We start from the raw sequence: 54,477 nt of genomic DNA, 5'->3' as shown, positions 1-54,477 counted from the left end.
CGCGACGTCGTCGCGCGGGAGATCGATTTCGGGAATGTCCATGCCTGCAAGTCAATGGAACTGTTCATTTCCGCCACCAATGTCGAGACAGGGCAGTTGCGGGTGTTTTCCGATGGCGAGATCGACCTCGACACGGTGATGGCGTCGGCCTGCCTGCCGCAATTGTTTCGTGCTGTCGAGATCAAGGGCGTGCCCTATTGGGATGGCGGCTATGGCGGCAATCCGGCGCTCTATCCGTTCTTCAAGACGGCCGCGACCGAGGACGTGCTTCTGGTGCAGATCAACCCGGTGGTGCGCGAGGGAACGCCAAGAAGCGCCAACGAGATCCAGAACCGCATCGACGAGATCACCTTCAATGCCGGCCTGCTGCGCGAATTCCGCTCGATCGCCTTCGTCAAGGAACTGATCGCCGCAGGCCGTCTGCCGCATGGCGAATATCGGGACATCCGCATGCATCGCATCGATGCCGACGAGGCGTTCAAGGATCTGTCGGCATCGTCCAAGGTCAATGCCGAATGGGCCTTCCTGACCTATCTGCGCGACCTCGGCCGCACCGCCGCCAGCGACTGGCTGGAAGAGAATTACGAAGCGGTCGGCAAGCGGGCTACGCTCGATCTCTCGGGCGAACTCGATGACGGGTTCAAGCCGGTACGCGGTCCCGCACCCGGCCGTCGGGTGAAGGAATTTCTCGCCGTGCGCAAGAACCCGGAGACCGAGCGCCGTCGGGCCTGAATCTGACGGCACAAGCTTCGAGGGGCAGCGTTTGCCGGCAATCGCGGGGCGTAATCCACGGAGCTTCAGAGAGGTCGTGGCGTGGCAGCAACCTTGGCGTGCGGAAGGAGCCCTCATCATCCTGACGTCTGCTGCCACTGACGGTCAGTGGCACCGCCCCAGGGGCGCTCGTTACCTAACCGGCAGCGCTCGATACAGAATTGCGATTGGGACGAATACCCCCGGTGTTCCCGCCCCTGCCTCGCGCCGCGCCCGATATCGCACGTGTCAGGGCACGACGATTCAGGACGTTATCGCGCCGGCTCATTGGCGTTTCAGCATCTGGTTTGACTTCGGTGCATTGGGATCGGCAAGCCTGATCCGAAGGGGCTGCCGTGCCTTTTCCTGAGCGATTCCAGGCTTTTGGCTGAGTATCGTGGCGCCGCAGCCATTGTCCCTCGCCGATCGCACTGACGCGGATCGTCGGTTTGTGCCCGAGCTCCAATCAGCGACGTGATGCGGATCGCGACTGCATTCCGGAGACGGCCCATGACGAGCGGGGCTAGTCGCCCCGTAGCCGGCGTGTCAGGGCCTGCGTGAGCCGGCGGGCCGCTTCGTCAAGTAGACTGGCAAGTCACGAAGAACCGTTTCATGGCTGCCACACCTTGTCCGGCTATGCAATGCTGCTGCAACTTTCGGACTATATTGCGATGCAACTTTGATGTAGAAGCGCGCTCGCCGATCACGGCAATTTGAACACGGTCAGGCGCGCACCCATATCGGCGACGCGCCCGCGTCATAAGACGCGGTGCTGGCCGAACCCGCAGTGGAAAAATGACGATGCCTAAAATCAGGTTTCACAAGCTTGCAGCCATTGTTGTGCTCATCGGTTTCGCCGCGTGGATGGCGACAGGCGAGTTCTCGTCGGTCGGCAGCGGAGCGGCCAACAAGGCCAAGGCAGCCGAGGTCGAGCAGGGCAAGGCGCCGGACGCGAGCAAGCCGAAGACGGCGGAAGCCGAACCGAAGGCCCCGCTGCGCACCGTCGCGGTGGTGACGCCGCCTCGCAAGACCTATGCGCGCGCCATCCGCATTTCCGGGCTGACCGAAGCCGACAAGCGCGCGGTGCTGGCAACCCGCGTTGCCGGCGTCATCGACAAGCTGCCGGTCAAGCAAGGCGATCACGTCAAGACCGGCGACCTGGTGCTGATGCTCGCCGCCGAGGAAAAGATCTCGATGGCCGCCAACGCCAAGCAGCTTGTTGCGCAGCGCAAGGCCGAGCTCGACGCCGCCGAGCGGCTGGCCAAGACAGGCAACTTGCCGAAGCTGCAGCTCGACACCGCCCGCTCCAATCTGACCCAGGCGCAATCCCTGCTGGACACCGCGCAGGCCGAGCTCGACCGCAACGAGGTAAAGGCGCCGTTTGACGGCGTCATCGACCGGGTGCCGGTGGAACTCGGCAGCTCCGTCATGCAGGGGGGTGAGGTGGCGACCATCCTCAAGCTCGATCCGGTGATCGCGCGCGGCGAGATCAGCGAGCGCGATCTCGGCTACCTCAAGATCGGTGATAAGGCCAGCGTTAGGCTGGTCAGCGGCCAGACCGTCGAAGGCACCGTGCGCTATATCAGCCGTGACGCCTCGTCGGCGACCCGCACCTTCCGTGTCGAGATCGCCATCCCCAATGCCGATGGCTCCGTGCCGGCCGGCATGACGGCGGAAATCCAGCTCAGCGCGTTGCCGACCGACGCCGTCTTGCTGCCGCGCTCGGTGGTGACGCTCGGCGACAAGGGCGATCTCGGCATCCGCGCCGTCGGCAAGAACAACAAGGTGGCATTCTTCCCGATCGACTTGGTCGACGATACGCCGACCGGTCTCGTGCTCGGCGGCATCCCGGCCGACGCGCGCATCATCGTCGCCGGCCAAGAACTGGTGAAGGAAGGCGATGAGGTCAAGCCGATCGAGGCCGACCAGGCGACCATCAACAAGCTGATCGGCGAAGCCACCGCCGGGACGCAGTAGCGCGAGGCGCCGGCGCCGGGCATTGCCCGGCGACAGCATGTCCGTTCGCCACTCCCGAAAGCAACAGCAGGCATAAGTCATGGATATCGTCAGACTCGCAATCAACAATGCCCGCCTGACCATCTCGGTCCTGGTCTTCCTGCTGATTGCAGGCTGGGTCGCCTATCAGTCGACACCGAAGGAAGCGGAACCCGACGTTCCGATTCCGATGATGTATGTCAGCCTCATCTATCAAGGCATTTCGCCTGAAGATTCCGAGCGCCTTCTGCTGCGGCCGATGGAAAGCAAGCTGAAGAGCCTGAAGGGCCTCAAGGAGATGCGCTCGGCCGCTTTCCAGGGCGGCGGCTATGTGCTGGTCGAGTTCCAGCCGCAGACGAACCTGGCGACGGCACTGCAGGATACGCGCTCCAAGGTTCAGGACGGCAAGGCCGACCTGCCGCAGGCGGCCGAGGAGCCCGTCGTCACCGAGGTCAACATTTCCGAATTTCCGGTGCTCGTCGTCACGCTGTCGGGCGAATTGCCCGAACGCGTGCTGGCGGCCGCGGCGCGCGAACTGCGTGACCGCATCGAGGAAGTGCCCGGCGTTCTGGAAGGTTCCCTGCAGGGCTCCCGCGACGATCTGGTCGAAGTCGTCATCGATCCGATGAAACTGTCTTCCTATGGCTTGCAGCTCGATCAGCTGATCGGCGCAGTCGGTGCGTCCAACAGCCTGGTCGCCGCCGGCAACATCGAGGGCTCCCAGGGTAAATACGCAGTCAAGGTGCCGTCGCTGATCGAAAAGCCCGAGGATGTGGCGGCACTTCCCGTGGTTGCCGGTCCCAATGCCGTGGTTCAGGCCAAGGACATCGCGACGATCCGCTCGACCTTCGCCGATGCCACGACGATCACGCGCCTCAACGGCAAGCCAGCCATCGCCATCGAGGTCAAGAAGCGCATCGGCGCCAATCTGATCGACACGCTCACCAAGGTCAGGGAGGTGTCCGACACCTTCGTCAAGACCATGCCCGAAGGGATGCACGTCACCTACACGCAGGACAAGTCGGTCTTCGTCAACCAGTTGCTCGGCGATCTGCAGAACCACGTGATGATCGCCGTCATCCTGGTGTTCATCGTCATCCTCTACGCGCTGTCCGGGCGTGCCTCGCTGCTCATCGGGCTGGCCATTCCGTCATCATTCCTGATCGGCATCCTGCTGCTGGCCATGATGGGCTACACGATCAACATGATCGTGTTGTTCAGCCTGATCCTGGCCGTCGGCATGCTGGTCGACGATGCCATCATCGTCACCGAGTTCGCCGAGCGACGGATGAGCGAGGGCATGCCGAAGCAGGAAGCCTTCGCGCTTGCCGCCAAGCGCATGGCCGGTCCGGTCATCGCGGCAACGATGACGCGAATCGCCGCCTTTTCGCCGCTGCTGTTCTGGCCGGGGATCATCGGCGATTTCATGAAGTACATGCCGATCACGCTGATCGTCACGCTGTCGGCCTCGATGCTCTATGCGCTGGTCTTCGCGCCGACGCTGGGGGCGATCTTCGCCAAGGCGCCGCAGCATCACGAGGATGGCAATCGCGATGGCTGGTATATGGCTGTCGTCAAGCAGGCAGTACGCTTCCCCATCACCGTGATGATGCTGACCGTCGTCTTGCTGGCCGGCATCTTCGTTGGTTATTCGAAGTACGGAGCCGGCGTCGAGTTCTTCCCGAGCGTCGAACCCGACTACGGTCTGCTCTATGTGCATGCCCGCGGCAACCTTTCGCTGGCCGAAATGGATACCGCGACCAAGATCGCCGAAAACCGGCTGCTCGGCTGGCCGGGCGTGAAGTCGGTCTATACCCGCGTCGGCAAGTCCGAGGGCGGCGGCCAGGATGTTCCAGAAGACGTCGTCGGCGTCATCCAGTACGAATTCATCGATTGGCGCGAGCGTAAATCGGCCAACGATATCCTGAACGACCTGCGTGGTGTCATGGCCGGCATTCCCGGCGTCGATGTCGAGGTGCGCGTGCCGGAAGCCGGCCCCCCGACCGGCAAGCCGATCCAGATCAGGCTTTCGGCCATCGACCCCAAGGGATTGGACGAGAAGGCGCGCCAAGTCGCGGCACGCATCGCCAAGGTGCCCGGCGTCATCGACATTTCCGATGGCTTGCCGCCGCCCGGCGTCGACTGGGCACTTGAGGTCGACCGAGCCAAGGCTGCCCAGTATGGCATCAGCCCGACCTCGGTCGGGACGGTGGTGCAGCTCGTCACCAACGGCCTGAAGCTTTCGGAATACCGGCCTGCCGGTGCTGACAAGGCGGTCGACATCCGGCTGCGCTTGCCGGAGGACCGGCGCACGCTGTCGACGCTCGACGAGCTTAGGGTGCAGACCTCGCAAGGATCGGTGCCGATCTCGAACTTCGTGGTGCGCAAGGCGAAGCCGAGCGTCGGCATCCTCAACCGCATCGACGGCGCCCGCACCGTGGTGGTGCAGGCCAACGTCGCCGCCGGCGCCCAGGTCGCCGCCGTGCAGCAGGAGGTCACCCAGGCGGTCACCGACATGAATCTCGGCAGCGGCATACGCTGGAAGCTTGCCGGCTCGAACGAGGACAGCGCGGAGGCCAGCGCCTTCCTCAGCAAAGCCTTCGGTGCCGCTATCTTCCTGATCTTCCTGGTGCTGCTGGCGCAGTTCAACAAGTTCACCAGCGTCTGGCTGGTGCTGTCCTGCGTGGTCATGGCGACGATCGGCGTGTTCCTCGGACTGCTGATCACGGGCGAGACGTTCGGCATCGTCATGTCGGGCATCGGCGTCATCGCGCTGGCCGGCGTGGTGGTCAACAACAACATCGTGCTGATCGACACCTACGACCGGCTGCGTGAAGAGGGCTGGGACAAGATGGACGCGGTGCTGCAGACCTGCCGCGAGCGTGCCCGCCCGGTCGTGCTGACGGCGGTATCAGCCATTCTCGGCGTGCTGCCGATCGCCTTCGGGCTTGGGCTCGAAATCTTCCATCACGAGACGACGATCAACGCGCCGTCGACGCAATGGTGGATTTCGCTGTCCTCGGCGATCGTCTTCGGCCTGTCCTTCGCCACCATCCTGACGCTGGTGGTGACGCCGTCGATGCTGATGGTGTTCACGCGCGCCAAGGTCAAGCCCGGTGCGCGGCGCGGCTGGTTCAGCCGCCTGTTCCGGCGCGGCAAGGGCGAGATCTCGTCCCAAGGGCCTTTGGCGGATGTCGGCGCCGAACCGGCAGTCAGCTTCCCGAAGGCCGCGGAATAGAGCGTTTCGCAAGCCAAGCAACAAAGGCCGTCCGGGAACAACCGGGCGGCCTTTTGCATTGTTCCCTCGAATGCAACCAGACGGCGAGGGCTCAAAATGACGATCAGCACACTTCTCGTTATCATCCTGATCCTGATCCTGATCGGCGCGGTGCCGGCATGGCCGCATTCGCGCTCCTGGGGTTACGGACCATCGGGCATTGTCGGCGTCATCCTGGTCGTGGTGCTGATCCTGCTTGTGCTGGGAAGGATCTGACCGGCAACGATTCAACGCCGAGTCCTGCAAGCAAGCTCGCGATCAGGCGGCCTGGCGCCGTGCGGGCGCGACGGCGATGCCGATATCCTGCAAGGCTTTGGTCACCGCCTGACCGAGCGGCGTATGCGGGATTTCGCCGATGATCCCCTCCAGCCGCGTCGAGGCCAGCCGGTGCGGCTCGAAACGCAGATATGACATCGAGACGATCTCACGCCACATCGCCACGAACGGGCTGCCGGCGCGCAGCACCCACCAAGGCATGGAAGTCATCTTGAGTTGATGGCCGACGGCGTTCTCGGCGGCCGCCTTGATCTCGAGATCGGTGACGGCATGGCCCGGAAAGTTCAGCGCCTCATGGAAGCCGAGCTTGTCGAGATTGCGGGCCAGCGCGACGAAACCGACGGCGAAGTCCGGCAAATAAGCCCATTCATGCATGAGGTCGGCCGGACCGGGCGCGGTGTAGATGCCCTTGTTGATCTTGGCGGCGACGACCAGGTCAAACCAGGAGCCGCTGCCGGTGCCGCCGAAGAAATCGCCGGCCCGCAGAACAATGGTGCGCACCCGACCGGCCGCGGCCTCACGGCGGAACAAATCCTCCATGGCGCAGCGAATGCGGCCTTTTTCCGTGGTCGGATGGAAGGGCGTGTCTTCCGTAATCACCGTCGGCATGGGCGAGCCGTAATTGTAGACGGTGCCGGGGAAGAGGTGCAGCGCGCCGTTGGCATGGCAGGCGGCCATGACATTTTCGGCCATCGGCAGGCACTTGCCCCAGTCGGTGTAGATCGGGTTGAGGCCGTTGAAGATGATGTCGACGCCCTCGGTGGCCTCGATCAGCGATTGGCGATCCAGCGCATCGCCGGCAACCGCCGTGACGCCCTCAAGTTCGGCCGGCACCTTGCCGATACGGGTGACGGCGCGGACGTCGAAGCCGGCGTCGATGAAGGCCTTGGCAACCACGCGACCGAGCCGGCCATTGGCGCCGAGAATTGCGATCTTGGTCATTCTTCGTCTCCTTGTTCGTTTTGAAGTGCGAGGTTCGTTTTTGAAGTGCGGAGGATTGTTCTGAATGCAGGGTTTGCCGTGAAGCGACGGGACAAGCCCGCCGCTTTCCGGATCTTCCGAGGACCGTCGTTCAGCGGCTTCCGAAGAGGTCGCGGTTGCTACCCGGCACGACAGGCTTCTGATTGGTCGCCGCGGATTTGCTGATCGAAGTCGTGGTCGTATTGTCGGTGCCGGCGACAGCCGGTTGGTTGGCATTGCCCGAGCCAAACTTGTCGCTGCCGGCAAAAGCGGTGCTGGCGGCGATGAGGAGGGCGGCGGCGGTGAGTGCGATCTTGGTCATTGGATTACTCCTGGCTGGTTGTTGCAGTCCGTATCGGGATTTGCAGGGTGAATATGATTGCTTCATCAATGAATTGAAATTGACTATGAATGCAGGTTTGATATTCATTGTTGAATGGATGACATCGACTGGAACCTGATCAAGAGCTTTGTCACCGTGGCGGAAACCGGCAGCCTGTCGGCCGCGGCGCGAAAGCTGTCGGCAAGCCAGCCGACGCTTGGACGTCACATCGGGGAGTTGGAACAGGCGCTCGGCGTCACGCTTTTCCGGCGCGGGCGAAACGGCTACGCGCTGACGGAAGCGGGAGCCACGCTATTCGAACGCGGCAAGGTGGTGGCGAACAGGCTAGTGCCTTCTCACGGCTCGCGCTGGGCTCGGTCGAGGCGATCGAAGGCACGGTGCGGATTGCTGCCAGTGAAGTGGTGGCCGCCTATGTGCTGCCCGACATGATGGCGCGGCTCGGCATCGAGGAACCCGGCATCGAGGTCGAGATCGTTGCGTCGAACCAGGTCGAGAACTTGTTGCGCCGGGATGCCGACATTGCCATCCGCATGGTCAAGCCGGCGCAGACCGAACTGGTGGCGCGCAAGGTCTGCGATATCCCGCTCTGCGCCTGCGCGGCCATCTCCTATCTCGATGGGCGCGGCCGTCCCATGAGGCCGGCCGATCTCGTCCATCACGCCCTGATCGGCTTCGATCGCAGCGACGAGATGATCCGAGCCTTTTCCCAGTATGGCACCCCGGTCACCCGAAGCAGTTTCCGCTTCAGGGCCGACAATCAGACCGTGCTCTGGGAAGCGGTGCGGGCAGGAAACGGCATTGGTCTTGGCCAGGAGCCGCTGGCAGACCGCGATCCGCTGGTGGAAAAGGTGTTGCCCGGACTGCCATTGCCTGCTCTCCCGATATGGCTGGCCATGCATCGCGACGTGCGCGGCAGCGTGCGCATCCGCCGTGTGGCTGACTTTCTCCATGAGGAGTTGAAGCGCTATTCGGCAGGTGCCGCGTCAGGAGCGAATTCGGCGCGGTGAGCCAATCCAGCCATCAGCAAGACGACGATCAGCAGAACCGCCATGGCGATGAAGATCGGGCCGAAGCTGGAATGCTCGGCGACGAAGCCGATCGCCGACGGCGCCACCAGAATGCCGGAATAACCCATGGTGGTGACGACGCTCATGCCAGTGCCCGACGACATGCCTTCCTGGTTGCCGCCGGCCGAAAAGATGATCGGCACCATGTTGGCGATGCCGAAGCCGCACAGCGCAAAGGCTGATATGGCGAGCCAGGGCGAGGGCGACAGGCCGGCGATCAGCATGCCGGCGGCCGCGACGATGGCTGAGCCGCGCAGTGTCATCACCGCGCCGAAGCGGTTGCGGACGCCATCGCCGAAAAAGCGCATGATCGCCATGACGCCGGAGAAGGCCGCATAGGCAAGGCCGGCGATGGCGAGGTCGGCGCCGAGTTCCTGCCGCAGATAGAGCGCCGCCCAATCGAGCACCGCGCCCTCGGAAATCATCGTCAGCAGGGCCATCAGGCCGATCAGGTAGACCAATGGATTTGCCGGCAGAGCGAATTTATGATGCTCGGCCGCCTGCGGCCTGTTTTCGGCCACGATATGGGGGACCGCCGCCGCGATTGCCGCGAAGGCAAGCGCGGTCACCACCGAAGCATGGGCGAGGTGGCCATAATTCTGGATGGCAAAGCCGCCAAGGGCGCCGCCGGCGAAACCGCCGAGGCTCCAGAAGCCGTGCGACGAGGACATGATGGCGCGCCCCAGCCGCCGTTCCACCACCACCGCATTGGCATTCATGGCTACATCCATGCCGCCGATCGAGCCGCCGAAGATGAACATGGCGACGGCCGCCAGCGGCACGTCGGGTGCCAGCGCCACGACCAGCAGGCCGAGGCTGCCGCAGAGACCGAACCAGCGCAGCACGGTGCGCGAGCCATGTTTGGAGATCAGGTGGCCGCACCATGTCATGGCGGTGACCGCGCCGGCCCCGAACAAAAGGATCAGCAGGCCGAGCGTGAATTTCGAGATGTCCAGCCGCGTCAGGAATACCGGAATCTGTGGCGCCCAGCTGCCGGTCAGGAAGCCGTTGGCGAGGAAAATGGCCGCGACTGCCCATCGGCCGCGAATGGCAGTCTGCATGGCGTTCGGCGCGTTCATGAGGCGAATCCGGTCAGAAAATGGCTTTGCCCGGCAAATTAGATCGATTCAATTATCAGTCAAGCGCTCTTTCGGGAAAGCATTTGGGCCAAACGGACTCAGTGATCCTTGGGACGCCTGGCTTCGAATTCCGCCTTCTTGGCGTCCGAAGCCTCTGTCTGGCTGAGCGCCTGCCACTGCGCATAGGGCATGCCGTAGACGATCTCGCGCGACTGGTCTTTCGAGAGATCGACACCCTCGGCATTGGCCGCCTCGCGATACCAGTTCGACAGGCAGTTGCGACAGAAACCTGCGAGGTTCATCAGGTCGATATTCTGCACGTCGCCGCGTTCGCGCAAATGCTCGACCAGCCGGCGAAAGGCAGCGGCTTCGAAGTCGCGCTTCTTTTCGTCGCTGAGTTCGGTCATCGAAACCTCCGTCATAGCGGCCCGGTACGCGAGCCGAACATCTTTACCGCATGTATATCGGGACGGCGGTCGATGGCGTCAACGATCGGCGCCAGCCGTTCGGCCCAGGCGATGGCGCCCTTCTGGTCCGCTATCAGGTCCTGGCGGATTTCGATCAGCGCGTGGGCATAGCCATTGACGATGGCGTGCTTGAACATGGTGTCGCCGTGCAGAGCGCCGTCATACGGTTCGTTGTTGCCGACGACGAGGTTTTTGTCTTCAGCCAGCATGTCGATCAGCAGCCGCGCCACCCGGTCGTCCTTGTCCCAGAGGATGCCGACGTGCCAGGGCCGCTGCTTGCCTTGCATGGCAGGCGTGAAGGAGTGCACCGAGAAGATGAAGGGCGCCTTGCCGACGGCTTGCGCGACCGATGCAATCATGGCGCCGATCGCATCGTGATAGGGACGGTAGAAGCGATCAAGCCGCCTTTCGCGTTCCTCCGGCGCCAGGGGATAATTTCCCGGAATCATGGTGCCGTCGTAGAGCTGGCGAATGAGGGTTGGATCGTCTTCGCCGCGGTTGGGATCGATCAGCAGCCGTGAGAAATTGGCGAGCACCGCAGGCGCATCCAGCAGGGCCGCCAGTTCGCGCGTCACGGCTTCGACGCCGATGTCGTAAGCGATATGGCGGTCGAATTCGACCGACGGCAGCCCCAGGCTGCCATACTCCTCCGGCAGGTCGCGGCGGGCATGATCGGCCAGGAGCACGATGCCCCGCTTGCGGTCGCCCTCGACGATATCGAATGGCGCGAAAACTGTGGATCGGGTCATTGGCGGGAAATGGGCTGTTCGCTGGCTTCCGGGGAGGGTGCTATCGTCATTCCACGAAGACGACGTGTGCGCAATGCCGTTGTTTGGCCAAGGTTTCCGCTGAAATCTGGCAAGGGGCGACGGATGGTGCGCCGGGAGCCTTCCTAAATCGATTGGATTGGTTGAAACGGTGCGTTGACATGCGCCCGGACTTTTCCGAAAAGGGGCGCAGAGAGATGCTGATGTGGTTCTTGAGGGGTTTTGGAATGGGTTCCGCCGGCAGGCAGCGCATGCGCTCCGGCTTCGCCATGCCGCTCCTGATCCTGACCGTCGGCGTGTCGGCAATGGTCATGGCCTCGCCGGCGCGCGCCGATTTCCGCGTCTGCAACGCCACACAGAACCTGGTCGGCGTCGGCATCGGCTATCGTGCCAAAGCCGGCTGGATCACCGAGGGCTGGTGGCATATCGAAGGATCGAGCTGCAAGACGTTGATCGAAGGGCCGCTGTCATCAAGGTTTTATTATCTTTATGCAGAAGACGCGGAGCGCGGTGGACGCTGGGACGGCCCGATCAACATGTGCGTGGCTGAAAAAGAGTTCAAGATCGCCGGCGTAAGCGACTGCGTCGCCCGAGGCTTCCAGCGCGCCGGATTCCAGGAATATGACACGGGCGAGCAGGCAAGCTGGATGGTCCAGCTCACCGATGAGCCCGCAACGGGAGGCGCCCCAGCCGCCCCGGGAACGAATAGTCAATGAGACGTAGCCGCAAGGTCAAGATCCTAGCCACAATCGGTCCGGCCTCCTCGTCCGAGGAGATGCTGCAGAAGCTGTTTGAAGCTGGTGCGGATGTCTTCCGCATCAATATGAGCCATACCGATCATGAGCTGATGCGCACGCTGGTCGCACGCATCCGCGCCGTCGAGGAAAAAGTCGGCCGGCCGATCGGCATCCTGGCCGACCTGCAAGGTCCGAAGCTGCGCGTCGGCAAGTTCGCCAACGGCAAGGAAGTGCTGACGCTGGGCCAGACGTTCACGCTTGACGACAATCCCGAGCCCGGCACCTCGACCAGGGTCTACCTGCCGCATCCTGAAATCCTGAGTTCGGTCGAGGCTGGCCATCGCCTCCTGATCGACGACGGCAAGCTCGAGCTGAAGGCGGTGAAGAGCGATGGCAAGTCCATCGTCTGCACCGTCATTGCCGGCACTGCCATTTCCGACAAGAAGGGCGTCAGCCTGCCCGACACCGACCTGCCGGTCGGCGCGCTGACCGAGAAGGACCGCAAGGACCTCGACGCGGTGCTCGCCACGGGCGTCGACTGGGTCGCGCTGTCCTTCGTGCAGCGGCCGGAAGACTTGGCCGAAGCGCGCAAGATCGCGCGCGGCCGCGCGCTTATCATGGCCAAGATCGAAAAGCCGCAGGCCGTCACCCGCCTGGCCGAGATCATCGAATTGTCTGACGCTCTGATGGTCGCCCGCGGCGATCTCGGCGTCGAGATGCCGCTGGAAGCCGTGCCAGGCATCCAGAAGCAGATCACGCGCGCCGCGCGCCGCGCCGGCAAGCCTGTGGTGGTCGCCACGCAGATGCTGGAATCGATGATCACCGCCCCTGTGCCGACCCGCGCCGAGGTCTCCGACGTTTCGATCGCCGTCTTCGAAGGCGCCGACGCCGTCATGCTGTCGGCGGAATCGGCGGCGGGCGCTTATCCGGTCGAGGCGGTTGCCATGATGAACCGCATCGCCACCAAAGTCGAAACAGATCCGACTTATGCCGGCATCATCAACGCACAGCGTTCGGAGCCGGAAGCGACCGGCGCCGACGCCATTTCGCTGGCCGCCCGCGAAATCGCCGAAACGCTGAAACTGTCGGCGATCGTCACCTACACGGCATCAGGCACCACCGGCCTGCGCGCCGCGCGCGAGCGCCCGCAAGTACCGATCATCGCGCTGTCGCCGATCCTCAACACGGCGCGGCGGCTGTCGCTTTTGTGGGGCACGCATTGCGTCGTGTCGCCGGACGCCACTGATCTCGACGACATGGTCAACCGCGCCTGCCGCATTGCGCTGGAAGAAGACTTTGGCAAGCCGGGCGACCGGGTGATCATCACCGCAGGCGTGCCGCTGCGGACCCCGGGATCGACCAACATGCTGCGCATCGCCTATGTCGGATCGGAAACCGGCCGGTAATCGGCCGCCAGCCTGGTCGCGATCCTGAGCGCTCTTGCCGCGGCTTCCGCGTGGTTTCTTCGCTGGAGAAACCGGCCTGCGCGAGGGATAGGGTCGTACGGATACTGATCGGGCCCAGTACATGCCGCTCAGCTCCTGATGGCATCTTGCGATGACCATTTTCGGATGGCATGCATCAGGTCGGCGCGAGCTCCGCTCCAGGTCCCTTGATGTCGGCGCATTTGCCCACGCCATAGACGTCGCCGGCAACCCGTGTCTCCACCTTCCTGGCAATCGCCTCCAGATCGATGTCCCTGCCGGCGACCCTCTCGACGGCGCCGATGACGAGGTCGGGGGCGATCCAGTCCGGCTTGTGACCGAGATTATGCACCCAGACGAGCTCGGCACCTGAGATGTCGCGCACCAGGCCAACGGAATGGATATGCGCGTAGACGACCTTGTCGCGATCGCCGGAGATGACCACGGCCGGCGCCGTGATTTCTTTGTAACGCGGCGCGGCGCCAAGCGCATAGCGATAGAGCCCGGCAACGTCGGTGGCATTGGCGCGGAAGGCCGATGGCCGCAGCACCAGCGGGATCGCGGCTGACGCGAGATAACTGTCCGGCACCTTGTTGGGCGAGAAGACGCAGGTCGTGGTATCAGCCATCCGCAACGTTCCCGCAGGATAGCTCAGGGTCTCGGAGAACAGCCGGCCGATCACCGGAATGATGGTCAGGTCGTAGTACCAGGACGTCGCGCCGCCCGGCCAGGGATGAGTTGTCGGTGCCAGGAAGACGAGGCCGAGCGTCTTGTCCGCATGCTCGCGGCCGAAAGCCGCCGTCACCACGCCGCCGAAGGAATGGCCGACAATGATTGCCTTCCTGATGCCGAGACGGTCCATCAGTGCGGCAATGGTTGCGGCTTGCGCCGATGGATCCTCATTGTTGCCTGGGCCGCGTCCCGACCAGCCAAAGCCCGGCCGGTCGAAGAACAGCATTTCGGCACGGCCTTCGAGCAGTGGCCTCAGCGGCAGCATCTGATCCCTGAGATTGGCGCTGGCGCCATGGATGAAGACGATCGGAGGCAGATCCGCATCGGCTGGGGCGGGAATGTGGACATAGTGGATGAGGGCGCCGTCGATGTCGGCGAATTCGCCGGCCGGCGGACTGCGGTGCTCGATCAGCCATGAGCCGACGCGGGTCACGCCGACAAGGGCAAGGACTAGCGCCATCAGGAAGGCGAGCGCGGCATAGATCAGGTTCATGCGGGGATATGGGAATGGAGGGGATAAGTAGGGGAGTAGGGGAGTAGGCGGCCTCTTCCCCTACCGCCTAGTCTATCAAATGCCTTCGCCGGCAAGCTCTTCCGACAGGGTGGCGACCTGGTTCTGGGCGCTGCGCATCATCGGGTAGATGGCCAGCACCTTTTGCCAGGCCTCGAGCGCCGATTGCTTGTGGCCTGTTTCCGCCATGATCTGGGCCAGGCCCGACAGCGCGCCGAAATGGCGTGGCTCGAGCTGCAGCGCGCGGTCGATGTCGGCCATCGACTTGCCGTAGTTCTTCATCATGAAATGCACGGTGGCGCGGCGGTTCCAGCCTTCGGCGTAGTTTGGCTGCAAGGTCACCACCTGGTCCAGGAAATCGAGCGCAACGTCGAACTTCCGATCGTTCATCGCTTTTTGCGACCACTGCATCATCAGGTCGATCGAGGCGCTGCCTGACTGGAACCATTCGTTCCAGATGTTGCCGGCAATGCGCTCGGCGGCCTTTTCGTTGCGCTCGCGTTTCAGGTCGGAGAACAGCTTGTCGATCCGCGCCTGCTTCGTTATTGGCGGGGCCGGAGTGTCCGGGGCCGCAGGCTGGGCATCGGAGGGCGCCGACTGACCATCCGTGGCTGCGACCGCGATCGGCCGATCACCGGCCTGCGTCGGCAGGGAGATGACGCCGGAAACCAGGAAAGTCGTCAAGAATGCAAAAAGGATCCGCATCGCCCGACTCTAGTCCCGGGCGGCGGAACCGCAAAGTGATTTTAGCGTGAGAAGATCGGCAGGCCGACAAACATCAATGGGCGGAGGCAAAAAGCCTCCGGCCGAAAACTCAACCCTGGCGCGCCTTGTAGCGCGGGGCGGTCTTGTTGATGATGTAGACGCGGCCCTTGCGGCGAACCAGCTGGTTGTCGCGGTGACGCGCCTTCAGCGCCTTGAGCGAATTCTTGATCTTCATGGTCTTGCCTGTCGGTGTGGACCCGGTTCCGGGTCGAAATTTTAAGGCGCGCCAGAAGACGCGCCTTTTGAACGGTGGGTGGCTCATAAACGAGGAGCCTTGCCCATGTCAACCGTAAGTCGATCGCAAGCGCGCTCCGCGTCCTGATATCATCAAATATCCGCCATGTCGGCCCCGTGGCATTGCGCGGCCATGAGCCGGCTGGGATGATGCCGTTTACTTCAAGTGATTTGGGGACGACCATGCGCCGAATATTCCTGTCCGCCTGCCTCGTCGTCCTGGCGGCGAGCGCGGCTGCCCGAGCGCAGGAATGCGACCGTTCCGACGACAGCCAGCAAATGATGAACATCTGTGCCGGCGAGGACTATCAGGCCGCCGACGCCAGGCTCAACAAGGCCTATCAGGACCTGATCAGCTCCGATGATGCCGATGGAAAGAGATCGCTGCAGGCCGCGCAACGGGCCTGGATCGCGTTCCGCGACGCCGAGTGCACGCATTCCACAGCCGCCAGCCAAGGCGGGTCCATCCATGCGATGGAGGTCTCGCAATGCCTGACCGGGCTAACCAATGACCGCATCAAGCAGCTCGCCGCCTCGGCCAATTGCGAGGAAGGCGATGCGACTTGCGCCAGTCCCGGCGAGGACGAGAGCGACGAGGTGCAATAGGCGTGTTGGTATCAGAGCGGTTGCTACGCAATTCCGGACGGAAAATCTTTAGACACTTTTTCTGGAATTGCTCTAACCGCGGCGGCTGATGCGGGTGAAGTGGCCCATCTTGCGGCCGGCCCGGGCTTCCGCCTTGCCGTAGAGGTGCAGCATCAGGTCGGGCTCGGCGAGCAGCGTTGGAACGCGCAGCACGTCGTCGCCGATCAGGTTCTCCATCACGCAATCGGAATGGCGGTCGGGGCTGCCCAGCGGCAGGCCGGCAATGGCGCGGATATGTTGCTCGAACTGCGAAACGATGCAGGCGGCTTCGGTCCAGTGGCCGGAATTGTGGACGCGGGGCGCGATCTCGTTGGCCAGCAGCGAACTGTCGGCCAGCACGAAGAACTCGACACCGATGACGCCGACATAGTCGAGCGCCGACAGGATTTTCGTCGCCGCGTCTTTCGCGGCCCGCGCGGTCGCCGGCGCAATGCCGGCCGGCAAGGTCGACGTGTGCAGAATGCCGTCATGGTGCACATTCTCGGCCGGATCGTAGGCGGCGAGAGTGCCGTCCAGCCCCCGCGCGGCGATAACGGAAATCTCGCGCTCGAACGGCACGAAACTTTCCAGGATCAGCGGCACATTGCCCATCGCCTCGCAGGTGCCGGCGAAACCGCCGGCTTCGATGTTGCGGAAGACGCGCTGGCCCTTGCCGTCATAGCCCATGCGCCGCGTCTTCAGGATGCCGCTGCCGTCGAATGTCTCCAGCGCCGCCGCCAGCCCGTCGTCGGTGTCGACCGGACGGAAATCGGCAGTGGCGATGCCGATGCCGTTGAGGAATGTCTTTTCGCTCACCCGGTCCTGCGCCACGTCGAGCGCGCGCGGCGGCGGATAGACCGGCACCTTGGCGGCAAGCGCGGTTGCAGCGGCCACCGGCACGTTCTCGAATTCATAGGTGACGACGGCACTCGCCATGGCCAGTTCAGCAAGCGCGGCCGGGTCGTCATAGGCGGCCGTGATCTGCCGGTTGGCGACCTGGGCGGCCGGGCAATCCTGCTGTGGCTCCAGCACGATGGTGCGGTAGCCGAGGCGGGCAGCGGCCATTGCCAGCATGCGACCAAGCTGGCCGCCGCCAATGATGCCGATGGTCGATCCGGCGGGCAGGCTCACGGCGTGTCCGTCGGTTCGGCGGCGACCTTGGCGGTCTGCGAGGCGCGCCACGCGTCGAGGCGCTGGGCAAGCTTGTCGTCATTGAGCGCCAGCACGGCAGCGGCTAGGAGGGCAGCGTTGGCCGCACCTGCCTTGCCGATTGCCAGCGTTCCGACCGGAATACCGGCCGGCATCTGGACTATGGAGAGCAGCGAATCCTGGCCCGACAGCGCCTTCGATTCCACCGGCACGCCAAACACCGGCAGTGGCGTCATCGCCGCCGTCATGCCGGGCAGATGCGCCGCACCCCCGGCGCCTGCGATGATCACCTTGTAGCCGGCCGCCTTGGCGCCCTTGGCGAATTCATAGAGCCGGTCGGGCGTGCGGTGCGCCGAAATGATCAGCCGCTTATGGGGGACACCAAGCGCCTCCAGCGTCTCCGCTGCCTGGCGCATCGTCGCCCAGTCGGATTGGCTGCCCATGATGATGGCGACGTCGGCGCGTTGATCGTTCAAGCCTCTGCTCCCGGCGACAAAGGCGCGCCTTAGCGGAATTCGCGCGGGGCCGCAAGGATTTCAGGCCATCGGCGAGGTGCCAACGGCTATATCCGGCTCATACCGCTGCTTTGCGGAAGCGGGCGACGAAGTCGTCGAGTTCGGGGCGCTCCATGTCGGAGATCGCCCAGTAGGAGAAAGCGCCGTCGCTCCAGTGCACCATCGAGAAGCCGCCGGAGGAAAGATCGTCCGGCTGGATAATCTTGCCGTCCTGCTGCGGTTCGGCGACGAGCGTGATCAGGTGCTCACGGTGGCGGTAGACCAGTGCCGGCACCGGCCGGCCTGATATCACCTCGACCCGGCCGCCGATGAGGGCGAAACCGTCCTGGGCAAGGTCCGGCGCGGGCGGCGAGACGCCGATCCGGGCGTCGAGCCAAGGCTTGACCGTATGGCGGTCGGAGGAAACGATGTCGATCGGGCTCGCAGCGAGCAGGCTGCGGCGATGGCCGCTGGCGACAGCGGCGGCAAAGCCGTCTTCCGCGCCGTTGAACATCACCCATTGCGTCGCGCCGCTGGCCAGCACCGCGCTGATCATGATCGACGCGGCCATGGCGCGCCAGTCGAACGAGCCGAAGCGGCGTGCCCTTGGCGATGTCCACGCCTGCGAAGGACGCGTCCCGGCTTCCCGTCGCTGGCCTGCGCCGGCAATCAATCCCGGGAGCTTCGACGGCGTGCCGCGCTGCGGCTGGGCCGCATCGGCTTGGTCCTGCTGGTCGGTGCCCGCCATGTTGATTGCCGCGATGCGGGTCCGAAAGGCGTCGCTGACTACCGGGTGCGGCAAGCGGCTGACCGCGCTTCGCAAGGCAAGGATGCGGGCATGCTCGGCGGCAAGCCGGGGGTCGGTGGCGATGCGACGCTCCACGGCAAGGGCCGCCGCCGCATCGAGCTCGCCATCGACAAGGGCGTGGATCATCAGTCTGATACCTTCGGGATCATTGGGCAGTCCGTCGTCATGGCCGGTCATGGCGCTCTCCCCAGTTCAGATGCCAGCAGGCTACGGGCCCGGGCAAGCCTGGACATCACCGTACCGATCGGCACGTCGAGCATGGCCGCAATCTCGCGATAGCTGAGGCCGTTAATGTCGCGCAGCACCAGCGTTTCGCGAAACGGCTGCGGCAGGGCAGCGATTGCCGCCTCGAGTGCCGCCGTATCGGCCTTGGCGATCAGGCTCGCTTCCGGACCGTCCTCGTCGGGCAGGCTGGTGCCATGGGCCGCCGCCATGTCGTCGAGATCGCCGAGATCACCGACGGCCATCATGGCGCGCGGCCGATTGCGCGCCATCCAGGTGTAGGAGGTGTTGCGCACGATGGTCAGCAGCCAGGCACGGGCGTTGCCGCCGGCATAGCCTGACATGCCGGTATGCGCCTTGATGCAGGCGTCCTGCACGACATCCTCGGCGTCGGCGGCATTGCCGGTCAGCCAGCGGGCAAGCGCCAGCGCGTCGCCGAGATGCGGCAGCACCACCTGGTTGAAGCGCTCTGCCAGGGCCCTCTCGCTCAAAGCAGCACCATGATCCCCTCCGGAGCGGACAGGCCGTGCCGCCTCAAGATGCGACAGCGATTTTGCCTGGCTTGCAGGGGCAAAGCCCCCGGAAACGGGCAAAGTCGCTTGCCTTGCTGAAAGTGAATTCATCTGCCTCACCAGTGTCAAGCGCCATGAAAAGAAAGCGCGCCACGGAGGAGGGACTGACGACGGTCATGCTCGCCAGCGGATGACGGCGGCTGCCGCCGCAGCCAGGTTCGCTGTGCTCGCGATGATGGGCATGCCGATCTCCTCAACGCCAGCCGTGGCGTATGTCGAGGAGACTTGTTGAGGAGACGATTTATTCCCGCGCGGGCATATCCGGCTGTTCACGGTCGCGTGATCAGCCGGTGCTTTCGGCATGGTCGGTTGGCGATCAATCCGGCCAGCGCAAAACACCCGACGAATCCTTGCGCGCAATTTTCATCGCGTCGGCCGGGCGCTCCTTCGCGGTCAGCACGGCGCGCAGGCGCTCAGCGACGACGTCCGCCTCGCCCGGATGAAGGTTACAGGGGTCGAGGAAGAAATGGCCGCGCTCGACCTCATGGTTGCGCACGATGATCGGAGGCGAGCCGGCGGCAAGCGCCGAGGCAAGACCGGCGGCGGTGAAGCGGCTCTCGGGCGAGACGAATATCTGCAGCCGGTCGAGCGGATTGGCGGTGGGGTCGGGAATGATGATGGCGGCGATGCCGGGCAGTCCCTGCAAAGCGTCCTTCCACAGATTGAGTGCCGCCTCCTCACGCCGGCGGATGCCGGCATGGTCGCGCTTCTCCCAGGCTTCGAGCGCCGCCATGGTGCCGGCGATGCTTTCCTTGCCGACCTTCATGGCGCGGGCGACACCGCGGTTCTGCAGATAGGCTGATCGCACCAGGTCCTTGCGGCCGGTGACGAAACCGCTGGTCGGCCCGCTCAGGAATTTGTGGCCGCTGTAGACGACGACATCGGCGCCGCGCGCGAGGAAACCGCGCAGATCGTATTCGGACGCGGCGTCAACGATGACAGGCACCCCCTTGGCGTGGCAGATCTCGCAGAATTCCTCCAGCGACAGCATGCCGTATTGCACGGTGTGGTGGGCGACGACGTAGAGGCCCGCCGCCGTGCGCTCGTTGATCGCTTCGCGCACATGATAGTCCTGGGTGACGCTGACCGTGCCGGCGGGCACCACCCTGGCGCCGGCGACGCGGACCGACTGGTCGATCGGCGCGCCGTAATTGACGATGTGGCCAAGCTGGATGATGACCTCCGATTTGAGGTCGCCGGTGTCGCCGGGCAGACGCTCGATGGCGAGCAGGTTGGTTCCGGTCATCGCGCCGGCAATCGCCATGGTGATGCCGCTTGCGCAACAGGCGGTGACGAAGCCGGCCTCGCCGCCGGTGAGGCGCGCGACAACCGTGCTCGCGGCGCGCTGCAGATCGTCCATCTCCACCCATTGCGAGGCCATTTCGGCCATGGCGTTGACGGCTTCCGGGACGATGATCGAGGCGCCGAGCGCGGTCATGGTGCCGGAGACGTTGATGATCGGCCGCAAGCCCAGCCGTTCGCGGATGGTGGTGTTGGAGCCGGTGTCGGAATAGGTTTTCATGTGAGCAAATCCCGTGGGTGGCAGGTCAGGCGGCGATCTCGACGACCGCTTCGATTTCGACGGTGATGTTTCCAGGCAGCGAGCCGACGCCGATCGCCGAGCGCGCGTGGCCGCCGATCTTGTCGAAGACATTAGCGAACAGGTCCGAACAGCCATTGACCACCTTTGGATGGTCGCTGAAGGTCGGCGTCGCATTGACGAAGCCGAGCAGCTTGACGACGCGCACAATGCGGCCGAGATCGCCGGCGGCGGCATGCATGACGGCAAGCAGGTTGAGCCCGGTCAGCCGGGCATGCTGATAGGCCTGCTCGACCGTCACATCCTCCCCGACCTTGCCGGTGCAAAGTGTGCCGTCGGCGCGCAGCGGCCCCTGGCCGGAGAGGAATATCAACCGGCCGCTCTCGGCATGGGTGACGAAGTTGGCGATCGGCGTCGGCGGCTCGGGCAGCGTCAGGCCGAGTTCGGCGAGCCTGATATAAGGCGTCATGGATGAAGGCTCCTTGGGCGGCCTGGCCGCCTGAGTTTAGAAGTGCGAGGCGCGGAAGCGCGCCAGGAAAGTGCGGAGGCGCTCGTTGGTGGTCTCCGTCGCGAGGATCTCCCTCGGCGGCCCGACGGCGCTGACGCCGCCGTCGGCCATGAAGACGATGCGGCTCGAAGCGTCGCGGGCGAAGGCCATTTCGTGGGTCACCATCAGCATGGTCATGCCGTCCTCGGCCAGGCTGCGCACCACCGCCAGCACCTCGCCGACCAGTTCGGGATCGAGGGCGGAGGTAATCTCGTCGAGCAGCAGGATCTTCGGTTCCATGGCCACGGCGCGGGCGATGCCGACGCGCTGCTGCTGGCCGCCGGAGAGTTCAGCCGGCAGGCTGTCGGCCTTGTGGGCGAGGCCGACGCGGCCGAGCCAGTGTTCTGCGATCGATCGCGCTTCGGCCTCGATCTTTCCCCGCACCTTGGTCAGGCCCAACATGATGTTGCCGGCCGCTGTCAGGTGAGGGAACAGGTTGAAGCTCTGGAACACCATGCCGGTCTCGGCACGCATGGCGGCAAGATCGCGCTCGCTGCGGCGCTGGCGCGTTCCGGCCTCGCGGTAGCCGACCTCGTTGCCATCGATGCGGATCGAGCCGCTGTCGTAGCTTTCGAGGAAGTTGACGCAGCGCAGCAGGGTGGTCTTGCCGCTGCCGGAAGGGCCGATGACAGTCACCACCTCGCCGCGCTTCACCTGAAGGCTGACGGAGCGCAACACCTCGACGGTGCCGAAGGCTTTTGAGACGTCGCGCACGTCGAGCAGTACCGGACCGGCGTTTTGGGCTTCGGACATCGTGCTAATCCCGGATGAAGGAGAAACGCTGCTCGAGCCGCCGGCTGGCGAGCGAGAGTGCGTAGTTGACCGCGAAATAGATGAGCGCGCCCAGTATATAGAGCGGCATCGCTTCATAGGTACGGCCGATGACCTGGTTGATCGCCTGCATCAAGTCGGTGATGCCGAGCAGCGACACCAGTGCGCTGCCCTTGACCGCGTCGGTGACCCCATTGATCCAGGGCGGCAGGAAGCGCCTGAAGGCCTGCGGAAAGATGACGTAGGTGAGCCGTTGGCGAAAGGTCAGCCCGATCGCCATCGCGGCCTCGGACTGTCCCTTCGGAATCGAGCCGACCGCGCCCCTGAGATACTCGATGACCTGCGCCGTCTTGAACAGAGTGAGCGCGGAAACCGCGGCCCAGAACGACGGCAGATGCAGCCCGATCGCGGGCAGGCCGTAATAGACGAAGAACATCAGCACCAGGATCGGAATGCCGCGAATGGTGTCCGAGAAGATGCGCACCGCCCAGCGCAGCGGCATTGGCCCGTAGACCAGGCCAACGCCCAGCAGGACGCCGGCGATGAGCGACAGAACCACGACCAGCAGCGAGACCCACAAGGTCACGGCGAAGCCTGCGGCAAGGAAGGGCAGTGCGTAGAGGATCTGGCTCAGCATGTCAGCGCGCCGCCCTGAACCGGCGCTCCACGAGCCGCAGTCCAAAAAGCATGATGTAGCCCGTCACCAGATACATGGCGGTGGTGACCAGGTAGACCTCGACGATGCGGAAGGTGTTGAAGTTGATCCACTGGGCGCCGAAGGTGAGTTCCGGCACCGAGATGACCGAGGCGATCGAGGTGTCCTTGAACAGCGAGATGAAGGTGTTGGAGAGCGCCGGCAGCGTGATGCGCAGCATGGTCGGCAGGCGCACGTGAAGCAGCCTTTGCCAAGGCGTCAGGCCGATCGCCTTGCCGGCGTCGAGCTGTCCGCGCGGGACAGCCTCGAGGCCCGAGCGAAACACCTCGACCAGATAGGCGCCGCTATAGACCGACAGGGTCAGCACAAATGAGGTTGGTGCGCTGTAGGCCAGGTCGACCATGGTCGGCAGGCCGTAGAAGACGAGATAGACCAGCAGGATCAGCGGCACGTTGCGGATGAATTCGACATAAGCTGCGATCACCGCCCGCACCACGCGTCCGGCCGAGACATACCAGACCGCGAGCACCAGACCGATGACGACGCCGATGGCGATCGAGATCACGGCAAGTTCGAGGCTGAGCAGCAGGCCGCCCCAGAGCTTGTCGAAATGCCGCCAGATCAGGTTGAAATTGAGGGCATAGCCCATGCATCCGCCTCGGTGTGAAGGGCGTCGAGTCGATTGCGGAAGGACTGGAATGCCGCCCTTCCGCAATCCGGGATCAGATGACCGGGAAGCCGGGGTGACGCGCCGGCGGTTCCTGGCCGAAATAGTCCTTGAAGGCTGCGTCGTAGAGCGCTGATTCATGGCCGAACATGGCGATGGTGAAGGTCTGGTTGACGAAGGTCAGCCAGTCGAGATCGCCTTGCCGAAGTGCTGCGCCGTAAAGCATCGAATACCAGCTCTTGCCGGCATCGAAATACTTGTCGGGATTGCGCGAGGCGAGCCAGCGAACGGTGGACAGGTCGACAGCGGCAGCGTCGGCGCGCTTGGATTCAAGCGCCTGCAGCACGTTGGCCTGAGTGTCGATCTGCAGCACCTGGGCCTGTGGCAGGGCGTAGTGGACCGAGCTTTCGGCGTCGACATTCTGCAGGATGGAAATGCGGGTCGCCGAACCGCCGGCGAGCAGCTTGTCGAAGGTCTTGTTCTCGGCGGTCGGCAGCGTCAGCAAGGCAACGCCCTCGACATAGTAGGGTCGGGAGAAATTGATCAGTTGCGAGCGCTGGGCCGTCATGGTCATGAACTGGATGGTGATGTCGACCTTGTTGGTGGTGACGTTGGGAATGCGCTGCGCCGGATCCTGCATGACGAACTCGACCTTGGTCGGATCGTCGAAAAGGCCCTTGGCGAGGATGCGGCCCATGGTGATGTCCATGCCGACCAGTTCGCCGGCATCGTTCTCGAAATGCCAGGGTGCGTTGGTGCTGCCGGTGCCGACAATCAGCTTGCCGCGGTCGAGCACGGTGCGCAGCAGGCTGTCGGATGCGGCTTGCGCTGCGGCCTTCTGGGCATCGACGGTTGCCAGAACACCTGCCGTCGCAAGTCCCGCCATTCCCAATTTCAGAAAATCACGTCTTCCGGATGTGTCGTTCACGGCGACCTCCTTTCGTGTTGTGTTCCCCTATGCACAGGGCATGCACGCGACAGCGACTATCAAAGATTGTCCCTTACAAGAGACGCATGTATCCTGTACAAGACAGATACTAACACCGGGAATCGACAATGCAAGATGGTAGTGTTTTGGCTGTTTCAGCCGACGAGAAGACGCCGGGCTCCCGTGAAAAGGGTCTCAACCGGGTCCTGGAGATCCTGGAGTTTCTTCACACGACGCAGCGTGCGATCGGCATTGGCGATCTCGCCAAGGGGGTCAATGCGCCGCGTTCGACGACCTACACGCTGGTGCGGTCACTGGTCGATGCCGGGCTGCTGGAAATGGCCGGCGATGGCAACCGCGTCTATTTCGGCAAGAAGCTCTACCTCTACGGAATGGACTACGTGCGCGGCAACGACCTGTTGCGGCGCGGGCGCCAGGAGGTCGATCATCTGTCGCGCGAGACCGGCGAGACCTCGGAACTGTGCATGCTGCAGAGCGGCCGTTACACGATCGTCCACTCCAGCCCCGGCACCAGGCCGTTCCGCATCAGTTCGGCCACCGGCCTGCAGATACCGCTGCCCTGGACCGCCTCGGGCCGGCTGCTGCTTGCTGGGCTGGATAGAGCGGCGATCGAAGCCATGGTGTCGGACGACGATCTCGTGCTGCCCGACGGCCGCAAGCTGCGGCTCGAGGATTTCATCGCCGACATCGCAAAGGCAGGGGTGACCGGCTACTGCGTCACCTCGGGTCTGGTCGACGCCTATACGAAATGCCTCGCCGTGCCGGTCTTTTCAGCGCCAGGCAAGGTCGAGGCAACGATGTGCCTGGTGGTTCCGATCGACACGTCGGAGGAGCGGACCGCCGATCTCATCGGCCTGCTGCGCGGCCGCGCCGCCGGGCTTTCGATTGGCGGATAGGCGGAAAGTGCCGGCGAGCGCGGGCCGGTTCCGTCTCAGGCGATGATGTCTGGAATGATCTTGTCTTCCAGCTTCATCAGCCGGTCCTTGAGGGCCAGCTTCTTCTTTTTCATGCGCTGGATCTGCAGCGGGTCGCAATTCATGGCGATCATCGCGTTGATGGCGGCATCGAAATCGGCGTGTTCCTGCTTCAGCCGGGAAAATTCGAGGCGAGTATCGGCCTGTTCCTGATCGGACATTCTCTACCGTCTGCACGTCTGCGGCGCCCAAAACTGGGCCTGGTTGGGCGGGGGCGGCAATTTCTGCCACCGGCGCGCAGCCCATATCACATTTCACGTTGTCGTGGAATGCTACCACGCAGCATTCGACATCGCTGCCTGATGGTGGCACACTGTCATTGTGCCGTCACAGATGCGACCTGCGGTGGACGTGCCTTTGACGGCTGCAATCGAGGAAACCATGAAAGGGAGAACCAATCATGTCTCTTGCATCCCATCTTGATGAGTTGCAGCGGAAACACGGCGACATCGAACGCGAAATCGATGACGCGATGAACCACCCGTCGGTGGACGATCTCGACATCGTAAATCTCAAGCGACGCAAGCTGGCACTCAAGGATGCGATTGAGAAATTGAGGGCGCAACCAACCTCGCATTGACGCTCACCTGACATAGCCGCTCACCACTGGCGGTCTTCCTTGCCGGCGGCACCTGCCGCCGGTGCAGTGGTTTTAATTTCAGCGATTCCATAAGTCGAAGCTAATATCCTTCAGGCTCATTTGTGCCCGGCCGCCGTCAGGTCGGCGTGCTGTTCAGGTCCCCGGCGGGGATCAATTGCTGCCAGTGGCGACCTGTCGCCATTGACAAGCCACCTTTGCTCCTCCACCTCATGCCCGGACTTCAGCGCATCGGACCCGGCTTGTGCGTCCAAGCGGACGCACGGGCTTCAGAGAGACGCATAGCGCTCCAGAGAGACGCATGGCGCTCCAGAGACAAAAGGCTGCCGGCATGACCGGATATTTTTCCTTTCCTTTCCCCCGCCGCACCTCGGTCGGCGTCGATGTCGGCGGTGTGGTCGTCGGCGGCGGCGCGCCCGTCGTCGTACAGTCGATGACCAATACCGACACGGCCGATATCGACCAGACGGTCGCGCAAGTCGCGGCGCTGCACCGCGCCGGTTCCGAGATCGTGCGCATCACCGTCGACCGCGACGAGAGTGCGGCCGCCGTGCCGCGTATCCACGAACGCCTGTTGCGGCTCGGCATCGATGTGCCGCTGGTCGGCGACTTCCATTATATCGGCCACAAGCTTTTGGCCGACCATCCGGCATGCGCCGTGGCGCTGGCCAAGTACCGCATCAATCCCGGCAATGTCGGCTTCAAGGACAAGAAGGACCGGCAGTTCACCGATATCGTCGAAATGGCGATCAAGCACGACAAGCCGGTACGCATCGGCGTCAACTGGGGCTCGCTCGACCAGGAACTGTTGACCCGGCTGATGGACGACAACCAGGACAACGGTTTCCCCCTGACCGCGCAGGAAGTCACGCGAGAAGCGATCGTGCAGTCGGCGATCCTGTCGGCCGAGATGGCCGAAGAGATTGGCCTTAGCCGCGAAAAAATCATCCTGTCGGCCAAGGTCAGTGGCGTGCAGGACCTGATCGCCGTCTACACCGAACTCGCCACCCGTTCCAATCACGCGCTGCATCTCGGCCTCACCGAAGCCGGCATGGGCTCCAAAGGCATCGTCGCTTCTTCCGCCGCGATGGGCATCCTCCTGCAGCAAGGCATCGGCGACACCATCCGCATCTCGCTGACGCCGGAGCCCAATGGCGACCGCACCCGCGAGGTGCAGGTGTCGCAGGAACTGCTGCAGACCATGGGCTTCCGGCAGTTCGTGCCGATCGTCGCGGCCTGCCCCGGCTGCGGCCGCACCACCTCCACCGTGTTCCAGGAACTGGCGCAGAACATCCAGGCGGACCTGCGCAAGAACATGCCGGTGTGGCGTGAGAAATACCCGGGCGTCGAGAACCTCAAGGTCGCCGTGATGGGATGCATCGTCAACGGCCCGGGTGAGTCCAAGCATGCCGATATCGGCATTTCGCTGCCCGGCACCGGCGAGACGCCGACCGCGCCTGTCTTCGTCGACGGCAAGAAAGCGGCGACGCTGCGCGGGCCGTCGATCGCGGCGGATTTCGAGAAAATGGTCGCCGACTATATCGAACAGAGGTTCGGTCAGGGCGGCAAGGCCGCGGCAGAGTAGGCCAGATGCGGCGTTTCCTCTGGGCGGCGCTGATATTCCTGTGTGGTATGGCCTGGTCGACGCTTGCCCAGGCGGATCCACCGCAATCTGCCAAGCAGCGGCTGATCGACAAGGTCTGTAACCTGATCCAGGCGCATGCCGACCAGAACGGCCTGCCCCGGGATTTCTTCGCCCGCCTGATCTGGAAGGAAAGCCGGTTCGATCCCAACGCCGTGAGCCCTGTCGGCGCCGAGGGCATCGCCCAGTTCATGCCGGGCACCGCCAAGATGCGGGGGCTGGAAAATTCCTTCGACATCACCCAGGCGATCCCGGCGTCGGCTAGATATCTCGCCGAAATGAAGGCCGGCTATGGCAATCTCGGTCTGGCCGCCGCTGCCTACAATGCCGGCGAGAGCCGGGTGTCGCGCTGGCTGAATTCCGGCGGCTTCCTGCCGATGGAGACGGAAAGCTATGTCTTCGACGTGATGGGCGAGCCGGTCGACAAGTTCACGGACCGGGCCTATGCCGGAAAAGTCGAGCCACTCGACGGCAAGCTGGATTTCGCGGTCGCCTGCCGCAAGCTGCCGGTGATCATGTCGAGAACGGTGGCGATGGCCTCGATCAACATCAAGCCATGGGGCGTCCAGGTGGCGGGCAATTTCCGCCGCAGCGCCGCGATCAGCCAATGGCTCAGGGTGCGGGGCCGTTTTCCGGCCCTGCTTGCCGGGCATGATCCGGTGGTGAGCCGGGTGCGCACGCCGATCGGCCGGCGCGGCATCTACGCTGTCAGGATCGGGATCGACGACCGAACTGCGGCCAATGTCATCTGCCAGAAACTGCAAAGCGTCGGTGGCGCCTGCGTGGTGGTGCGCAACCGGTAAAGGCCTGAAGACGGCGCCCGTCGCATCCAGCAACAATTTCAGCTATAGGGCGGCCACCATCTCTCCTTGGGCAGCAGCCCTGTCATCGCGAGCGCCCATGTTCGACGGATACATCATCTGCGGCACGCCCAGAACCGGCAGCACCCTGCTGTGCAAGCTGCTGGCGGCCACCGGAACGACCGGCGACCCCCACTCATTCTACCGGCGGCAGGATGTGTCGGAGTGGGCCGAGGATTGGGGACTGCCCGCTCGCGACACGATGGGCGAGCTTGAATTCCAGCTTGCCTATCTCAATGCGGCGATCGGTGCCGGCAAGGGCGATACTGAAATCTTCGGCTTGCGCCTGATGCAGGAGAACCTGGGCGAGCTTTCGGCGATACTCGACCGGATTTTTCCGGAGCTTGCGTCGGACAAAGCGCGTTTCGAGAGGGCTTTTGGCCGTGTCCTCTACATACACCTGTCGCGCGAAAACAAGCTCGCGCAGGCCGTCTCCCTGGTCAAAGCCCGGCAAACCGGTCTTTGGCATATCGCTCCCGACGGAACCGAAATCGAAAGGGTAGGGCCTGCCAGGGAACCTCACTATGATTTCGAGCGCATCAAGGGTGAGGTCGAAGAGTTGGAAGCCTATGATGGCGCCTGGAACATCTGGTTCGCGCAACAGGGCATAGCGCCATTGCGGATCGGCTATGAGCACCTTGCCGCCGAGCCGGCCGTGGCACTGCTGCGCATCTGCGAAGCCCTGGGCGTCCGGGCACCGGATGTCCGGCATGTCAGGCCCGGCGTCGCCAAGCTCGCCGACGAGACGAGCCTGGACTGGATGCGCCGCTTTCATCTGGACGCAGCCGTCTGAGGCGTTGATGGGTGGTCAGGCTGTCTTGGCCACCACCGTCTCGCTGAGCCAGGTGCCGATCTTGGCGCCGAGGCGATCGGGCGAAACGGGCTTGGGCAGATAGTCGTCCATGCCGGCCTCGATGCACTTGTCGCGGTCGCCCTTCAGCGCATGCGCGGTGACGCCGACGATCGGGATGTGGCCGCCGGACGAAGCTTCGATCGTCCGGATGGCGCGTGTCGCCTCATAACCGTTCATTTCCGGCATCGAGACGTCCATCAGAACCAGCCTCGGGTGCAGCGACCGGTACATCTCGACCGCGGTGCGGCCATTGCCGGCGATGCGGTAGCTCAAGCCGAGCCCATTGAGGATTTGGCCGAACACCATCTGGTTCACGTCATTGTCCTCGGCGATGAGGATGTCGATCGGGCTGTTCGGCGCGGCGTTCGATTCCGGCACTGCCGCGACCGGCAGGGCGGGGCCGCGGATAACCGTGAAGGCCGGCGGAGCCGGCTGAGGCATCGGTTGGACCGGCTCGCGAATGAACTGCGCCTTGCCGGCCTGCGAGCGCGCCTTCTGGATGACCGAAATGACCGTGCCGAGCAGGACCGCCGACCGCGCCGGCTTGGTCAGATGCGCCGATATGCCGAAGTCGATGATCATCTTGCCGAAATCGACCTGGTCGACCGAGGTCAGGATAACGACCGGGATGGCGGACAGCCGGCTGTCGGCGGCGATGGCCCGGGCGACATCGGCGCCGTTCATGCCGGGCATCTGATAATCGAGGATGATACAGTCGACGCTGGCGCCGAGTTGGCAGGCGCGATCGAGGAAGGCGAGGCCTACCGCGCCGCTTTCGGCGGCGGCGCAGTCGAAGCTCCAGCTTCTGAGCTGTTCCAGCAGGATCTCGCGGTTGACCGGATTGTCATCGATGACCAAAACGCGCGCGCCGGTGACGTCCACCGGCACGATAGCATCGCGCGCCTCGGCACGGTGGACCGGCAGCGGCACGGCGAACCAGAAGACGGAGCCGCGGCCGATCTCGCTCTCGACGCCGATCTTGCCGGCCATCAGGTCGACGAGACGGGCGGCGATGGCGAGCCCAAGGCCGGTGCCTTCGTGACGGCGGGTCGAGGAGCCATCGACCTGGGCGAACTTCTCGAACACGTTCTGCAATTTCTCGGCCGGGATGCCGATGCCGGTGTCCTCGACGCGCAGCTTGAGCTGGACGACGTCGTTGACGGTTTCGCCGCCGACATCGATCAGCACATGGCCCTTCTCGGTGAATTTAACCGCATTGCCGACCAGGTTGGTGACGATCTGCCGAAAGCGGCCGGCGTCGCCAACGACATGGGCCGGCAGCCTGGGGTCGACGCGCACGATAAGTTCCAGGTTCTTCTCGGCGACGCGCGCCGAGACCAGCGTCGCCACATCCTCCACCGCTTCCGAGAGGCGGAAAGGAGCAGGGTCGAGCGTCAGCTGCCCGGCATTGATCTTCGAGAAATCGAGAATGTCGTTTATGATGGTGAGAAGCGCGTTGCCTGATTTGACGATAACGTCGGTGAAGGTCTTCTGGCGCGGGTTCAACTCGGTCTTGGCCAGCAATTCGGCCATGCCGAGCACGCCGTTCATCGGCGTGCGGATCTCGTGGCTCATATTGGCCAGGAATTCCGACTTGGCGCGGTCGGCCGCCTCGGCCTTGAACAAGGATTCGGCCGACTGGGCAAAAGCGCGGCGGATCGCCTGTTCCATCGGCCGGAAGATCCAGAAGGCGACAATGGCCAGGACGGCGAACAACAGGCCGCTCGCCCACAAAAGCAGCCGGTCGCTGGAGGCGTCCGCCAGATGGCGTTCCTCGTCCATCGCGGTGCGGACCCGCACCAGCATGGGCTGAACGAACAGGTCGTTCTGGTTGCGGATTTCGCGAGCGCTCCATTCATCGGTCTTTTGCGCCACCGACATCAGATTGAAGTTGCGAACCATGTCACGCGGCGACCAGAACAGATCGCCGTTGACGGAAGCGGCTGCCAGTTCGTCGACGGTCTTGGCCGACAGGCGCTGACGTATCGCCGCGAACTGGGCGGTCAGTGCCTCGATCTCGCCGGTCAGACGCTCGGAATGGTCGCGTGCCGAAGCCGTCAGCGCATCGCGCGTCTCGATCCGCCAGGCGGAGCTGGTTGTCTCGGCGAAGCTAGTGGCGTTGCGCAGGTCGCGGGTGAAAACGACGAGATTGCTGCTCAGCGCATCGATTTCATGGCGCAAGGAATTGACGCGATTGAGCGCACCCATGATGGCGGCCGAAGCCAGCGCGAAAACCAACAATCCTGAAAGATAACGTATCCGGACGGACCGGATGAAAGAAGAATATTCCGGCATGCGCAACCCCAACACATACGCATTCTAAGAATTGGGATTACGCTTCATTTACATTAAGATTTCGTTGGCACAACCACAGGTGCAATGTGCAACCCGATATGGGCCTTCCGTCAGCTGTTGCGGGTTGCCACGAAGGTCGCGGCGGCCTTCAGCAGGGCCGCCTTTTCGCCATAGGGTTCGAGCAACGCGTGCGCCTGGCCGACGAGACCGTCGAGCTGCTTGCGTGCCCAATCCGCGCCGTGCAAGGCAACCAGCGTCCCCTTGCCCGCGGCGGCATCCTTGCCGGTCGCCTTGCCCATCTGCCTGGCGTCGGCCGTCAGATCCAGCAGGTCGTCGGCGAGCTGGAAGGCAAGGCCGATCGCTGACCCGAACTCGGCCAGCCTTTCCCGGTCATCCGGCTGTGCGCCGGCCAGGATTGCACCCGCCTCGCAGGCGAAGCGGATCAAGGCGCCGGTCTTCATCGCCTGTAGCCGGATGATGCCGGCCTCGTCCGGTCGCACCAGCTCGGCTTCGAGATCAAGCTTCTGGCCGCCGACCATGCCACCGGCCCCGGCGGCGCGGGCCAGCGCCAGCACCAGCGCGCACCGCCGCTCGGCCGGCAGCGCGGTCGCTTCGCCGGCGAGGATATCGAAGGCGAGCGTCAGCAGTGCGTCGCCGGCCAGGATGGCGGTGGCCTCGTCAAAGGCCTTGTGCACGGTCGGCTGACCGCGGCGCAGGTCATCATCGTCCATTGCCGGCAGGTCATCATGGATCAGCGAATAGCAATGCACGCATTCGAGTGCCGCCGCGACGCGCAGCGCGGCTTCACCATCGGCGGAAAACAGTGCCGCACTTTCCATGACCAGGAAGGGGCGAAGGCGCTTGCCGCCGTTCAGCACGCCATGGCGCATCGCCGCCATCAGGCGATCGGGCCGCGCGATCTCGCCCGATAGGGGGCGGTCGTCGAGCAACCGGCGCAGCATCACCTCGGCGGCGGCCGCGCGCCTGATGAGCGCCATTTCGAACGCCATTTCGTCCTCATTCGTCATGGCCGGGACCGGTAGCCGACACTCAGACGTTGCGCAAGAAGGCAAGCGCCATTATGCCGGAGCAAGGAGAAGTACGGGTTGGGCGGCTTGGCGGAACCGATCGTCGATCATGAGACCGAAAAGCTGGACATGGCGACGAGATCGCGAGGCGTGAACCGTCGCAGTCTCAGGCGCTGGGTCCGGCGTGGCATCGTCGTGGCCGCCGTGCTGGCGCTTATCCCGGTGGTGCTGACCTTTCTCTACCTGCCGTTCTTCGTGCACCCGGTATCGACGCTGATGCTGAAGGACCTGGCGACCTTCTCCGGCTACGACCGGCGCTGGGTTTCCATTGATGACGTGGCACCCGTGCTCGCCCATTCGGTCATCATGTCGGAGGATGGGCAGTTCTGTTTCCACCGCGGCGTCGATCTTGGCGAGCTCAGGGGCGTCGTCGACGATGCGCTGGCCGGCGAGGCGACGCGCGGCGCCTCGACCATCACTATGCAGACGGTGAAGAACCTCTTCCTCTGGTCAAGGCCGCTGGGCTCGGTGCGCAAGGTCGTCGAACTGCCGCTGGCCGTCTACTTCGACGCGGTGATGTCGAAACGGCGCATCATGGAGATCTATCTCAACATCGCCGAATGGGGGCCGGGCATCTACGGCATCGAGGCGGCGGCGCAGCACCATTTCGGCATTTCCGCAAAGCAGTTGTCGCGCCGGCAGGCGGCCCTTCTCGCCGTCACTCTGCCAAACCCGATCGCCCGCAATCCGGCAAAACCCGGACCGGGCCTCAGACGGCTTGCCAACCTGATCGAGCGGCGCGCCGGGCGCTCAGGCGCTTATGTCGGCTGTCTGGACTAGCCGTACAAAAAAGATTCACCGCAGTGCTGGCCAAAACGGTGTCAGGCGTGTATAGGCACCCGACTTTCTCAGATTTAGGCCCGACATGGCCCTTTCACGAGGGCGGGCGGGCTTTTGACCATGTAGTGGAGCATATCCATGGCCGTTCCGAAACGCAAAACCTCTCCGTCCAAGCGCGGCATGCGCCGCTCGGCCGACGCCCTCAAGGCCCCGACCTATGTCGAGGACAAGAATTCCGGCGAAATGCGCCGCCCGCACCACATCGACCTGAAGACCGGCATGTACCGTGGTCGCCAGGTGCTGACGCCCAAGGAAAGCTGAGCCCAGCTTTTTTTCGAGGTTAGAGTTGCAAAAGACCGGCCTCTGGCTGGTCTTTTTGCGTTTGGTGCGGCGTGCGCGCCGGCTACTTCAAGCGCCGAGTTTTCGTCTCTCGTTTTTTCATGTCGGCCGGGCAAACGGCTGACATGGTTGTTGCATCCGGTCTTCGACCGTGTTTGCGGCCGTGCACGAAAAATCTTGACGCCGTGCCTGTGGAGCATTCTACAGAAGGTGCCCCCATATGGAGACGCCAGATGTTCGGTGCCGTCCCGCTTTTGATCGTGCCTTTCGTGCTCTACAATCTCGGCCTGCTCGGTATATTCGGCGGCGGCGACGATCCATGGGCGAGCGAGATATTCTCGTTCCGCATGATGTCGGGCGGGGTGTTCTCGATGACGCTCGGCGACCTGATCGTGCTGATCGGGCTGATCTTCCTGTTCCTCGAAATGGTGAAGTCGGCGCGCACGACCACGGCCTCGATCATGGACCATCTGCTGTCGACGCTTGTCTTCGTCGCTTTCCTGGTCGAGTTCCTGCTGGTGAAGGGTGCCGCCCATTCCATCTTCTTCACGCTGATGATCATCGCCCTGTTCGACGTGCTGGCCGGGTTCGCGGTGTCGATGCGGTCGGCCAGTCGCGACATCAATTTGAACTGAGGCTCAGCCCGGATCAGCGGTGAAGCCGGCGGCTTCAATGCCGGCAATCGCGGCTGCCTCGTCATTGTCTGACGTGTCGCCGGAAATACCGACGGCGCCGATGATGGTGCCGGCTTTGTCGCGGATCAGCACGCCGCCGACCACCGGCAGCACCCGTCCCCCCGAAACGTCGGAAATACCGGCAACCAGATGTGGGCGCTCCTTGGCGAAGGCCTCGACCTTGCGCGAGCCCATGCCGATCGCCAGCGCGCCATAAGCCTTGCCGGCCGACATTTGCGGGCGCAGGAACGAGGCGCCGTCCTGGCGCTGGAAGGCGACCAGGTGTCCGCCGGCGTCGAGCACCGATACGCCGAGCGGCTTGAGCTTGAGATCGGTGCCCCTGGCGAAGGCGGCATTGATGATCTCGACGGCTTTTTCGAGCGACAGCGCGGTCATGGCAATCTCCTGTTGAACAGCCCAATCATCGCCGGCCAGCCGGACCAGGCAATCCCGCTTTCGGTTGAAATTGCTTCCTGTGAAGCCGCGGGATCAAGGCGCACCTGTCCGACGGCGTCACGACCGCTCGATTCAAGGCTAGGAATTGGCGGAAAGGCGGGGCGTTACTTTTTCTTGGCGCGGGCCGGCTTCTTGGCGGGGGCGGCAGGCGTGTTGGCTAGATCTTCGGCTTCCTTGGCGAGCCGCAGCGCTCGCAGCTTGTCGGTCTTGGCCTTGCGGGCGTCGCTCTCGGCGACGTACTCGGCCATGACCTTCTGACGGACCGTCGCCGCCTCTTCCTGCTTCTTGAAGCGCAGATCGGCACGCGCGCGGGCGGTGTCCCTAGAGTTCTCAACCAAGAGCGTATCCAATCCCGTGAAGTGTGATTTCCATCCTTTGTAGCAGAGCCGGCCTTTCAACGGGGAAAATAGTTGGTCAGGCGGCCGGGCTGGCGTTGAGGGCCTTTTCGGCAACCACCGCTTCATAGGCGGCCTGCAGCGTCGCGCGGACAGAGGGGCCGGGCGCTGTATCGAGGGGGGTGCCGAGGTGCTCATGGCGCAACTCGGCCATGAATTTCTCCCACATTGGCGGTCCGCCCTTTTCCAGGAGTTCGGCGCGGATCGAAAGTTCCTCGCTGGTCGGCAGCCAGACCCGGCCCCAGGCGCCGAGATGGGCCAGGATCGGCACCAGCGTGATGGCCATCTCGGTGAGGCTGTAGATCGCCTTCTGCTTGTGCGAAGGATCGTCCGCCTTGGTCAGCATGCCGAGCTCCATCAGCCGCTTCAACCGGTCGGCGAGGATGTTGGAGGCAATGCCTTCCATCGATCCGTTGAGCAGTTCACGAAAATGGCGCCTGCCGCCAAAAATCATGTCGCGCAGGATGATCAGGCTCCAGCGGTCGCCGAACACCTCCAGCGAGAGGTTGATCGGGCAGCCGGACCGGCGATCGAGGGTCATTCCATTTTCTCCACAAAACCGGTTGCATTATCGTATCGGTTTTATTATCGTGCAACCGATTGCAAAATGCAAGCAGAAGAGGAGGCCATGAGATGACAACCAAAGACCGTCCCGAGATCATATCCGAAACCTTCGGCGATCCAGCGGGTCCGGCACTGCTGCTAATCATGGGCGCTATGGCCTCGATGCTTTGGTGGCCGGAGGCGTTTTGCCGGAAGCTGGCGGATGCCAGCCTATACGTGATCCGCTACGACAATCGCGACACCGGCCGGTCAACCAAATATCCGGTGGGACAGCCGCCCTACACTTTCGACGACATGGCCGACGACGCGATGGCCGTTCTCGACAGCCACGGCATCGGCAAGGCCCATGTCGTCGGCATGTCGATGGGCGGCATGATCGCGCAACTCGTCGCGCTCAAGCACCCCTCCCGTGTCGCATCGCTGACGGTGATCAGCAGTTCGCCCGTGGGGACCGACACTTTGCATTTGCCGCGGACGACCGACGCCTATTTGGAGCATTCGGCCGATGGGGCCAAAGTCGATTGGGCGGACCGCCGCCAGGTCATCGATTTCATGATCAGGGATGCGCGGGCAATCGCCAGCACCGCCCATCCATTCGATGAGGAGGGGATGAGAGCGTTCATCGAACGGGATTATATCAGGTCCGGCGGCTTCCTGAGCGCCACCAATCATTTCATGCTCAAGGGCACGGATCAGTGGAAGGGTCGCCTGCATGAGATGAAGGCGCCATTGCTGGTCATCCACGGCACGTCGGATCCGATCTTTCCGGTCGAGCATGGCGAAGCCCTGGCCCAAGCTGTTGCCGGCGCGAAACTCCTTCGCGTCGAAGGCGGCGGTCACGAACTGCATCCGGACGACTGGCCTGACATGGAAGCCGCTATCGTCGCGCACGTCCGATCCAGCTGAGACTTCGCGGGTCAGCCTTGATGACCAAGGCTCATCGAAATAGTTAAGCAGATGATTCAGTGTTGTTGCAGAAACAGACGAGCACAAGAATGTCCCTGACGCTGCATTTCCATCCGCTGGCCTCCTTCTGCTGGAAGCCGCTGATCGCGCTCTATGAGAACGCCACGCCTTTTTCGCCGGTCATTGTCGATCTCGGCGACGAGCGATCGCGCGCGGCCTTCCTGAAGGTTTCGCCGACCGGCAAGATGCCGGCGCTGCGCGACGACGCGCGTGACCGTACGGTGCTGGAATCAACCATTGTCGTGGAGTATCTGGCCGCGCACTATCCGGGACCGGTCGACCTCGTTCCCGCCGACATTGACATGGCGCTGGCGGTCCGACAGGCCGACCGCTTCTATGATTTCTATGTGCAGGAGCCGATGCAGAAGATCGTCGGCGACAGGTTGCGGCCGCAGGACAAGACTGATCCATTCGGTGTCGAGCAGGCGCGCGGCCAGTTGCGCAATTCCTACGCCATCATCGAACAGGAGATGCAATCGAGAGAATGGGCTGTGGGCGATGCCTTCACCATGGCCGATTGCGCGGCGTCTCCGGCGCTCTTCTATGCCAACAAGGTCGAGCCGTTCGGCGATAAATATCCCGCCGTGAAGCGCTATCACGACCGCCTGCTGCAGCGCGCCGCCTTCACCAGGGTGATCGAGGAGGCGCAGCCTTACTTCAAGTTCTTTCCCTACAACAACGGCTGATCGCGATGCTGCATGATCCCGCCCAGCTCGACCTGATGTTTCAGGCGCTCGCCGATCCGGCGCGGCGGCAGATGGTCGACCGGCTGTCACGCGGCCCCGCCTCGGTGAGCCAGTTGGCCGAGCCGCTGGCCATGTCGCTGTCGGCGGTCGTCCAGCACCTCAATCTCCTGGAGGCGAGCGGTCTCGTGCGCACACAGAAGGTCGGGCGGGTGCGCACCTGCCAGATCGAGCGGAAGGCACTGCGAGCGGCCGAGCACTGGATCAACGAGCGGCGCCTCTCATGGGAACGCCGGCTGGATCGGCGCGGCGACTTCCTGGCCGAGAGCTAGACAGCGCGGGTACCGCGGCTAAAGCGCGTCGCGTCGAAAAGGATATTTGCGACGCGCCTCAGGTCTTTGCCCGACGCGTGTCGTTGTCGCAAAATCGAGATCACTTTTGCGCGACATGCATTAGAAATGATCAGGCTTCCCAGAATTGATCGAGCCAGATGTTGAGTCTCAGGAAGCCGGCATTGCTCACCGTATAGACACGCCTCGTGCCTTCAGCCTTGGCGTTGACCAGTCCGGCATCGAGCAACACTTTCAGATGCTGTGACACGGCCGGACGGGAGACCGGCAGCCCGGCCGCCAATTCGTTGACGGTCTTCGGACCGCGTCGAAGTTCTTCCAGAAGATGGCGCCGATTGGGATCGGCGATCGCCATGAAGGCGTCGGAAAACATCATGCCTCATTTGTGAGGCAAAGTTTTTCAAATCTCAACTGCTTGCTTCTGCTTTTCTTCTTGGGTCGAGCCGCAATGCTTCAGGGGTCACGGAACGGTCGGCGGGCTGCGTCTTGAAGGCGTCGCGATCCTCGATCGGCACAGGAGCGCGGCGGCTGATGCGCAGCAGCGTGTAGCCGGCCAGCGACAGATGCGCGAAGGCTGTCGCCAGGAACAGGCCCTCCGGGCGCATCCAGCCCATCAGCGCCGCCGCCAGCAATGGGCCGATCATGGTGCCGAAGCCATAGAGCAGCAGCAGGCCGCCCGAGACCTTGACGAAATCCTCGGCACTGGCGTGGTCGTTGGCATGCGCCACGGCGATCGAATAGAGCGTATAGGCGAAAGCGCCGTAGGCGGCGGTGAAGACGAGGACGAAGACTGCGGAGCGCGGCTCCAACAGGAAGATGAGAAGCGCAAACAGCGCCGCGCCGAAAGCGGCACCGGCCAGCACGAAACGCCGGTCGGTCTTGTCGGAGAGACGCCCGGCCGGAAGCTGCATGGCGGCACCGGCGACGACCACAAGGCTCATCATCAAGGCGATCTCGGCAGTAGGGATGCCGATGCGGGCTCCGTAAACCGCGCCAAGCGTGCCCCAGGCGCCATTGGCGATGCCGATCAAGAGGCAGGCAATCGCCGACACGGGAGAGTTGGCGTAGAGCCCCTTGACGTCGAGTTTGACGTCCTGCAGCGGCTTCGGATGCGAGGCCGTCGAGACCGCGGTCGGAATGAGCGACAGGCAGAACAGGATGCCCGTGATCATGAACAGCGACGCCGATTTCACGTCGCCGCCGGCGACGATCATCTGTCCGCCCATGATCGAGGCATAGGTGACCATCATGTAGAGGCCGAAGACGGTGCCGCGGTTCTCGTTGGTGGCCTTCTCGTTCAGCCAGCTCTCGATGACCATGAAGGCGCCGGCCATGGTAAAACCGGTGAAGGCCCGTAGCAGGATCCAGACATACTCGTCGATGACAAGGCCCGTTAGCAGCGCCACGATCGCGCCGGACGCGGCAAAGGCGCCGAAGGCGCGCACATGTCCGGCGCGGCGCACGATGCGCGGCGCAAAGAAACAGCCAGTGACGAAGCCGCCGGCCCAGGCCGTGCCCATCAGGCCAAGCGAAGCGGTCGAGAATCCTTCCACCTGACCGCGCAGAGGCAACAGCAGCCCGTGCAGTCCCGATGCCGCCAGAAGGAAGGCGGTGCCGCGAAGCAGGGAAAGGATCGGTCTGTAGGCTGCGAGCATTTTTTGATCCGGCTGGACTGGGAGGGACGCAGATTTGAAGACAGTCGCATTCGGGCTTTTCGGCGGCGGGCGGTTACCTCAGCGAATTATCCGCGGCGAAACAGCGCCTCGGCGGCCGACTTGGTGTTGTCCTTGGTCTTGAGTTCGGCCTCCAGGCGGGCGATCTCGTCGCGCAGGATGCCGATTCGTTCGGACAGTTCACCGACGGAAAGCAGCGACAGGTCCTGCCCGATCTCGTGCGGACGTGCCTTCTTCTCGGGTTCGTCGTCGAAGATCGCCATCGTTGCTCCTCCTCCGCCAGACCAGATTGGCCATTTGCCTGATTTGCCAATGAGCATACATAGGGCAGGGGTGCCGATGCAAACAGCCGGTAAGAGTGCGGCGAGGAAAGACGGGAAACTTCATGGCGAGCGGACAGAAAATTCCGGCACGGATGACGGCGATCGCGATCTCGGAGCCGGGCGGCCCCCGGGTGTTGAAGCCGGAAACGCGCGACGTGCCGCTGCCCGGCCCCGGAGAAATCCTGATCAAGGTCCATGCCGCCGGCGTCAACCGGCCCGACGTCCAGCAGCGCAAGGGCGCCTATCCGCCACCGCCCGGCGCATCGGACCTGCCGGGCCTCGAGGTGTCGGGAGAAGTGGCCGCTCTTGGCGACGAGATATCGCGCTGGCGCATCGGCGACCGGGTCTGCGCGCTCACGCCCGGCGGCGGCTATGCCGAATATGCTAGGGTTCATGCAGGCAGCGTTCTGCCGCTGCCGGCGGGTTTCACCCACACGGAAGCGGCGGCGGTGCCGGAGAACTACTTCACCGTCTGGCACAATGTGTTCGAGCGCGGCGGGCTCAAGAAGGGTGAGACACTGCTCGTCCATGGCGGCTCGTCCGGCATCGGCACTACGGCGATCCAGCTCGCCTCGGCCTTCGGCGCCTATGTCATCACCACCGCCGGATCCCAGGAGAAGTGTGACGCCTGCCTGAAGCTCGGTGCCGACCGCGCGATCAATTACCGCGAGCAGGATTTCGTCGCCGCGGTCAAAGAGGCGACCGAAGGCCGGGGCGCCAACGTCATCCTCGACATGGTCGGTGGCGATTATATCCAGCGAAACTACGAGGCCGCCGCTGTCGAGGGCCGCATCGTGCAGATCGCCGTCCAGGCCGGCGCGGTGGCGAGCGCCGACTTTTCCAAGGTCATGGTCAAGCGGCTGACCCATACGGGTTCGACGCTGAGGCCGCGCAGCGTCGAATTCAAGGCCGCGATCGCGGCGGCGCTGGAGGCGCAAGTATGGCCTCTGCTGAGCACGCGCAAGGTGGCGCCCGTCATGGACATGATCTACCCGCTCACCGACGCCTGGCGTGCGCATGAGCGGATGGAGGAGGGCGAGCATATCGGCAAGATCGTGCTCGACGTCGGCTAGGACGCCAGCATTTTCGGCCCGGCCTGACCGGATCTCGACACGGTCTGGCCAACGCCCTTCGCCCCTGCCTACAGGATGAACAGAAGCTTAATGGTGCAATGCAGCATTTGCATCATTGCTATGCAAAATCGGCTGTTCAAGTCCCGCTCGATGATCACTATTTGAGCATCATCGAAACGAACCCAATTCAGGAGGACTACCATGAACCCGATCCGTGCTTTCCGTAACTGGCGCATGTACAACGAGACCGTTCGCGAACTGAACCGCCTCAACGCACGTCAGCTCAGCGACCTCGGCATCAACCGCGGCGACATCGAGCGGATCGCCCGTCAGGCGATCTGATTGCAAGCGCGACCCGCCGCAAGGCAGGGTCGCAATGCAGAGCCGCCGCGGACGCTTGTCGTCGCCGGTTCCAAGCCCGCTGGACCCTGTCCGGCGGGTTTTGTCTTTTGGGGCTTCGGATTCATCTCGGCTTCGGCGTGACATGCCATGGCGATCCGCGGCAAATGCGGTGGCAGGGCGGCGCGCAAGCTGGAGGAACGCCATGTCATGGACAATCGGCAAATGCCGACTGTCGGATCTTTGTTAGCCGCCACCGCGTGCCTTGGTTGGCCACGTCGTCCCAGCTCTTCCAAAAACGTTGCGAAAGCAGTCTGGAACGGTTATACAGGCCGCGAATTTCCCATTTTGGTGGCCCTAAACCACCGCCCGCGCGGGAACGCGGGCGAACGAGAAGGATTTTGCACATGGCCAATACGCTGCTGATGCCCAAGGCGACCGCCGTCTGGCTGGTCGACAACACCGCGCTTTCCTTCGAGCAGATCGCGCAGTTCTGCGGGCTGCACCCGCTCGAGGTCAAGGCGATCGCCGACGGCGAATCGGCGCAAGGCATCAAGGGCATGGACCCGATCATGACCGGCCAGCTGACCCGCGACGAGATCGCGCGCGCCGAGAAAGACCCGAACCAGCGCCTGAAGCTTTCCGACCCCAAGGTGCGGGTGCCGGAATCCAAGCGCAAGGGTCCGCGCTACACGCCACTGTCGAAGCGCCAGGACCGGCCCAATGCCATCCTGTGGCTGGTGCGCAACCATCCCGAACTCAAGGACGCGCAGATTTCGCGCCTCGTCGGCACCACCAAGTCGACGATCGAGCAGATCCGCGAACGCAAGCACTGGAATTCGGCCAACCTTCAACCGATGGACCCGGTGACGCTGGGTCTCGCCTCGCAGATCGACCTCGACATGGAAGTCAACCGCGCCTCGCGTGGCCGCGAGCAGGCGCAGCCGGTCGGCGACACGCTGCTGCCGGCGGCATTGACCGAGCGGCTGGTGCCGGCGCCGGAGAAGCCGAAGGACGAGGATGCGGAGCTCGACGCCAACGCCGTCTTCGCCAAGCTGTCGGCGCTCAAGTCGAAGGATACCGACAGGGACGACGAGGAATAGGCTTTTCGCCTACGCAACAAAAAAGCCCGCTTCGAGCGGGCTTTTTTGTACGGTCCGGCAAATCTCAGCTTCGCGCCGCGCGATCCGGCGCCATGCCGTAATCCTCGCTGCGCTCCACCGCCCGGTAGAAATCGGCAAGCTGCTTGCCGCGTTCCGGCTTGAAGATGCGCCCTGCGATGACCACCGAGGCGATGCGGTCGATGCGGAAGGCGCGGAAATCATCGCGCATCTCACACCAGGCGACCAGCGTCCACACCTTACCCCAGAACCACAGGCCGAGCGGCCTGATATCGCGCAGCGTGCCGCGGCCGGCTTCATCGGAGTAGTCGATGGTCAGCACCTGGCGCTTTTCGACCGCGCGTTCGATCAGGTCGATCGCCTCGCGGGCGGCGTCGCTGACCACCCACATCGGCGTGTGGATCTCGGTGCGGGCGATGCGGTCCTTTTCGGCATCGGGCAGCACGGCACCGATCTTGACCAGCGCTTCGTCGGCGGCCCGCGCCATCGCAGCGCCGCCAAAGGCGCGAACCATACGGGCGCCGGCAACCAGCGCCACGATTTCGTCACGCGTGAACATCAACGGCGGAAGGTCGAAACCCTCCCTCATCATGTAGCCAACGCCGGCCTCGCCGTCGATCGGCACGCCCGTCGACTGCAGGTCGGCTATGTCGCGATAGATGGTTCGCTCGGAAACCTCGAGCCATGTGCCGAGCTTCTGGGCGGTGACCAAGCGGCCACCACGCAGATGCTGCACGATCTGAAAGAGCCTGTCGGCGCGGCGCATCGTTTGCTTCCCCAGTATTTCTCCCATGCATGCCGTGGCTCCCTGACCGGATCCACTTCCACATGACATGCATTACGGTTTCAGCCCTTCGCGCTTGCGCTGCGTGGCAACAAATTTCGCGCCGAAGGACAGGTTCCTCGTTGTCGGCGCCTTCGCATCCAGCACGCGCCAGGAGGGAGCGATGTCGCGGAGCGTCATGCCGCGCTCGAAATCCTCCTTGGCGGCTTCAGCGACCGTGCGCAGATGATAGCCTATGGTGACCGGGCATGTCACTTCGGCGCCGTGCCCGATGGCAAGCGCCGTGCGCAGCGCACGAACGTCCATCTCGACGCCTTCGGGGATAGAGCGGATGAAATCATCGACCTGGCGCGCGGTCGGCACCAGCATCGGCTGGCCCTCGACGACGTCTCCCACCGTGCGCGGCGTTGGTTTCACACCGTTGATACCAGGCGTGTTCAGCCTGTCGTTCCAGTTTTTCATCGATCGTCCTCTCGGCCGGCCATGTGCATCATCCCACCATCGCACGCGCCTCCTGACAGCATACTGTCAGGAGGCTTCAGCATACTCCTTGGCGAACAGCGTCCGCATCTGCGCGAGATCGCCGCCTTTTTCCGGGTAGAGCGTCTGCAGAAAGGCAAGGGCGAAAGTGCCGGGCGCCGAACCCGGCGCGGACACAATCCTGCCGTCGGCCACGGCATAAGGCACGTCCTGATAATTGCCCTCGCCGGCATAGCCGGCCTCGTGGTGGTTGATCCAGTCACGGCTATTGCTGGTATGCTTGGCGTTCGCGAACATGCCGGCTCGAGCCAGCGCAAGCGTCCCGGCGCAAATCCCGCCAACGACACCGCCGCGCCTGGCGACGGCCGCCAGCAGTTCGGATATATCCGGCGGCGCCTTGCCCGCCCACTGGTCGGAACCGATGACGGCCACGGCATCGAGATCGGTATTCTCATCGACGCTGGCCGACCGGTCTGGTGTCAGCCGAAAACCGCTGATTCCGGTCACCGGCTTGCCTTCGGGCGTAACCGAGACGGCGCGAGCGCCGAACCATTCGACCGCCGACGCCGCCAGCAGCCCATATTCCCAGTCGGCAAAACCCTCGATGAACAGAAAACCGATTGTCTTCCGATCGGGCATAAGCTCGCTCCATCCCTCGCGCGCCGGACCTAATATCTGGGTGCTGACGCATCAGCGTCCAACTGCTGCGTTGAAAATTTCGTCTCAATTGCCGTGATGGCGACGCTCGGCATACATGTCAGGCCAGCCGATATCCTTGCGAATGTCGGCGGGCAGCGCATTCATGAACCGCTGGGTCCGGATCTCGTTGCGCATCGTGCGGATCTTGCCGACATAATGCTGCATGCCGCGCAGAATGGTAAAACCGTTCATGACCAATCTCCTCTCTCTAACTGGAGACAGTATCGCACACCTCTGCTGACAGCAGTCTGTCAGGAGGATGGCAGGTCGTGCGACGACAGTTCCGTTTTGCCGTGAGAGGTCATGCGGCTGCGGATCGTTCACCAGGATCAGGCTAATCGGGGCCGTATTGTTCATCTCTTGGTGACGAACTGTCTGGATAGGCGGCCTTCAACGAGGTGACCGGAGTTCTGATATCAAAGGAGAAAATTCTTCCCCCAAAAACAGGGAGACGACCGTGAGCTTGCAACTGACAGGAATTCACCATCTGACCGCCATCACCGCCAATGCGCCCGGCAATCTTCATTTCTATACGAAGGTGCTGGGGCTGCGGCTGGTCAAGAAGACGGTGAACCAGGATGATACCTCGGCCTACCATCTCTTTTATGCCGACGGCGAGGCAACGCCGGGTACCGACCTCACCTTCTTCGACTGGCCGGTCGGCCGCGAACGGCGTGGCACGCACAGCATCGCGCGGACCAGTCTCAGGGTCGGCAGCCGGGAGAGCCTTGCCTGGTGGAAGCAGAACCTTGCCAGCGAAGGCATCGCGACAGGAGAGATTGCCGATATCGGCGGTTACCCCAGCCTGGATTTCGAGGACCCCGAAGGCCAGCGCCTGCGGCTCGTCAGCGATGGCGGCGAGGGCGGCAGCCATCCCTGGCTGCAAAGCCCGGTGCCGGCCGAGCATCAGATCCGTGGGCTCGGGCCGATCGTGATCAGTGTCCCCGACATCACCAACACCGAGGCGGTGCTGACCGAGGTGATGAACTTGCGCAAGGCGCGTGATTATGCCTCGCCGGACGGCGAGGGCCAGGTCCACGTCTTCGAGATGGGCGCGGGCGGGCCGGCGGCGGAGCTTCATGTGGCCGTGCAGCCTGGGCTGGCGCCCGCAAGCCAAGGCGCCGGTGCGGTTCACCACGTCGCCTTCAGGGCGCCGGACCAGGAGACGTTGCATCAATGGACAGCGCGCCTGGCCGAATTCCGGCTGCCGTCGAGCGGCGAGGTCGAGCGCTACTACTTCCGCTCGCTCTATTTCCGCGAGCCGAACGGCATCCTGTTCGAGATCGCCACCGACGGGCCGGGGTTCACCGCCGATGAGCCGCTGGAGACGCTCGGCGAAAGGCTTGCCCTGCCGCCGTTCCTGGAGGCAAAACGCGCCTCGATCGAGGCCGGCCTCAAGCCGCTGAAATAGATCGCTGCGCGGTCAAGGCGGGCGCCGCGTTCCGGTTCGGGATCGCGGCGCCTTTTCTTTCCCGGAGACAGAACGAACCGCTTTGACAGGTGTCAGCGTTGCTGGTCAAAGGCTACATGACCAAACTCCTCGCCCTTGTCATTGTCGGGTTCATGGTGATTCAGATCATCAAGCCGCTCGGTTGGCCCGGGCTCAAGCGTCGCGGCGATTTCTGGAAATTGGCATTGCTCGCCATGGCGGCAATTTCGTTGGCGGCCGTGCTCGGGCATTTGACATAGGCCCTCGCGACATCTGCCGTCGGCTTCAGTCTGCAAGCACCGGGCCGACGAGATGTTCCGCCCACGCCCGGTAACCGGCCTCCGAGGCATGAAACCCGTCGGAGGCAAAGCCGGCCTCGGGATTGGTGATCGGCAGGCGCGGGGCCGGCACCACGCCGCGTTCCAGGCAGAGCCGTTCGCCCATCCGGTTCATCGCGGTGGCGCGGATCTCGAGGATCTTGCCGAGCAGCGACGGCATGGCCGGCGCACGCGTGAACTCCAGCACGGGCGACCATACCACGCGCGCCTCCGGCCATTTGGCGCGCAATGCATAGAGCAGGCCGCCGAACTCTCTCTTGAAACGCGGTACGGAATGAAAATTCTTGGTGTCGTTGGTGCCGATGGCAAGCACGATATGCGTCCACGGATCGGCCGACAGATTGGGCAGGACGTGGTCGCGGATCTGGCCCGACGTCGCCGAATTGAAGCCGGCGGCACGCCAGCGCACAGCGCTGCCGGTGCGCTGCGCAATCATGACGGCAAGCTGCGCGGCAAGGCCGTTTTCGGAATTGCCGATGCCGACCGACGCGGCGGAGGAATCGCCCAGCACCAGTAGCGAAATCGCTGGCGCCTCGCCGGTGAGATCGTGCATGACCGGGCCTTGCGCCGGCAGCATGCGCGAGGTGCGGCGGCGCACGCCCAATCCCTGCCAGACATAGGCGGGAAAGGCGAGCCAGGTGAGGATGGTCGGAAAGCGTAGCATCGCTGGTCCATTGAACTGGTTTTCGACCAGCATTTAACGCATGTCGCGAGACAGGTGAACGAGCAGTTCCGGTGAAAAAACGATCGCCTCGAACGCTCTACCCTTTGTCTTACGCAATTCCGAAGGCAAGACTGCTTCGCACTGCTGGTTAGCCATCGTGGCAATCGCGCTCCGCTTGCGGCTCGCCTGCATATTGGTCGTGCAGCCGCACCCAATCCATCAGGTTGCGGTAGAGGCCGGTCTCGTCGCGGCCCTTCGGCGTCAGGTCCAGATAGTGGTAGGCGCCGATCAGTTGTTCGCCGCCACGGGCACGCGAAACGAAGGTCAGGAAAATGTCGCCGTTCTCGTCCCTGTAGAAAACGCTGGCGCCCGGAAGCTCCTTCGATGTCCGGGGTCGGGTCTCGAAATTGTAGGTGGTGGCGCCAGCCGCGATCTGCCTGTCGGTGAAGGAAACCTGCATATCGAAGTTGAAATCCGACGCATAGGACGACACCCAGTCGAACTTCCAGCCCATGCGCTGCTTGTAGGCTACAAGCTCGTCCAGCGGCGCGCGCGAGATTACGACCAGCGATACGTCGTGGTGCATGAGGTGCTGGTTGGCACCGTCGATATGATCGGCAAGAAAGGAGCAGCCTTCGCAATGATTGACGCAGCCCGGCCCGAACATGAAATGGTAGACGATCAGCTGGCTGTTGGCGCCAAACAGATCGGCAAGTTTCTTCGGCCCTCGTTCGGTCTCGAAGACGTAGTCCTTGCGAATTTTCAGCCAGGGCAGTTCGCGCCGCTCGGCCGCGACGCGTTCGCGAAGCCGCGTCAGTTCCTTCTCGCGGGCCAGGTGTGCCTTATGAGCCTCGAACCATTCTTCGCGCGAAACGACCTTGTTGCGATGCATGAACTTCTCCCTGTTTGCACCCCAAGGACGTACGGGATGGGCGCAAGCCGACATCGCCGCTGCCAGGAATGCCCAGAGAAAATAAGAATGCGAATGCCTTGCCCCAAGGCCGGTGCGACAAAACGAAAAACCCGGGCATATCGGCCCGGGTTTGAAGGGAAGGGACAGCAGTGGGTCTTCAGGCAGCCTGTTCCAGGCTCGCCTTCCATTTACCGAGTGCCGCCAGGTGGTTCATGTGGGCGCGGTGGGTGAAGGCGGCCTGGCCGGCGGCGACGTTCGAGGCCTTGCCGCTCCAGGCCTTCTGCGGGGCGGCCTGCAGCGCGCGGCCGTAGGAGAAGGTCAGCTTCCACGGATGCGGGCCGATGGCGTTGATGGCATTGAGGTTGGCGGTCGCCTCCTCGTCCTCCTGGCCGCCGGAAAGGAAGGCGATGCCCGGCACCGCCGCCGGCACCGTCTCGCGAAACAGTTTTATGGTCTTTGCCGCGACTTCCTCGGGGCTGTCCACCGTGCCCGACTTTTTGCCAGAGAGCACCATGTTGGGCTTCAGGATCGTACCTTCGAGCACGACACGGGCGGCATAAAGCTCGTCATAGAGCTTCGTCAGCGTGGCCTTGGAAACCTCGTAGCAGGTGCCGATGTCGTGGGCGCCGTCCATCAGCACTTCAGGCTCGACGATCGGCACGATGCCGGCTTCCTGGCAAAGGGCCGCATAGCGGGCGAGCGCATGCGTGTTCGCGCCGATCGAGGTGGCCGAGGGCACGCCCCTGGTCGTGTCGATGTCGATCACCGCGCGCCATTTGGCGAAGCGGGCGCCGAGCTTATAATAGTCGGCAAGGCGCTCTCGCAACCCGTCGAGGCCCTCGGTGATGGTGTCGCCGGGAAAGCCTGCCAGCGGCTTGGCGCCGGCATCGACCTTGATGCCGGGAATGGCACCTGACGCCTTGATGATGTCGACCAGCGGCGTCCCGTCGGCGGCTTTCTGGCGGATGGTCTCGTCATAGAGGATGACGCCGGAAATGTACCTGGTCATCGCGTCCTTGGCGCGGAACATCATCTCGCGATAGTCGCGACGGCTGTCGGCGGTCGATTCGACGCCGATGACGTCGAAGCGCTTCTTGATGGTGCCGGAGCTTTCATCGGCGGCCAGCAGGCCCTTGCCGTTGGCAACGATCGCGGCGGCAATGTCTTCGAGACGTTCGCTCATCATGCTTCTCCTGAACCGGTTTATCTGCGCCTAGCAGAACACTACCGCCAAAGGAATGATGCCGGAAAGCTCGAATCGATTGAAAGTCGCCGGCGCCGCCGCCGGCTCCCTCGAGTTGATCGGATTGTTGGCGAGCCGCCGAATGCCTCAGCGCTTGAGCACGTCGACGCCGGGCAACGGCTTGCCTTCCATCCACTCCAGGAAGGCGCCGCCGGCGGTCGAGACATAAGTGAAATCGTCGGCGACACCGGCATGGTTGAGCGCCGCCACCGTATCGCCGCCGCCGGCGACCGAAACCAGCTTGCCGGCCTTTGTACGCGCGGCCGCATGCCTGGCCGCCGCCACCGTGGCGTGATCGAACGGCTCGATCTCGAAGGCGCCGAGCGGACCGTTCCAGACCAGCGTCGCCGCGCGGTCGATCCATTCGCCGATCGTCGTCACGGTCTTGGCGCCGACATCGAGGATCATGCCGTCGGCTGGCACGTCGGAGATGGCGACGGTTTCGCAGGCGGCACCCGCCTTGAATTCCTTGGCGACGACGCCGTCGACCGGCAGGATGATGGCGCAGCCGGCTTCGGCGGCCTCGATCATGATCTGCTTGGCGGTCGGGGCCAGGTCATGCTCGCACAGCGACTTGCCGACATCGGTGCCGCGCGCGGCGAGGAAGGTGTTGGCCATGCCGCCGCCGATGACCAGCGCGTCGACTTTCTTCACCAGGTTCATCAACAGGTCGATCTTGGTCGAGACCTTGGCGCCGCCGACGATGGCGACAACCGGACGCACCGGATTGCCCAGTCCTTTCTCCAGCGCCTCAAGCTCGGCCTGCATGGTGCGGCCGGCGAAGGAGGGCAACAGGTGTGCCAGCCCTTCAGTCGAGGCATGAGCGCGGTGGGCGGCGGAAAAGGCATCGTTGACGAAGATGTCACCATTGGCGGCGAGCCGTTCGGTAAAGGCGGGATCGTTCTTCTCCTCGGCCTTGTAGAAGCGGGTGTTTTCGAGCAGCAGGACGTCGCCCTTGTCCATGGCGGCGACAGCGCTTCCCGCCGTGTCGCCGACGCAATCGCTGGCGAAGCCGACGGGGCGGCCGAGCACCCCAGCGGTCGCCTTGGCGATCGGCTCCAGTGAGAATTCCGGCGAAGGACCATCCTTGGGCCGGCCGAAATGGGCGAGCAGGATGACCTTGGCGCCCTTGCCGGACAATTCGGCGATGGTCGGCGCGATGCGTTCGATGCGGGTTGCGTCGGTGACCTTGCCGTCGGCGACGGGAACGTTGAGGTCGACGCGCACCAGCACGCGCTTGCCGCTGATGTTGCCGATATCGTCCAGTGTCTTGAAGGCAGCCATGCCGGTCCCTTTCGTCTGAAAATCGCCGGGACCATACCCCGCATCGGCGGCGATGCAAGGCTTTGGCCGGGGTCGGATGCGAAATTTTGAGACGGGCGGGGACATAGTCGGTGAAGACCGCCCGGCGCATGTCGAGGCGGTGCAACGGTCGACCGTGTCAGCTTTCCGCCGATGCCTTCTCGACCGGCGGCTCCGGGGTGTCATCCGCCCGCGGTGCCACCTGCGTCTCAGCCGGCTTACGCCAGTCGCGGATAAAGGCGACGAGACGGTCGCCGATCTCGCCGGCACTGAGGAAGACCGGCACCCTTGCCACCGGCGCGGTCGGTTCGAAAGATAGGCCGAGCCCGGTGATTTTGCCCTTGTCGTCGACGTCGCGCACGATCAGTTCGATCGGACCGAGCAGCACGCGGTCGGCATATTCGGCATGGCCGCCGAGCCGCGCCGTGACCAATGCGCCGACGGTCTGTTTCTGCTCGGCCTCGGTGAGACCGGGCGCGTAGGCGGCTTCCAGTTCGGCGGCGGAACGCGCCGGATCGACGGCGAAGGCACCGAAGAATTCGGCATCCTCCGGATCGACCACGGCGCGGCTGGCGAACAGCTTGTCGAGCAGGCGCGGATAGCGGTCGGGCACGAAGATGTAGACCTGATCGCCGGCGGCGAGCCGGCCCATGTCCTGGAAGCGCATCGAGCGACCGTCACGCAGCACCAGCGAGGGCCGCGCCCAGCGCGGGATGCGCTCGCCGCGCGCCACCGGACTGCCCGGCGCCACACGATAGGCAAGGAGCTCGTGATGCGCGGAGCCGGGCAGTTCCAGCTCGACCTTGTCCAGCGGTCCGAGCCGCGCCGGCACGATCAGGCCCAGGCGACGCGCCAGTGGGCCGACGGTCCAGCCCTGGATGACCAGCGACACCAGAACGATGATGAAGGCGGCGTTGAAGATGGTGCGGCCGTTCTCCAGCCCGCCGAGCAGCGGTGTAATGGCGAGCAGGATGGATACGGCGCCGCGCAGGCCGACCCAGGAGACGAAGGCGACTTCGGGACGCGGCAGGCGGAACGGGATCAGGCAGAGCCAGACCGCGACAGGGCGGGCGACGAACATCAGGAACAGGCCAAGCAGCACCGCAGGCACCATGATGGCCGGAAATTGCGAGGGCGTCGCGAACAAGCCGAGGATCAGGAACATGATGATCTGCGCCAGCCACGACATGCCGTCCTGGAAGCGCTTCAGGATGGTGACGGCGCGGATGTCGGAATTGCCTGCGATGAGCCCGGCGATGTAGACCGCCAGGAAACCCGATCCGCCGATCGCGCCGGCGGCTGCGAAGACCATCAGCGACAGGGTCAGCACGAAGATCGGCAACAGGCCATGGTCGAGATTGAGCCGGTCGACCAGGCGCACGATGGCGAGGCCGCCAAGCACGCCGACGATGGCGCCGAGGCCCATGTTGATGAGGAAACCAAGGATCAGATTGGTGACCAGGGCATTGGTTTCGGGATTGGCGTGGGCGGCGATGATCTCGACCAGTGTGATGGTCAGGAAGATGGCGATCGGATCGTTGGTGCCGGATTCCACCTCGAGCGTGGAGCGCACGCGCTCGCGCAGATTGATCTCGCCGGCGCGCAGCAGGAAAAACACCGCCGCCGCATCGGTCGAGGCGACGGCGGCGCCGAGCAGGAAGGATTCCAGCCAGCTGAGGTCGAGCAGATAATAGGCGGCGGCGCCGAACAGGCCGGTGGTGAGAAGCACGCCGAAGGTCGCCAGCGACAGGGCTGGTCCCGCCGCCTGCCGCAAAGCGTTGAGCGGCGTGCCGAAACCGGAATCGAACAGGATGACGGCGAGCGCCAGTGAGCCGGCAAAATAGGCGACGCGGGCGTTGTCGAACTGGATGCCGAGGCCGTCGGTTCCGGTGGCGAGCCCGATGCACAGAAACAGGAGCAGGAGCGGGGCGCCGAAGCGGAAGGCGATCAGGCTCGAAAACGCGGCGGCGACAACAAGCGCCGTGCCGACCAGCGTGACGAGATAGATCGCATGCTCCATCCGTAATTTGCCCCTCGAATTCCTCTGCTTGCTGGCTTTACGGCAGAGTGGGGCGAAGGCGTGACCAGTGCAAGGCGGGAGGGTGGTTTTTTGCCCCGCGCCGCTGATTTTCGCGTTGCTGCTCCGGCAAACGAAAACGCCCGGACGAAGCCGGGCGTTTCGAGTGTCGAGAAGACGGATCTTCGATCAGGCGATGGTCTTGCCGAAAGCGACGGCGGTATCGCCCATGCGGTTGGAAAAGCCCCATTCATTGTCGTACCACGACAGCACCGAAACGAAGTTGCCGTCCATCACCTTGGTCTGGTCGAGCGCCATGATCGAGGAGCGCGGATCGTGGTTGAAATCGATCGACACGTTCGGGTGATGGGTGACGCCGAGGATGCCCTTCAGCTTGCCGTTGGAGGCGGCGATCACCGCCTCGTTGATTTCCTGCACCGTGGTCGACCGCTTGGCGATGAACTTGAAGTCGACGACCGACACATTCGGCGTCGGCACGCGGATCGAGATGCCGTCGAGCTTGCCCTTGAGGTCGGGCAGGACGAGGCCGATTGCCTTGGCGGCACCGGTCGAGGTCGGGATCTGCGACAGGGCGGCGGCGCGGGCGCGGTAGAGATCCTTGTGCATGGTGTCCAGCGTCGGCTGGTCGCCAGTGTAGGAATGGATCGTCGTCATCATGCCCTTTTCAATGCCGACCGTCTCGTGCAGGACGGCCGCGAGCGGCGCCAGGCAGTTGGTGGTGCAGGACGCATTCGAGATGACGATGTGGTCCTTGGCCAGCTTGTCGTGGTTGATGCCGTAGACGACGGTCAAGTCAGCGCCGTCGGCAGGTGCCGAGACCAGCACGCGCTTGGCGCCGGCGGTCAGGTGCGCGGCGGCCTTGTCGCGGGCGGTGAAGATGCCGGTGCATTCGAGCGCGATGTCGACGCCGAGTTCCTTCCATGGCAATTGCGTCGGGTCCTTGATCGCCGTGACCTTGAACTTCTCCTTGCCGACGGTGATCTGGTCGCCGTCGACCGACACTTCATGCGGGAAACGGCCGTGCACGCTGTCAAAGCGCAGCAGGTGGGCGTTGGTCTCGACGGGGCCGAGATCGTTGACGGCGACGACATCGATGTCCCTGCGGCCGGACTCATGGATGGCGCGCAGGATGTTGCGGCCGATGCGGCCAAACCCGTTGATGGCAACTCTGACGGTCATTGTTCTCTCCCTGGGAGTTGGAAGGCAGATGATTGTTCCGCAGCTTCATAGCGGCGGACCGGCGAAGAATCCAGCCGCAGCGGGCCGGATTTAAATCGATTAGGTTAGGCCAGTTCGGCAAAACCGCTTCTCACGCGATCTTGCCGGACCCCCAAAGTCATTTACCGTGCAAGCGAGCTTCCGCTGCCTTGGCGGCCGCCTCGGCGGTGATACCGAAATGCGGATAGAGCTGCTCGATGGTCCCCGAGGCACCGAAGCCGGTCATGCCGATGAAGATACCGTCCGAGCCGATGAGATGATCCCAGCCCTGGCGGATGCCGGCCTCGATCGCCATCTTGATCGGTGCGTCGCCGATCGTCTTCTTGCGATAGGCGTCGCTCTGCTTGTCGAACAGTTCGAAGCAAGGCACCGAGACGACACGGGTCGGGTGGCCATGTTTTTCCAAAAGGTCGCGGGCGCCAAGCGCGATCTCGACCTCGGAACCGGTGGCGAAGATCGTCACGGCGGCCTCGCCGCTGGCGGCGGCGAGTTCATAAGCCCCCTGGCTGCTCAGGTTCTTTTCGGTGAACTCGGTGCGCACCGTCGGCAGGTTCTGACGGGTCAGCGCCAGCGTCGACGGCGTCTTTTCGGATTCGAGCGCGATCTGCCAGCATTCGGCGGTCTCCACGGCGTCGGCCGGACGGAACACATTGTGATTGGGAATGGCGCGCAGGGCCGCCATGTGCTCGACCGGCTGGTGGGTCGGGCCGTCTTCGCCCAGACCAATGGAATCATGGGTCATGACGAAGATCGAGCGGATGCCCATCAGCGAGGCAAGCCGCATCGACGGACGGGCATAGTCGGAGAAACACAGAAAGGTGCCGCCATAGGCGATGAGGCCGCCATGCAGCGTCAACCCATTGATGGCCGCGGCCATGCCATGCTCGCGAACGCCGTAGTGAACGTAGCGCTGGCCGTAATCGTCCGGCGTGATGTTCTTG

General features: G+C 63.7%; 60 protein-coding genes and 2 pseudogenes (2 of these 62 cut by a window edge). 24 read left to right on the top strand and 38 right to left on the bottom strand.

Annotation, left to right across the window (positions count from 1 at the left end; all coding sequences use genetic code 11):
• The 4 genes from FJ960_RS08105 to FJ960_RS08090 all read left to right on the top strand — a co-directional run.
• Positions 1–732, top strand: partial view of a patatin-like phospholipase family protein gene (locus tag FJ960_RS08105; RefSeq protein ID WP_140713015.1) — the 3' portion only. It extends 399 nt beyond the left edge of the window; only the last 732 of its 1,131 coding nucleotides appear in the window; its start codon lies off the left edge, out of view; the stop codon is at positions 730–732.
• 819 nt (positions 733–1,551) lie between these two features.
• Positions 1,552–2,727 carry an efflux RND transporter periplasmic adaptor subunit gene (locus tag FJ960_RS08100; RefSeq protein WP_140713013.1) on the top strand — a complete coding sequence of 392 codons (1,176 nt, stop codon included), beginning with the start codon at positions 1,552–1,554 and terminating at the stop codon, positions 2,725–2,727.
• A 79-nt stretch (positions 2,728–2,806) separates the two neighbouring features.
• Positions 2,807–5,983, top strand: coding sequence for an efflux RND transporter permease subunit (locus tag FJ960_RS08095; RefSeq protein WP_140713011.1), 3,177 nt, complete (start codon positions 2,807–2,809; stop codon positions 5,981–5,983).
• A gap of 96 nt (positions 5,984–6,079) precedes the next feature.
• On the top strand, positions 6,080–6,238 hold the full coding sequence (locus FJ960_RS08090; RefSeq protein WP_015315312.1) for a DUF3309 family protein: 159 nt from the start codon (positions 6,080–6,082) through the stop codon (positions 6,236–6,238).
• A gap of 42 nt (positions 6,239–6,280) precedes the next feature.
• Here FJ960_RS08090 and FJ960_RS08085 read toward each other — a convergent pair whose 3' ends face one another.
• Together FJ960_RS08085 and FJ960_RS08080 are read right to left on the bottom strand one after the other, a co-directional pair.
• The gene (locus FJ960_RS08085) at positions 6,281–7,240 is read right to left on the bottom strand and encodes an SDR family oxidoreductase (RefSeq protein ID WP_140713009.1); all 960 of its coding nucleotides are present in this window, start codon (positions 7,238–7,240) and stop codon (positions 6,281–6,283) included.
• A gap of 130 nt (positions 7,241–7,370) precedes the next feature.
• Entirely contained in the window at positions 7,371–7,580 is a 210-nt protein-coding gene (locus FJ960_RS08080) for a DUF680 domain-containing protein (RefSeq protein ID WP_140713007.1), read from the bottom strand.
• 114 nt (positions 7,581–7,694) lie between these two features.
• Here FJ960_RS08080 and FJ960_RS08075 point away from each other — a divergent pair.
• A pseudogene (locus FJ960_RS08075) lies at positions 7,695–8,608 on the top strand (LysR family transcriptional regulator).
• On the opposite strand, the gene FJ960_RS08070 reads toward FJ960_RS08075, so the two are convergent.
• The 3 genes from FJ960_RS08070 to FJ960_RS08060 all read right to left on the bottom strand — a co-directional run bounded on the left by FJ960_RS08070 (position 8,566) and on the right by FJ960_RS08060 (position 10,963).
• Complete coding sequence (locus FJ960_RS08070) at positions 8,566–9,747, bottom strand: MFS transporter (RefSeq protein WP_140713005.1); 1,182 nt, start codon at positions 9,745–9,747, stop codon at positions 8,566–8,568. The pseudogene FJ960_RS08075 and the gene FJ960_RS08070 overlap by 43 nt on opposite strands.
• Positions 9,748–9,845: 98 nt before the next feature.
• On the bottom strand, positions 9,846–10,154 hold the full coding sequence (locus FJ960_RS08065; protein WP_140713003.1) for a DUF1244 domain-containing protein: 309 nt from the start codon (positions 10,152–10,154) through the stop codon (positions 9,846–9,848).
• A gap of 11 nt (positions 10,155–10,165) precedes the next feature.
• Positions 10,166–10,963 (bottom strand): N-formylglutamate amidohydrolase, encoded by a 798-nt coding sequence (locus FJ960_RS08060; RefSeq protein ID WP_140713001.1) that lies wholly within the window; start codon positions 10,961–10,963, stop codon positions 10,166–10,168.
• A 287-nt stretch (positions 10,964–11,250) separates the two neighbouring features.
• Here FJ960_RS08060 and FJ960_RS08055 point away from each other — a divergent pair, with 287 nt between their 5' ends.
• The gene (locus FJ960_RS08055; protein WP_245262044.1) at positions 11,251–11,697 is read left to right on the top strand and encodes a DUF1036 domain-containing protein; all 447 of its coding nucleotides are present in this window, start codon (positions 11,251–11,253) and stop codon (positions 11,695–11,697) included.
• Positions 11,694–13,124: a pyruvate kinase gene (gene pyk / locus FJ960_RS08050; protein ID WP_140712999.1), complete on the top strand. Its 1,431-nt coding sequence runs from the start codon at positions 11,694–11,696 to the stop codon at positions 13,122–13,124. The genes FJ960_RS08055 and pyk overlap by 4 nt, the downstream gene beginning before the upstream one ends.
• A gap of 175 nt (positions 13,125–13,299) precedes the next feature.
• Here pyk and FJ960_RS08045 read toward each other — a convergent pair whose 3' ends face one another.
• The 3 genes from FJ960_RS08045 to ykgO all read right to left on the bottom strand — a co-directional run bounded on the left by FJ960_RS08045 (position 13,300) and on the right by ykgO (position 15,325).
• Positions 13,300–14,367, bottom strand: a complete 1,068-nt coding sequence (locus tag FJ960_RS08045; protein WP_140712997.1) for an alpha/beta hydrolase — start codon at positions 14,365–14,367, stop codon at positions 13,300–13,302.
• A gap of 75 nt (positions 14,368–14,442) precedes the next feature.
• Positions 14,443–15,090: a tetratricopeptide repeat protein gene (locus tag FJ960_RS08040; protein ID WP_140509039.1), complete on the bottom strand. Its 648-nt coding sequence runs from the start codon at positions 15,088–15,090 to the stop codon at positions 14,443–14,445.
• A gap of 109 nt (positions 15,091–15,199) precedes the next feature.
• Positions 15,200–15,325 (bottom strand): type B 50S ribosomal protein L36, encoded by a 126-nt coding sequence (ykgO, locus tag FJ960_RS08035; RefSeq protein ID WP_006327841.1) that lies wholly within the window; start codon positions 15,323–15,325, stop codon positions 15,200–15,202.
• Between the two features lie 242 nt (positions 15,326–15,567).
• Between ykgO and FJ960_RS08030 the strand changes: the two genes are divergently transcribed.
• Positions 15,568–15,990 carry a lysozyme inhibitor LprI family protein gene (locus FJ960_RS08030; RefSeq protein ID WP_140712995.1) on the top strand — a complete coding sequence of 141 codons (423 nt, stop codon included), beginning with the start codon at positions 15,568–15,570 and terminating at the stop codon, positions 15,988–15,990.
• A gap of 72 nt (positions 15,991–16,062) precedes the next feature.
• On the opposite strand, the gene FJ960_RS08025 is transcribed toward FJ960_RS08030, so the two are convergent.
• The 10 genes from FJ960_RS08025 to FJ960_RS07980 form a co-directional block, all read right to left on the bottom strand.
• Positions 16,063–17,139 (bottom strand): 5-(carboxyamino)imidazole ribonucleotide synthase, encoded by a 1,077-nt coding sequence (locus FJ960_RS08025; protein WP_140712993.1) that lies wholly within the window; start codon positions 17,137–17,139, stop codon positions 16,063–16,065.
• A complete protein-coding gene (gene purE, locus FJ960_RS08020; protein WP_027141852.1) occupies positions 17,136–17,633 on the bottom strand; it encodes a 5-(carboxyamino)imidazole ribonucleotide mutase in 498 nt (165 codons plus the stop codon). Before purE ends, FJ960_RS08025 begins: the two co-directional genes overlap by 4 nt.
• A gap of 97 nt (positions 17,634–17,730) precedes the next feature.
• On the bottom strand, positions 17,731–18,636 hold the full coding sequence (locus FJ960_RS08015; RefSeq protein ID WP_140712991.1) for an anti-sigma factor: 906 nt from the start codon (positions 18,634–18,636) through the stop codon (positions 17,731–17,733).
• On the bottom strand, positions 18,633–19,172 hold the full coding sequence (locus tag FJ960_RS08010; protein WP_140509047.1) for a sigma-70 family RNA polymerase sigma factor: 540 nt from the start codon (positions 19,170–19,172) through the stop codon (positions 18,633–18,635). Before FJ960_RS08010 ends, FJ960_RS08015 begins: the two co-directional genes overlap by 4 nt.
• Before the next feature lie 397 nt (positions 19,173–19,569).
• The gene (locus FJ960_RS08005) at positions 19,570–20,775 is read right to left on the bottom strand and encodes an aminotransferase class V-fold PLP-dependent enzyme (protein ID WP_140712989.1); all 1,206 of its coding nucleotides are present in this window, start codon (positions 20,773–20,775) and stop codon (positions 19,570–19,572) included.
• Positions 20,776–20,800: 25 nt separating this feature from the next.
• Complete coding sequence (locus tag FJ960_RS08000; RefSeq protein ID WP_027141856.1) at positions 20,801–21,262, bottom strand: RidA family protein; 462 nt, start codon at positions 21,260–21,262, stop codon at positions 20,801–20,803.
• A gap of 36 nt (positions 21,263–21,298) precedes the next feature.
• Complete coding sequence (locus FJ960_RS07995) at positions 21,299–22,093, bottom strand: amino acid ABC transporter ATP-binding protein (RefSeq protein ID WP_140509050.1); 795 nt, start codon at positions 22,091–22,093, stop codon at positions 21,299–21,301.
• A 4-nt stretch (positions 22,094–22,097) separates the two neighbouring features.
• Entirely contained in the window at positions 22,098–22,748 is a 651-nt protein-coding gene (locus FJ960_RS07990; protein WP_140509052.1) for an amino acid ABC transporter permease, read from the bottom strand.
• Between the two features lies 1 nt (position 22,749).
• The gene (locus tag FJ960_RS07985; RefSeq protein WP_140712987.1) at positions 22,750–23,415 is read right to left on the bottom strand and encodes an amino acid ABC transporter permease; all 666 of its coding nucleotides are present in this window, start codon (positions 23,413–23,415) and stop codon (positions 22,750–22,752) included.
• Positions 23,416–23,488: 73 nt separating this feature from the next.
• The gene (locus FJ960_RS07980; RefSeq protein WP_010911956.1) at positions 23,489–24,319 is read right to left on the bottom strand and encodes a transporter substrate-binding domain-containing protein; all 831 of its coding nucleotides are present in this window, start codon (positions 24,317–24,319) and stop codon (positions 23,489–23,491) included.
• A gap of 170 nt (positions 24,320–24,489) precedes the next feature.
• Here FJ960_RS07980 and FJ960_RS07975 point away from each other — a divergent pair, with 170 nt between their 5' ends.
• Positions 24,490–25,278: an IclR family transcriptional regulator gene (locus FJ960_RS07975; RefSeq protein ID WP_027141860.1), complete on the top strand. Its 789-nt coding sequence runs from the start codon at positions 24,490–24,492 to the stop codon at positions 25,276–25,278.
• A gap of 35 nt (positions 25,279–25,313) precedes the next feature.
• Here FJ960_RS07975 and FJ960_RS07970 read toward each other — a convergent pair whose 3' ends face one another.
• Positions 25,314–25,517 carry a YdcH family protein gene (locus FJ960_RS07970; protein ID WP_027141861.1) on the bottom strand — a complete coding sequence of 68 codons (204 nt, stop codon included), beginning with the start codon at positions 25,515–25,517 and terminating at the stop codon, positions 25,314–25,316.
• A gap of 239 nt (positions 25,518–25,756) precedes the next feature.
• Here FJ960_RS07970 and FJ960_RS07965 point away from each other — a divergent pair, with 239 nt between their 5' ends.
• From FJ960_RS07965 to FJ960_RS07950, 4 genes are all read left to right on the top strand, one after another.
• A complete protein-coding gene (locus tag FJ960_RS07965; protein WP_027141862.1) occupies positions 25,757–25,936 on the top strand; it encodes a YdcH family protein in 180 nt (59 codons plus the stop codon).
• Between the two features lie 349 nt (positions 25,937–26,285).
• Entirely contained in the window at positions 26,286–27,539 is a 1,254-nt protein-coding gene (ispG, locus tag FJ960_RS07960) for a flavodoxin-dependent (E)-4-hydroxy-3-methylbut-2-enyl-diphosphate synthase (RefSeq protein ID WP_140509088.1), read from the top strand.
• 5 nt (positions 27,540–27,544) lie between these two features.
• Positions 27,545–28,399, top strand: a complete 855-nt coding sequence (locus FJ960_RS07955; RefSeq protein WP_140712985.1) for a lytic transglycosylase domain-containing protein — start codon at positions 27,545–27,547, stop codon at positions 28,397–28,399.
• Between the two features lie 97 nt (positions 28,400–28,496).
• Positions 28,497–29,249, top strand: a complete 753-nt coding sequence (locus tag FJ960_RS07950; protein ID WP_140712983.1) for a Stf0 family sulfotransferase — start codon at positions 28,497–28,499, stop codon at positions 29,247–29,249.
• A gap of 15 nt (positions 29,250–29,264) precedes the next feature.
• On the opposite strand, the gene FJ960_RS07945 is transcribed toward FJ960_RS07950, so the two are convergent.
• The gene (locus tag FJ960_RS07945) at positions 29,265–31,604 is read right to left on the bottom strand and encodes a response regulator (RefSeq protein WP_140712981.1); all 2,340 of its coding nucleotides are present in this window, start codon (positions 31,602–31,604) and stop codon (positions 29,265–29,267) included.
• Between the two features lie 110 nt (positions 31,605–31,714).
• Complete coding sequence (locus FJ960_RS07940; protein ID WP_246672660.1) at positions 31,715–32,614, bottom strand: polyprenyl synthetase family protein; 900 nt, start codon at positions 32,612–32,614, stop codon at positions 31,715–31,717.
• A 96-nt stretch (positions 32,615–32,710) separates the two neighbouring features.
• Here FJ960_RS07940 and FJ960_RS07935 point away from each other — a divergent pair, with 96 nt between their 5' ends.
• The 3 genes from FJ960_RS07935 (at position 32,711) to FJ960_RS07925 (ending at position 34,446) form a co-directional block, all read left to right on the top strand.
• Positions 32,711–33,472 carry a transglycosylase domain-containing protein gene (locus tag FJ960_RS07935; RefSeq protein WP_140712977.1) on the top strand — a complete coding sequence of 254 codons (762 nt, stop codon included), beginning with the start codon at positions 32,711–32,713 and terminating at the stop codon, positions 33,470–33,472.
• Between the two features lie 138 nt (positions 33,473–33,610).
• Entirely contained in the window at positions 33,611–33,793 is a 183-nt protein-coding gene (rpmF, locus tag FJ960_RS07930; RefSeq protein ID WP_008834724.1) for a 50S ribosomal protein L32, read from the top strand.
• Between the two features lie 251 nt (positions 33,794–34,044).
• Positions 34,045–34,446 (top strand): hypothetical protein, encoded by a 402-nt coding sequence (locus tag FJ960_RS07925; RefSeq protein ID WP_027141869.1) that lies wholly within the window; start codon positions 34,045–34,047, stop codon positions 34,444–34,446.
• A gap of 3 nt (positions 34,447–34,449) precedes the next feature.
• On the opposite strand, the gene FJ960_RS07920 is transcribed toward FJ960_RS07925, so the two are convergent.
• The 3 genes from FJ960_RS07920 to FJ960_RS07910 form a co-directional block, all read right to left on the bottom strand.
• Positions 34,450–34,881 carry a heme-binding protein gene (locus FJ960_RS07920; RefSeq protein ID WP_140509065.1) on the bottom strand — a complete coding sequence of 144 codons (432 nt, stop codon included), beginning with the start codon at positions 34,879–34,881 and terminating at the stop codon, positions 34,450–34,452.
• 164 nt (positions 34,882–35,045) lie between these two features.
• Positions 35,046–35,279: a hypothetical protein gene (locus FJ960_RS07915; RefSeq protein WP_140712975.1), complete on the bottom strand. Its 234-nt coding sequence runs from the start codon at positions 35,277–35,279 to the stop codon at positions 35,046–35,048.
• Between the two features lie 76 nt (positions 35,280–35,355).
• On the bottom strand, positions 35,356–35,877 hold the full coding sequence (locus FJ960_RS07910) for a helix-turn-helix domain-containing protein (protein WP_140509067.1): 522 nt from the start codon (positions 35,875–35,877) through the stop codon (positions 35,356–35,358).
• Positions 35,878–35,969: 92 nt separating this feature from the next.
• Between FJ960_RS07910 and FJ960_RS07905 the strand changes: the two genes are divergently transcribed.
• From FJ960_RS07905 to FJ960_RS07895, 3 genes are all read left to right on the top strand, one after another.
• The gene (locus FJ960_RS07905; RefSeq protein ID WP_140712973.1) at positions 35,970–36,806 is read left to right on the top strand and encodes an alpha/beta hydrolase; all 837 of its coding nucleotides are present in this window, start codon (positions 35,970–35,972) and stop codon (positions 36,804–36,806) included.
• An 89-nt stretch (positions 36,807–36,895) separates the two neighbouring features.
• On the top strand, positions 36,896–37,552 hold the full coding sequence (locus FJ960_RS07900; RefSeq protein WP_140712971.1) for a glutathione S-transferase family protein: 657 nt from the start codon (positions 36,896–36,898) through the stop codon (positions 37,550–37,552).
• Between the two features lie 5 nt (positions 37,553–37,557).
• Positions 37,558–37,881 (top strand): metalloregulator ArsR/SmtB family transcription factor, encoded by a 324-nt coding sequence (locus tag FJ960_RS07895; RefSeq protein ID WP_140509072.1) that lies wholly within the window; start codon positions 37,558–37,560, stop codon positions 37,879–37,881.
• Between the two features lie 130 nt (positions 37,882–38,011).
• On the opposite strand, the gene FJ960_RS07890 is transcribed toward FJ960_RS07895, so the two are convergent.
• The 3 genes and pseudogenes from FJ960_RS07890 to FJ960_RS07880 all read right to left on the bottom strand — a co-directional run bounded on the left by FJ960_RS07890 (position 38,012) and on the right by FJ960_RS07880 (position 39,835).
• On the bottom strand, positions 38,012–38,275 hold the full coding sequence (locus FJ960_RS07890) for a metalloregulator ArsR/SmtB family transcription factor (protein WP_010911936.1): 264 nt from the start codon (positions 38,273–38,275) through the stop codon (positions 38,012–38,014).
• Positions 38,276–38,306: 31 nt separating this feature from the next.
• Positions 38,307–39,566, bottom strand: a pseudogene (locus FJ960_RS07885) (MFS transporter); the annotation flags it as partial.
• A gap of 74 nt (positions 39,567–39,640) precedes the next feature.
• On the bottom strand, positions 39,641–39,835 hold the full coding sequence (locus FJ960_RS07880) for a DUF1192 domain-containing protein (RefSeq protein WP_140509076.1): 195 nt from the start codon (positions 39,833–39,835) through the stop codon (positions 39,641–39,643).
• A gap of 122 nt (positions 39,836–39,957) precedes the next feature.
• On the opposite strand from FJ960_RS07880, the gene FJ960_RS07875 reads away from it, so the two are divergent.
• The 3 genes from FJ960_RS07875 (at position 39,958) to FJ960_RS07865 (ending at position 42,410) form a co-directional block, all read left to right on the top strand.
• Complete coding sequence (locus FJ960_RS07875) at positions 39,958–40,968, top strand: NAD(P)H-quinone oxidoreductase (RefSeq protein ID WP_140712967.1); 1,011 nt, start codon at positions 39,958–39,960, stop codon at positions 40,966–40,968.
• Between the two features lie 201 nt (positions 40,969–41,169).
• Positions 41,170–41,310: a DUF1127 domain-containing protein gene (locus FJ960_RS07870; protein ID WP_013892619.1), complete on the top strand. Its 141-nt coding sequence runs from the start codon at positions 41,170–41,172 to the stop codon at positions 41,308–41,310.
• A gap of 404 nt (positions 41,311–41,714) precedes the next feature.
• Complete coding sequence (locus tag FJ960_RS07865) at positions 41,715–42,410, top strand: DUF1013 domain-containing protein (protein WP_140509080.1); 696 nt, start codon at positions 41,715–41,717, stop codon at positions 42,408–42,410.
• A gap of 64 nt (positions 42,411–42,474) precedes the next feature.
• Here FJ960_RS07865 and FJ960_RS07860 read toward each other — a convergent pair whose 3' ends face one another.
• From FJ960_RS07860 to FJ960_RS07845, 4 genes are all read right to left on the bottom strand, one after another.
• Positions 42,475–43,194 (bottom strand): YafY family protein, encoded by a 720-nt coding sequence (locus FJ960_RS07860; protein WP_140712965.1) that lies wholly within the window; start codon positions 43,192–43,194, stop codon positions 42,475–42,477.
• 72 nt (positions 43,195–43,266) lie between these two features.
• Positions 43,267–43,674, bottom strand: coding sequence for a hypothetical protein (locus tag FJ960_RS07855; protein WP_140712963.1), 408 nt, complete (start codon positions 43,672–43,674; stop codon positions 43,267–43,269).
• Between the two features lie 66 nt (positions 43,675–43,740).
• Positions 43,741–44,331, bottom strand: coding sequence for a DJ-1/PfpI family protein (locus FJ960_RS07850; protein WP_140712961.1), 591 nt, complete (start codon positions 44,329–44,331; stop codon positions 43,741–43,743).
• A gap of 84 nt (positions 44,332–44,415) precedes the next feature.
• On the bottom strand, positions 44,416–44,583 hold the full coding sequence (locus tag FJ960_RS07845; protein WP_015315361.1) for a hypothetical protein: 168 nt from the start codon (positions 44,581–44,583) through the stop codon (positions 44,416–44,418).
• 265 nt (positions 44,584–44,848) lie between these two features.
• On the opposite strand from FJ960_RS07845, the gene FJ960_RS07840 reads away from it, so the two are divergent.
• Entirely contained in the window at positions 44,849–45,802 is a 954-nt protein-coding gene (locus tag FJ960_RS07840; RefSeq protein ID WP_140712959.1) for a ring-cleaving dioxygenase, read from the top strand.
• A gap of 98 nt (positions 45,803–45,900) precedes the next feature.
• Entirely contained in the window at positions 45,901–46,080 is a 180-nt protein-coding gene (locus tag FJ960_RS07835; protein WP_181174185.1) for a hypothetical protein, read from the top strand.
• Between the two features lie 25 nt (positions 46,081–46,105).
• Here FJ960_RS07835 and FJ960_RS07830 read toward each other — a convergent pair whose 3' ends face one another.
• From FJ960_RS07830 to tkt, 7 genes are all read right to left on the bottom strand, one after another.
• A complete protein-coding gene (locus tag FJ960_RS07830; RefSeq protein ID WP_140713242.1) occupies positions 46,106–46,822 on the bottom strand; it encodes an SGNH/GDSL hydrolase family protein in 717 nt (238 codons plus the stop codon).
• Positions 46,823–46,970: 148 nt separating this feature from the next.
• Positions 46,971–47,714 (bottom strand): thioredoxin family protein, encoded by a 744-nt coding sequence (locus FJ960_RS07825; RefSeq protein WP_140712957.1) that lies wholly within the window; start codon positions 47,712–47,714, stop codon positions 46,971–46,973.
• Positions 47,715–47,892: 178 nt separating this feature from the next.
• Positions 47,893–48,918, bottom strand: a complete 1,026-nt coding sequence (locus FJ960_RS07820; RefSeq protein WP_140712955.1) for a class I fructose-bisphosphate aldolase — start codon at positions 48,916–48,918, stop codon at positions 47,893–47,895.
• Between the two features lie 147 nt (positions 48,919–49,065).
• Entirely contained in the window at positions 49,066–50,262 is a 1,197-nt protein-coding gene (locus FJ960_RS07815; RefSeq protein WP_140509706.1) for a phosphoglycerate kinase, read from the bottom strand.
• A gap of 157 nt (positions 50,263–50,419) precedes the next feature.
• On the bottom strand, positions 50,420–52,300 hold the full coding sequence (locus FJ960_RS07810; RefSeq protein ID WP_140712953.1) for a potassium/proton antiporter: 1,881 nt from the start codon (positions 52,298–52,300) through the stop codon (positions 50,420–50,422).
• Positions 52,301–52,486: 186 nt separating this feature from the next.
• On the bottom strand, positions 52,487–53,497 hold the full coding sequence (gap, locus tag FJ960_RS07805; RefSeq protein ID WP_140712951.1) for a type I glyceraldehyde-3-phosphate dehydrogenase: 1,011 nt from the start codon (positions 53,495–53,497) through the stop codon (positions 52,487–52,489).
• Between the two features lie 157 nt (positions 53,498–53,654).
• Positions 53,655–54,477, bottom strand: partial view of a transketolase gene (gene tkt / locus FJ960_RS07800; RefSeq protein WP_140712949.1) — the 3' end only. 1,169 nt of this gene lie beyond the right edge of the window; the window shows 823 of its 1,992 coding nt (coding positions 1,170–1,992); its start codon lies off the right edge, out of view; its stop codon occupies positions 53,655–53,657.

It is taken from the genome of Mesorhizobium sp. B2-3-11, assembly GCF_006442215.1.
Lineage (GTDB): Bacteria > Pseudomonadota > Alphaproteobacteria > Rhizobiales > Rhizobiaceae > Mesorhizobium > Mesorhizobium salmacidum.
The sequence above is the reverse complement of the archived record's forward strand: the minus strand, read 5'-3'. Positions and strand labels throughout refer to the sequence as shown.

Bases quoted from the DNA above. Each gene is read 5' to 3' on its own strand.
- FJ960_RS08100 (WP_140713013.1), top strand. From the start codon at position 1,552: ATGCCTAAAATCAGGTTTCACAAGCTTGCAGCCATTGTTGTGCTCATC.
- FJ960_RS08095 (WP_140713011.1), top strand. From the start codon at position 2,807: ATGGATATCGTCAGACTCGCAATCAACAATGCCCGCCTGACCATCTCG.
- FJ960_RS08090 (WP_015315312.1), top strand. From the start codon at position 6,080: ATGACGATCAGCACACTTCTCGTTATCATCCTGATCCTGATCCTGATC.
- FJ960_RS08085 (WP_140713009.1), bottom strand. From the start codon at position 7,240: ATGACCAAGATCGCAATTCTCGGCGCCAATGGCCGGCTCGGTCGCGTG.
- FJ960_RS08080 (WP_140713007.1), bottom strand. From the start codon at position 7,580: ATGACCAAGATCGCACTCACCGCCGCCGCCCTCCTCATCGCCGCCAGC.
- FJ960_RS08070 (WP_140713005.1), bottom strand. From the start codon at position 9,747: ATGAACGCGCCGAACGCCATGCAGACTGCCATTCGCGGCCGATGGGCA.
- FJ960_RS08065 (WP_140713003.1), bottom strand. From the start codon at position 10,154: ATGACCGAACTCAGCGACGAAAAGAAGCGCGACTTCGAAGCCGCTGCC.
- FJ960_RS08060 (WP_140713001.1), bottom strand. From the start codon at position 10,963: ATGACCCGATCCACAGTTTTCGCGCCATTCGATATCGTCGAGGGCGAC.
- FJ960_RS08055 (WP_245262044.1), top strand. From the start codon at position 11,251: ATGCCGCTCCTGATCCTGACCGTCGGCGTGTCGGCAATGGTCATGGCC.
- pyk (WP_140712999.1), top strand. From the start codon at position 11,694: ATGAGACGTAGCCGCAAGGTCAAGATCCTAGCCACAATCGGTCCGGCC.
- FJ960_RS08045 (WP_140712997.1), bottom strand. From the start codon at position 14,367: ATGAACCTGATCTATGCCGCGCTCGCCTTCCTGATGGCGCTAGTCCTT.
- FJ960_RS08040 (WP_140509039.1), bottom strand. From the start codon at position 15,090: ATGCGGATCCTTTTTGCATTCTTGACGACTTTCCTGGTTTCCGGCGTC.
- ykgO (WP_006327841.1), bottom strand. From the start codon at position 15,325: ATGAAGATCAAGAATTCGCTCAAGGCGCTGAAGGCGCGTCACCGCGAC.
- FJ960_RS08030 (WP_140712995.1), top strand. From the start codon at position 15,568: ATGCGCCGAATATTCCTGTCCGCCTGCCTCGTCGTCCTGGCGGCGAGC.
- FJ960_RS08015 (WP_140712991.1), bottom strand. From the start codon at position 18,636: ATGACCGGCCATGACGACGGACTGCCCAATGATCCCGAAGGTATCAGA.
- FJ960_RS08005 (WP_140712989.1), bottom strand. From the start codon at position 20,775: ATGAAAACCTATTCCGACACCGGCTCCAACACCACCATCCGCGAACGG.
- FJ960_RS08000 (WP_027141856.1), bottom strand. From the start codon at position 21,262: ATGACGCCTTATATCAGGCTCGCCGAACTCGGCCTGACGCTGCCCGAG.
- FJ960_RS07995 (WP_140509050.1), bottom strand. From the start codon at position 22,093: ATGTCCGAAGCCCAAAACGCCGGTCCGGTACTGCTCGACGTGCGCGAC.
- FJ960_RS07990 (WP_140509052.1), bottom strand. From the start codon at position 22,748: ATGCTGAGCCAGATCCTCTACGCACTGCCCTTCCTTGCCGCAGGCTTC.
- FJ960_RS07985 (WP_140712987.1), bottom strand. From the start codon at position 23,415: ATGGGCTATGCCCTCAATTTCAACCTGATCTGGCGGCATTTCGACAAG.
- FJ960_RS07980 (WP_010911956.1), bottom strand. From the start codon at position 24,319: ATGGCGGGACTTGCGACGGCAGGTGTTCTGGCAACCGTCGATGCCCAG.
- FJ960_RS07975 (WP_027141860.1), top strand. From the start codon at position 24,490: ATGCAAGATGGTAGTGTTTTGGCTGTTTCAGCCGACGAGAAGACGCCG.
- FJ960_RS07970 (WP_027141861.1), bottom strand. From the start codon at position 25,517: ATGTCCGATCAGGAACAGGCCGATACTCGCCTCGAATTTTCCCGGCTG.
- FJ960_RS07965 (WP_027141862.1), top strand. From the start codon at position 25,757: ATGTCTCTTGCATCCCATCTTGATGAGTTGCAGCGGAAACACGGCGAC.
- ispG (WP_140509088.1), top strand. From the start codon at position 26,286: ATGACCGGATATTTTTCCTTTCCTTTCCCCCGCCGCACCTCGGTCGGC.
- FJ960_RS07955 (WP_140712985.1), top strand. From the start codon at position 27,545: ATGCGGCGTTTCCTCTGGGCGGCGCTGATATTCCTGTGTGGTATGGCC.
- FJ960_RS07950 (WP_140712983.1), top strand. From the start codon at position 28,497: ATGTTCGACGGATACATCATCTGCGGCACGCCCAGAACCGGCAGCACC.
- FJ960_RS07945 (WP_140712981.1), bottom strand. From the start codon at position 31,604: ATGCCGGAATATTCTTCTTTCATCCGGTCCGTCCGGATACGTTATCTT.
- FJ960_RS07940 (WP_246672660.1), bottom strand. From the start codon at position 32,614: ATGGCGTTCGAAATGGCGCTCATCAGGCGCGCGGCCGCCGCCGAGGTG.
- rpmF (WP_008834724.1), top strand. From the start codon at position 33,611: ATGGCCGTTCCGAAACGCAAAACCTCTCCGTCCAAGCGCGGCATGCGC.
- FJ960_RS07925 (WP_027141869.1), top strand. From the start codon at position 34,045: ATGTTCGGTGCCGTCCCGCTTTTGATCGTGCCTTTCGTGCTCTACAAT.
- FJ960_RS07920 (WP_140509065.1), bottom strand. From the start codon at position 34,881: ATGACCGCGCTGTCGCTCGAAAAAGCCGTCGAGATCATCAATGCCGCC.
- FJ960_RS07910 (WP_140509067.1), bottom strand. From the start codon at position 35,877: ATGACCCTCGATCGCCGGTCCGGCTGCCCGATCAACCTCTCGCTGGAG.
- FJ960_RS07905 (WP_140712973.1), top strand. From the start codon at position 35,970: ATGACAACCAAAGACCGTCCCGAGATCATATCCGAAACCTTCGGCGAT.
- FJ960_RS07900 (WP_140712971.1), top strand. From the start codon at position 36,896: ATGTCCCTGACGCTGCATTTCCATCCGCTGGCCTCCTTCTGCTGGAAG.
- FJ960_RS07895 (WP_140509072.1), top strand. From the start codon at position 37,558: ATGCTGCATGATCCCGCCCAGCTCGACCTGATGTTTCAGGCGCTCGCC.
- FJ960_RS07890 (WP_010911936.1), bottom strand. From the start codon at position 38,275: ATGATGTTTTCCGACGCCTTCATGGCGATCGCCGATCCCAATCGGCGC.
- FJ960_RS07880 (WP_140509076.1), bottom strand. From the start codon at position 39,835: ATGGCGATCTTCGACGACGAACCCGAGAAGAAGGCACGTCCGCACGAG.
- FJ960_RS07875 (WP_140712967.1), top strand. From the start codon at position 39,958: ATGGCGAGCGGACAGAAAATTCCGGCACGGATGACGGCGATCGCGATC.
- FJ960_RS07870 (WP_013892619.1), top strand. From the start codon at position 41,170: ATGAACCCGATCCGTGCTTTCCGTAACTGGCGCATGTACAACGAGACC.
- FJ960_RS07865 (WP_140509080.1), top strand. From the start codon at position 41,715: ATGGCCAATACGCTGCTGATGCCCAAGGCGACCGCCGTCTGGCTGGTC.
- FJ960_RS07860 (WP_140712965.1), bottom strand. From the start codon at position 43,194: ATGCGCCGCGCCGACAGGCTCTTTCAGATCGTGCAGCATCTGCGTGGT.
- FJ960_RS07855 (WP_140712963.1), bottom strand. From the start codon at position 43,674: ATGAAAAACTGGAACGACAGGCTGAACACGCCTGGTATCAACGGTGTG.
- FJ960_RS07850 (WP_140712961.1), bottom strand. From the start codon at position 44,331: ATGCCCGATCGGAAGACAATCGGTTTTCTGTTCATCGAGGGTTTTGCC.
- FJ960_RS07845 (WP_015315361.1), bottom strand. From the start codon at position 44,583: ATGAACGGTTTTACCATTCTGCGCGGCATGCAGCATTATGTCGGCAAG.
- FJ960_RS07830 (WP_140713242.1), bottom strand. From the start codon at position 46,822: ATGCTACGCTTTCCGACCATCCTCACCTGGCTCGCCTTTCCCGCCTAT.
- FJ960_RS07825 (WP_140712957.1), bottom strand. From the start codon at position 47,714: ATGCATCGCAACAAGGTCGTTTCGCGCGAAGAATGGTTCGAGGCTCAT.
- FJ960_RS07820 (WP_140712955.1), bottom strand. From the start codon at position 48,918: ATGAGCGAACGTCTCGAAGACATTGCCGCCGCGATCGTTGCCAACGGC.
- FJ960_RS07815 (WP_140509706.1), bottom strand. From the start codon at position 50,262: ATGGCTGCCTTCAAGACACTGGACGATATCGGCAACATCAGCGGCAAG.
- FJ960_RS07810 (WP_140712953.1), bottom strand. From the start codon at position 52,300: ATGGAGCATGCGATCTATCTCGTCACGCTGGTCGGCACGGCGCTTGTT.
- gap (WP_140712951.1), bottom strand. From the start codon at position 53,497: ATGACCGTCAGAGTTGCCATCAACGGGTTTGGCCGCATCGGCCGCAAC.